Source organism: Rhodobacter sp. TJ_12, assembly GCF_020023995.1.
GTDB lineage: Bacteria > Pseudomonadota > Alphaproteobacteria > Rhodobacterales > Rhodobacteraceae > Rhodobacter.
Genome location: NZ_NRRD01000009.1, coordinates 1 through 57,671 on the forward strand (window position 1 = coordinate 1; position 57,671 = coordinate 57,671).

Genomic DNA, 57,671 nt, shown 5'->3' on the forward strand with positions numbered 1-57,671 from the left:
CAGAAGCGCGCCGAGCGCTTGAGCAATCTGAGGGCTCCGCGCTCGGCGCGCTTGCCCAACCTGAACCCGACCACTATCAACCCCAAGGACTCTCGTTATGACTGAGGGACGACCGGGGGGCAGGTCAATCCGAACAAAGACAATATCCACTTGGACTTCTTTGATCGCTCGAAATTGGCTCAGTGGATACGACAGCACCCATCGGTCCTTCTCTGGGTGAAAGGCAAGCTCGGCCAAGGTTATTCAGGCTGGCAACCATATGGAGCCTGGAGCAACCCACCGAAAGGATCACAGGACACACTCATCTCGGCCCCAGGTGTTACTGTCCACCTGCCGACTGAGCGGGGCCATGGGCTTTCAATTGAAGACGCCATTGAACCGATGCGTCGCCTCATACGCACATCAACCAAGGCGATCCGCGTCACGGGGCTTTCCGGTGTCGGAAAGACGCGGATTGTGCAAGCACTCTTCGACGAAAACGTGGGAAGCGACCCTCTCGACAGAACGATTGCCGTCTACGTCGACACCGGAGAGGCCCCAGATCCTTCAGCATCCGCGATGCTGGATCGGCTGATCGCTGAAGGGCGTCGGGCGGTGATGGTCCTTGATAACTGCCCTTCCGATCTGCACTCCGCCTTGGCAAGCAAGGTTTCGGCTGCAAGTGGTGATGTCAGCCTGATCACCGTTGAATATGACATCAGGGACGACAAGCCGCAGGCTACAGAGGTCATTCACATCGAAGCTCACGGACCAGACGTTGCCGAAGAGCTTTTGTTGCGACGGTTTCCAGAAATCGGTCAGGGAAACGCACGAAGGGTAGCCGAATTTGCGGATGGAAACGCCAGGGTAGCCTTGGCCATCGCCGAGCAGGTCGAACAAGGTGAGAGCCTTGCTCAGCTTTCTGATGCCCAATTGTTCGACCGGCTTTTCCAGCAGCGGAAAGGGCAAGATGGCGATTTGCGCGAACAAGCCGAAACACTTGCCCTCGTATATTCCTTCTCTGTGTCTGATCTCGAAGTTGGACAGAATGAACTGGGCATTTTGGGTTCGATTTCAGACCACTCCAAAGCGCAATTGTTCCGAGCCGTGACGAAGCTTGCAGACCGCCATGTCGTGCAAAAGAGAGCGCATTGGAGGGCAATCCTGCCCCATGCTGTTGCCAACAGGCTTGCGCGTTCGGCACTTGAAAGCATCCCTGTTGACACGCTGAAATCGACGTTTGAGGCGCCCGGGAACAGTCGGCTGCTTGTGTCGTTCGCACACAGGCTCGGCCTGATGCACGATCATCCTGTTGCAAGAGAAATTGTCGAATCATGGCTCCGGCCTGGCAGCCTCTTAGGGAGCATTTTGGACCTTGATGACGAAGGATCGAGGATCCTCGACTATATCGGGCCAGTTGCACCAGATACGCTGCTAGACCGGATCGAAGCCGAACTCACAGCACCTGATTTTCAGGGAATGGAGCCGGCATATAACCCACGCAGGACAACTATTCTCAACCTGCTGCAATCCTTGGCATATGAGCCACATGCGTTTGACCGCTGCATGTCGCTTCTGCTCCACGTTGCCGACCATGAAGATGAAAACAACAACTATGATGCAGTCCGGAGCAAGATTTCGGGGTTCTTCCAACCCTATCTGTCCGGCACACATGCTTCGCTGGAGCAGCGCCTCGCCATCGTTGAGGGCTGCCTAGACTCTGAGGATATCAGGCGGCGTTCGTTGGGTATCAAGTTGCTCTCTACAGCATTGGATGGGCCGCAATGGACAGGCTTTGGACTTAACGAGTTCGGAGCACGTCCAAGGGACTACGGCTATGAGCCAAATCATGACCAGCTCGTCGAGTGGCGGACTGCCTTCATTGATCTTGCCGTGCGATTTGCAAATTCAAACGATGAAGACATCAAGGGACGAACAAGGCGCGCTTTGGCCAACGAGTTCCGTGGCTTGTGGCACCAAGAAGCCATGCGAGACAAACTGGTCGACGCCGCAAGAGAGATCAACGATCACCAGCCATGGGGGGAAGGTTGGAAGGCCGTTCGTTCAATCATCTATTTTGATCATACAAAGCAAAAGGATGAACCGGAGCCAGAACCGCTTCCGCAGAGCCTCGCTGATCTGGATAGGGACCTGGAGCCTTGTGACCTGATCGCAAAGATCAAAACATATGTGCTGGGCAGCGGGCATGATTACTGGGCGCTTGACGACGACTTCGATGACAGCAGCGCTGACAAATACCGCGCGGCTGAAGTTCGGCTTGTCGCAAAGGCAACGAATTTAGGTGAGAGCTTTGCAGCGTCAGACCATCAACTCGATGAGTTGGGTCCTGACCTTTTTTCACAAGACTGGATGCCCTATCGCAAGGCATTCGGGATCGGCCTTGCGAAGGGGTCCCATAACTATCGTGAGTGTTGGAAAGATTTGCTTGAACACCTCGCTCGGTCATCCGGTTCGAACCATGATTTCGCGGTCATCGGAGGCTTCATCGAAGACGTCGCAGCCAATGACGTTAAGCTGTCTAGAGAGCTTTTGGATGAATGTGCGGAACACCCGGAACTGCGGAACGTCCTTGTGGGTCTGCATCCATGGGCTGACTTCACGGAGGCCGATCTGGATCGATGCATGGCTCTGCTCGACAATGAAGAAACAAAGACTTGGATGTTCGAACCTATCCTTTGGCAGGACAATTATGCACATCTACCAACAGAACGGTTGCTTGAGCTTGCCCAAAAGTTACTAAGCCGGACAAACGGGGAAGACACTCTGCTTCACGCTTTGAGCATGAAGCTGCACAGGCAAGACCCTGCGGAAGATACTTTGGGACCCGAGCTGAGAAAACTTGGCTTGAAGGCGGCAACCAAATCGCTGTTGGCTGATCACAGTGACCATGGCGGCAGCAAAGATTATCGCATGGAAAAGGTCATTAATGCCGCACTTAGCTTCGAGGGCAATGACGCCGAAAAGACTGAGTGGGTCGAAACCATCGTCTCTGTCATCGACAAGCATTACGGCTTCATTCATTCGTTCGAGAAAGCCATTGAGACGACAGCGGGGATTGTGCCGGAAGCCTTTCTAAACCGTGTCTTTCAGGGAACGGATGACCAACAGCATCGACGCACTTTCTTCATTCGCAATGGAGGCATACGACGCTGCCCGCTCTCCAAGATCAATGTGGCCAACCTGATTGCGTGGTGTCGGCAGCGCAACGAACCGGATATTTGGGCACTGGTCGCTTCGGGCATCGGGCTTTGGGAGAAAGGGGATGAGATCAAGGATGGCACATCCATGAGGGCTTCCGCTGTTGAGTTTCTTGAAGCAGCGCCAGAGCCTGAGGTGGTCCTTCACGCCTATGCGGATCGTGTTACCCCGTCGTCGTGGTCTGGGAGCCGTGCTGATGTCATGCAGCCGAGAGCCGATGCCATAGCCGAACTGACCCAGCATGAGCGGGAAGAGATAGTCAAGGCCGCCAGGTCAGTGTCAGATAGACTGACCGTAGAAATAGAACGTGAGCGGACGCGTGAAAAGCAACGAGACGAGGAACAGGAACAGCGCTTTGAGTGATTTCCTGCGAGGGACTAAGCAGTTTTTCTGTAGAATACGGGTTTGAGAGGCTACAATTCGTTCGCCTGCATCGAATGGCAGCAATCCACGCTGCAACCGCTGAATCTCAGCAGGATACAGAGGGTCAGCTCAGGGCTGAGGACGTCGATACAGTGGTGCGGCCCTCGTGGTAGGGCAGCCGCATTGCCGCATGACCGGTTCTGAGCCCAAGGTGGCCGATGCTGCGCGTCGCACTAACGACTTCTATGTAAGCGTCCGGTCAGGGCGACTTTGACCTATCCAGGGGTTTGATCCATGTCAGCGTGACGATGCTCGCGGCCATTGCGATCATTACGATTGTGGTAAGGTAGGGCGCGACCATACATCCCTCGCTGATGGCGAAGCGGGTGACGCCATCTGCCTCGCGCCAAGTGCTAACGTTGAGCGCAAGCATGAGCATCAAGATCACGATTGCGACTGTGGAGAACCAGGCTGACCTAAGGAGGAGGGCTCCCACCGTCAGTCCGATCGCAATCAGGCCGATGGGCTCGAACAAGAACAAAGCGAGGTCGTCGAGTTGGCCGACAGGACCGTCCTGCGGTGTCCAGGCAGGTCTTACCTTGTCACAGACTTCCGCGGCTGCCGGTGTCGACGTGATCAAGCAGACTAGGACTGCCATGGTTCGATTCATTGGCCGGGCCTCCAGGGCAAGAAGTCGTCGACCTTGGTGATCTTGTAGTCAGCGATCCGGGCGAGGGTGTTGGCGAGCCAGGCGTGGGGATCGACTGCGTTGAGTTTGGCCGTTTCGATCAGGGTGTAGGCGATGGCGGCGGCCTTGCCGCCCGCTTCCGAGCCGACGAAGAGGTAATTCTTCCGCCCGAGGGCGATGGCGCGCATGCCGCGTTCGGCGGCGTTGTTGTCCAACTCCAAGATGCCATGGTCAAGGTAGGGGCGCAGGCGCTCCATGCGGGTCAGGGCATAGCGGATGGTGGCCGCGAGCGGGGATTTGCCCGAGATCGTGGTGAGTTGCATGGCCAGCCATAACTCCAGATCGTCAAAGACCGGGGCCGCGTGTGCCTTGCGAAGCGCGACGCGGACGTCCGGTGGCGACCCTCTGGCCTCTTTCTCGACGGCATAGAGTTGCGCGATCCGACCGATGGCTTCTTCGGCGATCGGGGAACCCTGCGATCGGTGGATGTCGACGAACTTGCGCCGGACATGGGCCATGCAGGCGACCTCGCGGATTGAACCGGAGCGGTAGAGGTCCTCGAACCCGGCATAACCATCGGCGTGCATCCAGCCCCGGAACCGGGCGAGATGGTCCTTGGGATGCTGGCCCTTGCGGTCGCCGGAGAACCTATACCATGCAGCGGGCGCGGCGGTGCCGCCCCATGGCCGTTCATCTCGCGCATAGGTCCAGAGCCGGGCTGTCTGGGTTTTGCCGGTGCCGGGGGCGAGCATGCTCACGGGCGTGTCGTCGGCGAAGATCGCCTCGGCCGACAGGACATGGCGACCGATGGCATCGGCCAGGGGTTCCAGCAGGGCGGTGGTCTTGCCGATCCAGTCGGCCAGGGTCGAGCGGTCGAGGTCGAGACCTTCACGGTCGAAGATCTGGCTCTGGCGATACAGGGGCAGATGGTCGGCGTATTTGCTGACCAGCACATGGGCCAGAAGACGTGGCCCGGGGCGACCGCGCTCGATGGGGCGCGAGGGCAGCGGGGCCTGCACGAAGCGTTCGCAGCAGGAACATGTCAATCGGGGCCGGACGATGCGGTTCACGATGAAGCGCCCCGGCACGTATTCCAGTTCTTCGGTCACATCTTCGCCGATCCGGCGCAGGCGACCACCGCAATCGGCACAGGCCTCGGCGCCCGGGGTCAGCTCGACCTCCATCCGGGGGATATGGTCCGGGATCGGACGGCGCTTGGGTTTATCCTTCTCCTCGATGTCCGGCAGCTTCATCCGCGCCGTCATTGCCGCCGCCGCAATCTCGCTGGTCTCCAAGGCCAGTTGCAGCTGCTCGGCGGTCTCGGACGACGCGCCAAACCGGTGTGCCCGATGCTCCGCCAACTGATGCCGCAGCTTCTCGATCAGGATCGCCTGCGCCTTCACCTCGGCCAGAAGCCGCGCGGTGAAGCTGCGCAACTCCTCGGGGTCTTCCGGCAAGGTCAGGGTCTGATCCAACATGCGGGAAGTTTATCCCACTGTATTCCTTGTGGGAATCATTGATTACAGGATCGGCAGATTATCCCGCCGCCAGGGGCCGCCACGTCCGCTGAGGTGCTCGCCAGTCGATCCCTTCCAGCAGCATCGACAACTGGGCGGGCGACAGCACCACCTTGCCCTCCTTGGCCGAGGGCCAGACGAACCGCCCCTTCTCCAGTCGCTTCAGGAACATGCAGGCCCCTTGGCCATCCCACCAGATGATCTTCACAAGGTCACCCCGACGCCCCCTGAACACGAAGAGATGCCCGGCGAACGGGTCCTGCTTCAGCACCGCCTCGGCCTGTGCAGCCAACGCCGCAAAACCCTTGCGCATGTCGGTCACCCCGGCCGCCAGCCAGACCTGCGTGTTCGCCGGAACCGGGATCACGCCGTCAGCCCCCGGATCAACCGCGCCAGCGCCTCGGGATCATAGCTGCCGCTGATCCGCATCCGGTGGCCGCCTGCCAGTTCGATCTCGATGTGGTTCTCGACTACAGGCATTGCCATGGGTGCCTTCGCCTCCGCGACGATCTCTACTGGCAGAAAGCGCGCCTCCTCTGCTGGGGGCGCAGCCGAGGCAGGGTCCGGCGCATGACGGGGATCGCGCAGCCACTTGAAGATCAGGTTGGCATTCACAGCGTAGCGCCGCGCCACCTGCGCCACGGAAACGCCCGGCGCCGTCGTCTGGAAACAGATCGACCGCTTCTCCTCATCCGTCCAAAGCCGCTTCGTCCGACGCGCCACGCCATCACCATAGTGTCCACTATCGATGGTGGACACTATCCGCCTCTCTCACCACGCGGCAGAGCAGTCAGCCCGGACGCTTACCTCCCGCGTCAGGATGAAGGCGGATCTCCGAAATCAGACCCCGTAGAAGAGCGATCGCCTCTGGACGCGTCGCGTCATCGGACAGGCTGGCAGCAAGGGTCGAGACTTTCTGGCGATAGACATCCGCCAGGCCCGGATGCAGGGCAATGGGATCCGGGGCAGGGGTGGCCGCAAGCGCTTCATTCGGCCAGCTCCTTCGCGTTGCCGCGTTCATTGCCGTTCAAGATCATGACACACCCCCGTCCTTCCCGAAGGCTTCGAGCAGAGCGGTTCTCATCTCGTGGACCTCGTCGCAGGCACGGCGAAGGTCAGCTTCTGTCTCTGGATGCACCGGCAAGGTGCCGGTGTTTACGGCTCGCGCCATTTGGTTGAGGTTTGCAGACAGACGTGACTGTCCGAGCGTGGCCAGCACGCGGCCCAAGGCCTCGTGATCTTTGACCGGCTGGGTGTTCCGCCGCCGCACTTTGGGCAAGCTGCTGCCGAAGAGCTACGCTGTGAATGCGAACCTGATCTTCAAGTGGCTGCACGATCCGTGTTATGCGCCCCACCCGCGTAGGATCGCGCTAGGCTGCCCGCATCTGAGCCAGATAAGCCATGAAGCTCTCAAGCGGCATCGGCGCTGCAAAGAAAAAGCCTTGCCCGAAGCTACAGCCGGCCTCTTTGACGAACACCCGTTGCGGGTCGGTTTCGATGCCCTCTGCCGTCACATTGAGCGAGAACGCCTCGCACAGGTTGCAAATCGCGCGGACAATCGCGCCAGCGCCTTCGTCGCTGGGCAATTCCCCAACGAAGGCGGCGTCGATCTTGACCCGGTCAAAGGGGAAGGCGCGCAGATAGCGCAGCGAGGAATAGCCGGTGCCAAAATCATCAAGTGCGACGCTAATCCCATGCGCGCGCAGCCGTTTGAGCGCGGTCAGCGTGGCATCGGTGTGATCAAGCAAAACCCCTTCGGTGATTTCCACCTCCAACCGTTCGGGCGGCAGGCCAGAGCGGTCGAGTGCATTCAGCACATCTTGCGCGACATCGTAGCGGTGAAACTGCAATGGCGACAGATTGACCGAGATTTTGAGATCGTCGGGCCATTGCATGGCGGCTTGGCACGCCATGTCCAACACCTTGAGCCCCAGCGGCTGAATAAGACCCAGTTCCTCGGCCAAGGGCACGAATTCGGCGGGCGAAAGCGGCCCCTTGGTCGGGTGACGCCAGCGCAGCAACGCCTCGGCCCCGCGCAGGCGCCCGGTCTTTAGATCGATCAACGGTTGATAATGAAGTGTGAACCCATCGGATTTCAGCGCATGGCGCAGCGCCTGTTCCAGTGCGTGCAATTCCTGTTGGCGTGCGTTCATCTCCGGATCAAAGACGCGGCAATGGCCTTTGCCCGCTTCTTTCACCGCGTAAAGCGCCAGATCGGCATGCTTTTGCACATCCTCGGGCGTGTCGCCATGCAGCGGTGCCAGCGCCACACCGACGCTGCCGCCGATCTGCACCACATGGCCGTCAATCTCGAACGGGCTCGACAATTGCGCGATGATCCGGTCGCCAAGGGAAAGCGCCGCCTCGGGCTGTGGGCCATCATGCTGGATGATCGCAAATTCATCCCCACCAAGACGCGCAACCACATCGTTTTCGCGCACCAACCAACGCAGCCGCGCCGCCACTTGACGCAAGAGCGCATCACCGACCGGGTGGCCCAGCGTATCGTTGACGCTTTTGAACCGATCCAGATCGATGAACATGATCGCCGCCGGATTTTCGGCATCAGAATCTTGCAGCGCAGCCTCAATCGCTTCTTGAAACGACAGCCGATTGTGCAGCCCGGTAAGGCTGTCATTCCGGGCCAGTTTGCGGATGCGTTCTTCGACCGTGACACGTTCGGTAATGTCTTCGCAAATCAGCATCCAGCCATCGGGCGTGGGTTGAAATATGCCCGAAATCGAGCGTTCATCGGTGAGGCGCCAAATTTCCGAGCGCGCTTCGGCGCCCTTTTCGGCCAAGCGCGTCTGAACGGTCTGGGCAAATTGCGCGCGATGCTCTTTGGGGCACAGACGCGCCATTTCCGCCAGGACCGTGTCTTGTGTTTGGTCCGGGTGCAGCCAATTTTTCGGAATGTTCCAAATCACTTCAAAGGCGGCGTTCCAAATCAGCAACGTGCCCTGATGATCGAACATCGCAAGCCCAAGCGGCATGTTGTGAACCGTTGCCCTAAGTTGCGCACCGCTCGCTTCGAGCCGCAGGCGCTCTAGGTCCAGATCATGCGCCAAAAGTCGGGTTTCAACGAGCTTGCCGCGAAAGCTTTCGGCGGCGCGAGACAAAATGCCGATCTCATCTTCACGCTGTGAGAGATGCGGGATTTCGATGTCATCCTCGCCGCGGGTCAGGCGTTGCATGGCCGCACTGATCCGCAACAAAGGCTGGCTGACAAAGCGCGCGGTCCAAAACACCGCCAAAAGTGTGGCCAGCAAGCCAACCGCCACCGCGCTTAGCGTGCCGTTGCGGGTCTTTATATATTCGGCATCCACACGCGTTGATAAACGATCCGCCTCGGCGCGGGTCTCGGCGATCAGGGCCTTCAGCTCATCTTCCGCGGCATCCATCGCCGCCATCGTCGGCCCTTGCAACCGCGCAGCGGCGCGACGCAGATTGCCCTGTTCCATCAAGCGGTCGACCTCGGCCAAAGAGGCGCGATAGTCCTGCCAATGGCGCTCAATTCGGTCAATCCGGCGCGGGCTGGTCAAGCCCAGCAGATCGGTGCGCAACCGGTCCAGTTGTGTTTCGAACTGTGCCTCGGTCGCACGCATCTGGCGCAGCATGTCCGCTTGTTGCCGAAAATCGGTGCTTTGAACATGACGCTCAGCCAAAAGCTTGTGGGTGGTCAAGGCGCGCTCGACCTCGCTTACGGCCAAGATCCGGGGCAGCGCTTCATCGCGCATCGTGCGCGTGACTTCGCCCATCGATTGCAACTGCCGCACCCCCAAAAGGCCTGGCCCCGCGATCAACGCCAGCAACACAAGGAAGGTCAGCCCCAACCTTGTGCGAATGCTGCCAAGCCGAAGGTGCTTGGCAGTCTTGAACGCGGTTTGCATGAACACGACAGAGCCTCTCGCCAATGCGCCTTATTGCAGGAAGCTGAAGTGTTTCCAGATCGCGTAGTTTTCGCGGAAGGTCGCGTAAGAGTCCCAGACGCGCGCAAAGTTCGCGTTGGCGGCGGATTCTTCTTCGACGATCTTGAGCCAAGAGTCCTCAAACGCGACCAGAATATCGGCGGGCCAGCGGCGCAACTGCACCCCTTCGGCCTGCATTTCCTGCATCGCGGCCCATTGGCGCGCCTCGCCCTCGGCGATCATGTCGCGGATCACATCGCCACAGGCGGTTTCGATGATCGATTGATGTGCTGACGACAGACGCTCCCAAACTGGCAGCGAGATATAAAGATCGAACAGCGTGGATTGCTGATGCCAGCCCGGGAAATAATAGTATTTCAGTTCAGACTGGAAGTTGAGCGGTTGATCCATCGCGGGAAGTGAAAATTCGGTTGCGTCTAATTCCCCCGACTGGATTTTTGCCAAAATCTCCCCCGGCGGGATTTGTTCGGTGATCACGCCGAAATCCTGCATCACCTGCGCGCCAAGCCCGAAGAAACGCATGCGCAGACCTTCGAGATCCTCGACCGAGGAAATATCGCGGTTAAACCAGCCAGAGGCCTCTGGCGGGATCATACCGCAGGGGATGTTGTAAACCCCTTCCTTGGCAAACATCTCACGCGCAAGATCAAGCCCGCCGCCGTAATACATCCAAGCCAGATATTCGCCCATATCCGGCCCGAACGGCACGCTTGAAAACATGTTGAACGCGCTGTCCCGCCCCGCTAGCCAGCCCGCGCCCGCCCAAGCGCCGTCAACGCGCCCCTCGGACACGGCGGCGACGGTTTCGGAGCCAGGCACCAGCACGCCGGGTTCATGCGGGGTCAGCAGAAGCGAGCCGCCCGACATCTGCGCCACACGCTCTGAAAGGCCGCCCGCTGCTTCGCCTAAAATCGGCATGGCGGTCGGGAAGGTCGACGCCACATTGATCTCAACCGGGGCCGCCTCTTGGGCAACGGCAGCCTGCGGGCCGAGCCCCACAACGGAAAAGGTCAACAGCGCAGCAGCGCTCGCAAAGCCGAACATCGGGGAAAACAGGCGCATCTCTTGCGGGTCCTCGCATATACATCCACTCAGTGTCGAAAGATGCGCGCAAGTTCTTAAGATCGCGTGTGTCGCTTGGCGAGATCAAAGCGTGCCGGCGTCATTCCTTATGTGCGGACCGACGCTGTTCAGCTTGCAGCCCTTGATCGGCAAGGTGATGACACCCGATCCCGCGCTTGGCAATGTGCTCGCAAAGCCCGGCGCCCCGGTCAAAGCCAAGCGCCAAGCAAGCTCATGCTATGCGCCTTAACCCGCAAGCACCTCCAGCACTGCCGGGGGGGCGGGGATAATCAAGGCATCCCAGAAGCTTTCGGTTAGATCGCTGCCATCGGCGGCGTCCCAGACGGTCTCGGCCCAATCCTGTGCGACCAGTTGAAGGGCCTCACTTTCAAGGTTGTCGATTTCGGCACCGCTTTCCGCAAGGCTGGTTTCGAAGAAAAGAAAGAAATCCGTTGCCATCCCGTCGATAACTTGGATCGCATCGTCGGTCACGGGCATGATTCCGGTGCCGCCGGGCGGATCGGTGTCACCGACCGGCCGCGCCAGATCTTGCCATGTGTCGCTGGGGCCGTCCCAAAGCGGCGGGGTTTCCCCAGCCATGTCCTCAAGGCACAAGGTCTCGCTGTTTACGGCATCGACCACAAGCGCTTGCAGGTCCGCCTCCTCCAACCCGTTCTCAGCAGCATAAGCCGCGATTTGCACGCCGATCTCGGCATTCCACAGCGCGGTTTCGCCGCTGTCATCGTCAAGCATGATCGCTAGGGCAAAATCCGCGCCCAGTGCCAAAGCAAGTTCGGCACTGGCCAGCGCCTGTGCCGCCGCATGCGCTGCGTCATCCGCAAGGTCAAACGCCTCCAATTTTTGCAAGGCGGTTTCCGTCAGCATCGTCGGAAGATCGGTGCGCACAGTGTCAGCCAAAGACAGCGCGATTTGTTTTTGATCTTCAAAGTCCAAAGTCATGAGCAGATATCCATTTCAGATCGATATTGAAAAAAGGGAGCGCGGAGGCGCACCCTGAGAATACGGTGCAATATACCGCGCTGGGCGCGAAACACGAAGGCTTGCGTCGAATCTCGTTTAAGCGCGAAGGGGCGCGGCGCCTGCGTGGCTGACAAAGCTTTGTGAATCGCTTATGTTCTGAGCGAGGCACCGGGACGAATGCCTGCGTATTAGGCGGCGGCCGGTCGCTTTGCCTGCGCTTTGTGCGATAGTTTTGACCGAAGGCGCAAACGAAGGCTTTCAGGTCGTTTTGAGCGCGTCTGCGTGGGCCAAGTTGAGATTAAGGGGCAAGTGGAAGGGGTCACGCTCCCGGCCCTTCTCTGCTCGCAACCTTCCAAGTCTTGTAGCACAAGGACCTGATATCGATGAAGAAACTCCTCCTTTCCACGGCTGTCGCCTGTAGCTTCGGGCTTGCTGCCCATGCCGAAGTCGTGGTGATGAGCTGGGGTGGCGCCTATGGTGCGGCCCAGACCGAGGCGCATGTTAAACCGTTCGTCGAAGCGACCGGCATCAAGGCGACCATGATCGACGCCGACAACCCCGCTGCCCCGGTCAAGGCACAAACCGAATCCGGCAACGTTTCGGTGGATGTCGCGCTGGTCGAATATGCCGATGCGGTGCGTCTGTGCGACGAGGGCCTGCTGGAAGAAATCGACCCCGCGATCTTGCTGCCGGGCGATGACGGCACCCCGGCGGAAGAAGACTTCCTGCCCGGCGCGGTGATGGATTGCGGCGTCTCGACCGACCTTTGGGCCAACGTGGTCGCCTATGACGACACGAAATTCCCCGATGAAAAGCCGAGCTCGATTGCCGATTTCTTCGACCTTGAGAAATTCCCCGGCATGCGCGGCGTGAAGAAGAGCCCGAAAACCGTGCTCGAAATGGCGCTGATGGCCGATGGTGTGCCCGCGGACGAGGTGTATGACCTGCTCAACACCGATGAAGGTCTGGACCGCGCTTTCGCCAAGCTCGACACGATCAAAGACCACGCGATCTGGTGGGAAGCTGGCGCGCAACCGCCGCAATTGCTGGCCGATGGCGAAGTGGTGATGACCACCGCTTATAACGGGCGTATCTTCAACGCTGCCGTGGAAGAGGGCAAACCGCTTGTCGTGATGTGGGATGGCCAAGTCTACGAGCACGAAATGTATGTGATCCCGGCGGGCGCACCGCATCTGGAAGATGCGCTGAAATACATCCAGTTCGCCACCTCGACCGAGGGCCTGCGTCGTCAAGCGCAATACATTTCGTATGGGCCGACCCGGCATTCGTCGAACGCGGGTGAGATCATCTTCAAAGATGGCAAAACCGTGATGGGGCCGCATCTGCCGACCTACCCGGCCAATATGGAAAACGCGCTCGAAACCAACCTCGATTTCTGGGTCGATCACGATTCCGAACTGGCGGAGCGTTTCAACGCCTGGCTGGCGAACTAAGTCTGCCGGACAGAAAACCAGAAGGCGCGCGGGTGATCCTGTCGGACCCATAAGTAGTAGTCCATTGGTGTCTTCCTGCGCGCCGTAAGCCGTTGAAATATATGGGCCGAAACCGAAGAAATACGCCTCGGGGCCACAAGATGGCCATTTCACACCGAGAAAATGGCCATCGAAAGTTCGTAAAAAATGCCGCCCGAAGGCGGCATGGTATGGTTTCAGGGACAGGTCAGGCTCTGAGGGTAAGTCCATCATGAAATGCGAGTCCTCAGAAAGGCCGACCGGAAGGGATTCGAGCAGCGCCTTGATCTCTTCCGGATCGAGGACCACCGCGGCAAACCCGTGTGCGCCGATCACCCGAAAGACCCGCTTCAGATGGCCGAGGAACATCAGTTCGAGGATGACCTTCAACGATCGCGACATCCGGGCGGTGACTGCTCTCATCTAAGGTCTCGAGCTGGGTGATGATCTCGTCGACAGCCATCTCGACAGCTTTCTTGTGATCAGGCTCCTTCCTGATCTTTTCGATCCGGCCTTTGGGCAAAGCGAATGATGCCTCCTCGCTTATCTCGAACCGGCAGTTGAACGGATTGGCGTTGCCCAGCCCTGGAAAATCCGGATGCAGGTTCGGGTGTCTGGCCGACTTGCCCGCAAAGCCTGCCGTTGCGGCCGCGAGAAATTTTCCCGTGTCCTCGACAGTTTTAGCGCTGCCGACCACCCCGATCTTGATCACATCACCGAGCGGCGCCTGCAGCGGACCGGCCTCGATCAGACCGAGCCGCGGGTCCGGATGGTGATACTTGTCGCCAAACCCCAGCTCCGGCTCGGCGAAGATTTTGCTTTCGAAATTCATCATATTGCGAGCCTTTCCTGGTCGGCGCTCTCCTCCGCCTTCTTCTTCGGAGAGCCCCAAACGTCTTCCGGTACCCGCGTATCGAGAGTGATCTGCGGCGGTTCGGCAAATGCGAGGCAAGGTTCTTCAGCCTGCTCGGGCGCGAAGAGATCGTCGCTGGCCCGCTCGTTCCGGGTCAGAAACCTGTGCCACATGATGACCTGTCCGCGCAGCGATCCGCTGTTATCGAGCCGCTTCTTGCCTGAAAGAAGCACATGCGGATACCGCCGGTGAAGTGTTGGGTCGAACCGACCTGTGTGGCACGGTCGCCGCGGCTGGGTTCGGGCAGCTGGACGCCGCCGATGGAAAGGTCAGACATGATTTCTCCCGCCCCGAGAAATTGACATTCTCGGGCTATGACGATCTTTGAAGTTTGCGGAGAGCCGTCCTTGTCCTGGCGACAGCATCATGCTAATCGGCAGGTGCTACACAGGGATCGGGCTTTCGCACGGTTCATTCGGGCGCAAAGCGCCTATATCTGGTTTTGGGTGTTTAAGCCTCTTTGGACAGTTTCTTCCGATGAGCGCCTGGATCCTGATTGGAACTGAGAGATCAGAACCGTTTCAGGAGGTCAGCCGCATATTCGGGAATTGCCCATAGAAGATGCTCGCACCTTATGTCCAGTGTGCCGGGAGTACGGGCTTCCGAGGCCAGAATTTTCGCAAATTCCGGCCTCAAGATCGGAAAGGCGCTCGCCTTCGATTTCCCGGATTCCGAACCGCGTCTGCGAAAAAGGAACCGCAAGCTCTTTATTGCTGCCCGAAACACGGGCGCTACGAGCTTGAAAACTTTTTTGAAGGGTCATTTTCATCTGGATAACTCTGTGGATAGTGGAGAGCGCACGCGAATTGGGCAGAGCAAATCATCAAATCGCTCCGATTTCGCGAATCGAATTCGGCAAATGATTCGGCATTTCGGCCCCGGCAGGCGCCCGGATTCGGTCAGGATGCGCTGTCGTGGGCGAGATTCGAGAGCCGCCGGAAGAGCTTGTCAGACAGGATCGTCCGCCGCTCCCACTCCGGTGTTTTCAGATCCGTGGCAGCATCGCCAAACCATAGCTTCAGGCTGCCCTTGTCGGATCGGTGCGAGAACACGGCATGCGGCCCGTTTGAGCTGACCTCGACAGACACCGGAGCAGAACTGACCCCATCCTCAGGGTCGCCGAACCCTTCCTCGAGCCATTGGCCGCCGAACGCACCAAAGGTGCGGTGCAGTTCCAGGCCCGCGACGGGCAGCCGGTTCAGGGCATCGAGAAGCTTGCTCTCCCCTCCCGCATCGCCATTGGCTTCCCACTGGATATGGCCGTCAAGAAACAGGTTCCCACGCACAAGCCGCAGTTGCGAGAGCTCTCGCACGACCTCGGGCGCATCCTTTGTCTCCAGCCCCATGACCAGAGCGAGCGTAAGATGGAAGATATCTTCACCCGTCATGTCCGCCGCAGCCCGGCCACGTCCGCCAGGCGTACGGAGCCCTGCACGTGCCATGGCGCGCGTCATAGCGTCGACCTTGTTAGGGTTCAGGTCGAACCGCTGGGCAAGCGCCCGCACCATTTCCCCTTTCGTCGCCATGGAAGCCATCCTCGTGAAGTGTCGTTGGAAGCTTTATGCCACCTAACAGATCACGCGTCAAGTTTACGGTAAAAATTTTTCCGTAAACTCTTTGGGCTGCCATTCGCCGTCTGAATTCACTCCCGGCGCGGCCCAAGCGGCGCACCACAGCACTCACACACCGGGCGCTTGGCCTTCAGTTCCTCCAAGAGGTGCAAAGGTGCGCTTTCCACAAAGCGGCGGACCCTTTCGGGGTCGACGCGGATCTGCCGTACCACGGTATCTCGGTAGACCAGCAAGCAATGAATAGATCCCACGATGCAGACCACAATCCCGCCTATGCATATCACTGGACCAATCATGCGCGTCCCCTTCTGGCGATTATCCTAAGCGCGCGCGCATCGCGCACGACACCATGAGGTTGCCCCCTTGCCGATGGCGTGTCAAATCTGCAGAGGCATGGTCGCATCATAACGCCAGCGCGCGCTTCAGATCATCATGCTCGAAGGCGCTGGCCATGCGGTTGATCTCAGCCGACCGCGCACCGACCGACCGCGCGGTTTCGCGCCAGTTGGCAGTGACCGTGGCCACCTCCTTGATGATTGCGCGTGCCTGCGCGAGCGTCAGTGCGAAGTATTCCGAAGCCTCTTCCACCAGGTCGAGCGAACAGGTGCCCTCGTCGAGATCAATATTGGTCGCCAGTACTCGTGCCTTGATGTCAGTCGGCACCGGATTGAGATCGTAGGCCGGCGACAGCGACCATCCAGCCTTGCCACGCCAGAGAAAACCGTGATTGCGCAGATGATCGTCGACATTGGAGATCAGCACGCTGAAGACGACACGGCGATACAGGGCGTGGGCATCGGTCTTACCTTGCGCGCCATGCGCGGTCAGAGCGTCGACGATTTCGGGATAGCTCCCGCGCTCGCCATCCTTGGCCCCCATCATCGCCATCGCTGACAGGAACGGGATACGCACGGCTCCCTCGCGATCGAACCGTCGAGACAGCATGACCTTCTTGCCCGCTACTTCGACGAGTTCGTGGTGCGGCGTGACAATGCCTGCAAGGCCAGCCAGCCGAAGAGCAATCTCCTCCCATGTCTCAATGCTATATTCGTCGGTTTCCTTCGGGAACTTTGCAATGGAGAGATGACCATGCTGGTCGATGACCGATGCCTTCGGCCGCGCGCCGCCAAGCGATGAACCGGGCGCGAAGATAAGCTGGAGGTCCTCGTCAGTTTCTTCATCCCGCAGGATCCGTTCGGTGACCTGAAGCAAGCGTCCGAGTTCGATCAAGGCGGGAACCCCAGCACGGATCGGCGCCAAGAACTGCTCTTCGCCCACCCGGCGAAAGCGAAGGGCGCCAAGCCGGGTCTCGTCGGCGACACCTAGGAGATAATCGCTTTCGGTCAGCGTGCGCACCGCGCGACGATCACGTTCAGCGCTGCGTCGCTCTGCGCGCTGCATGAGGCGGCGCCCCCAGGTGTCGGGCGCGGAATCGCCAATCGAACCAAAGGTCGATAGCCCGGCTGGGGGTGCAAAAGCACCACGCGTTATGGGGAGAGCGGGCTCAAGCGAGAACCGCTCCGCATCCTTCAGCCAGGCGGGATCGTACTCGAACAGGATCGTTTCGTTGCCTCGGACACGGTTGCTGCGCGCCAGTCCGACGGGATGCAAGCGACCGTTCAGATCGACATGGACCTCGAAATCAGCCATCGCGCGATGGTCCCGTTGAGCGCCTGAGGTGGACACTCTTTGGCAAGTCAGCACTGGCCAGCGCCTGGCCGACACTGTCGTTAGCGATATCCGCCACTTGGCTTAGCCCGTCCAGCAGCCCAAGCGCCTGGAGGACGCTCGCATAGATGCCGATGCTGACACTGGTGTCTCCGGCCTCGATCTTCTGAAGAGTCGATCGCGACGTGAAAGCGCGCTCCGCCACGACAGCCATGGGCAGCCTCCGACGCCGCCGGGCGTCCTTGATATCTGCGCCGAGCTTGCGCAGCGCACGCCGCACTGCGGCCGGAGGGTTGTGAGGTGTCGGCATTTGTCATCTTCGCGCTACATTATGAAACTATATGTAGCATGAAGATAGCATTCTTGAAGAGGCTATGTGCCAATTTTTAGCCGGCCAACCGCGCTTTGCGCCTGAACTCATCCATGGGCTGAATTAGGGCCCCGCCCGAGATCTTTAGGGCGAGCAACTCACTGTAGGTGGCGGAAGTTCGATACGCTTGCAGGAAAATGCTTCTTGAAGAGCGTCATGCAATTGCGCTCATTACTGAAGCACCAACGTGCTGACGCTATTAGGAGCAGACATGAATCTGAACGAATTCGCAAAAAACTTACCAGCAAACTACTCGGAGCATGAATTCATTGGCTTAATGAACCAGGTGATCGACCTTAAATCAGCAATTGAACTTCCCAAGTCACAGCGTGACGCCCTATTCGACGGGGCACAGTTCCTCGTGGATTTTCTGCTCCTCGCCCGCGAAGTCAAAGGCGAACTCGAGGTGCGGGAAGGGCAGCCGATTGTTGAGTACAGCGGGCCGTTTGTTGAGAATATCCTGACACGTCCAGAAGATCAGCCAGTTGACCCGGAGCACCTGTTCGCTCTCACGGCGCCATCCGCTTGATCCAACGGCGCGCAGCGCACAGTTGATCTTCTCAGAAACTGCTCTGCGCGCTCAACTATATTCAAGCCGAAGGAACCTGCTTGCGCGAGGCTCCTTCGGCTTGAATACAGTCGCATTGTAACGACGCATTTTGGTCGCCTTGCTGCCCCCAAATTTGACGCACGCGAACGGCAGCTCTTCCGATTTACATGTCCGAAAGCCGCCAATCTGCAACCGGGCGCTGTGCCGCCCTGCGGCATTCCCCAGACCGGTCATTCGTGCCGCACGCAGCAATTTCGACTGGTCGGTGCCAGCGACGCGGGACGAAGTGAGTTTTCGCTGCGGCTGCGCCAAAGTTTGCTGTGACGAAGCCCGCTAAGTAAAAAGCGGCTGTTTCCGCCCGGTGACAAAACGTATGGATATCGGTTGTTCTTGCCGTCGGATGGTTGAGGACCGGTCATGCGATCGTATCCAACAGGTACCCTAGATTCACTGTTGGGATATTAAGTTAGCATGTCTGTGTAGTAAATCTTGAGTGTAAACCGGGCTGAATGTCGATATATAGAAGTTATGCATACCGACTTCTCTGCCTTATCGCCCTCTGAGTTCGAGGCGCTTTCAGCCGACCTGATCGGTCGTGCTCTTGGCATCCGCTTCGAGCAATTCGGCGAAGGAGCCGATGGTGGGATAGATGGACGTCACGCGCCGGAGGCGCAAGGCCTAACGATCCTACAAGCTAAGAGATACGAGAAATCTGCTATCGCAGCTTTGAAGCGTGAAATGTCGAAGGAGCGGGCGAAGATCGATCAGCTGGCGCCCGATCGCTACATCCTGTCGACGTCTGTAGCGATGACGCCACAACGAAAGCAGGACCTCGTAGAGATTTGCGGCCCCGCCATCCGATCTCCGGGAAACATCTTCGGGCGCGAGGATCTTGAGGCGCTGCTACGCGCTCATCCTGACATCGAAGAAGCTCATCCCAAGTTATGGACCCCCGCGAGCGGGCGTACGCTGAAGCGGATGCTGAATGAAACGCTGGATGAGCGCGAAGGCCGCTTGCCGCCACCTTCGGTCCTTCAAGCTTTGCTTCCAAAGCCAGGGGTCGGCAGCAAGGTGGAGTCGGAGGCGGAAGCGCAAAGGGATACTCTGTTTCTCGTCGGAGCACGCCCCGACCACGATCAGTTCATTTTATGGCTCGGTCCAAAGCTCGAAGCGCACGGCTATCGCGTTTTTTCCGAGATCCTGACCCTCGAGCCTGGAGACAGATGGCACAAGGAGATTGGAGTGGCGCTGGAGCACCGCGCTGTGAAGGTGCTGGCGGTGTCGGGCGCGGCCACTCGCGCCAACGAAGACGCTATGGATCTAATCGACAGGGCGAAGACGCTTGCCGCAAGTCTTGGTGACGCTCGCTTGATAATCCCGCTACGGATCGAGGAGGGGGCCAAGATTGATGGTCTCCGCGATGCGACGCCTGCCGATTTCACGAGCGGCTGGGCGGAAGGGCTTTCGAAGCTTCTCGAGACACTGCGCCGCCAACAAGTGACGTGCCGTCGTGAGAGCATCGCTGTCGCAGCCCAATGGGACAGCTTCCGAAAGCGTGGTGCTGTTCCGCTGGTGCGCGAGCCAGAATCCTTGGTCTCCAATTGGATTCAGATATTGGAAATGCCCGATGAACTCCATTTTTACGAGGCGACGGGAGCGGTCCAAACCGGCGTCCTCAAGAGACGGGTGCAAGGGCTGTCGTTTCCCGCCGTCGCGTATGAGCGAGGCGTGATTACTTTCGCAGCGCCGCCAGATGTTGAGGAAAGCTTCGGAGGAGTGGCGAAGTTGCGCCTGCGGACATCTGTGCCGGTTGTGGATGCGGTGGATAACGGAATGCCCGAGATCGGTGTCGCGGGGCGTGATTTGTCGAACATGCTCACGGGCCTGCTGCGCGATGGATGGGAACGGCACTGCAGGAAGATCGGAATGGTCGCCTACGCGTATTCCAACGGCGATGGTTTCCATGTGTCCCCGACTCAAGTTGGGATTGGTGAACGGGTACCTTGGGGCCGGCAAGGCGAGCGCAGGTCGTCGATGCTGCGCAACATCGCCCGAAAGCATGTCTGGTCATATGGTGTAACAGCGATTCCTCGGAACTGGCCTTTCTGGCACTTCCGCCTGAAGGCGCGCGTCCTCTTCGCGGAGGACAACGATACGGAGCAGGGCGAACGCATAGATGACCCGAAGAAGATGCACCGCCTTCGCAGATCGGTCTGCAAGGGTTGGCGCAACAAGCAATGGCATGGGCGGCTTCTGGCATTCCTTCAGATCATGTCGGGCGACTCAGCCTACATTCGGGTTTCGCTTGCTCCGGGCCAAGACATGCTTCTTTCCTCTGAGCCCCTTCTCTTCACGTCGCCGGTTAGTACAGCTCTTCCTGACGTGGCCGACCCAGATGCTGAGGAGCAGGACGAAAGCACGCTCGGGCGGCCCGCGGCTGACGGCGAAGATGCCGAGCCCGAAGGAGACGGTAAATGAGGTTTCCCGAGGCAAGCTTGATCGTAGATCACTTGGACGAGCCAGAACTCGACTTCCGCCATGACCAGAGGAGCCACCACCCAAAGGATGGCCTGTTTCTCTATGGACCGCATGACGGCCCACGGACGCCTAGAGAGGTTCGAATTGGGGTTGTCGGAACGTCGGATGGGATCAGCCACTTCCGCTCTTGGAGCCGACGGCTGCTTTCGGGGATACCGGTGCCGCCTCCCGGGCCGACGGAGAAGAAGGAGCGTCTTCATCTCGCGGACTTCGCCGGGCTCGAAGAGACATTCGGCGTTACGTTCGATCCAGATCGGCTCAGGGCCCTGACGGTCGAGTTCGACGCCATCGAGCGCGCGACGAGAGTGCAGAACATGCACGAGGCCGTCGATGCGGTAGCCCGTATCTACACTGAGCGCGTCCACAAATTTAGGCGCAACGAAGAAGGATCGATCGACATATGGATATTCGTCGTGCCCGAGATAGTGTACGAGCGATGCCGTCCGGAATCGAGGCGGACCGGTTTGACCCTCTTCGCCGGGAAAACGCCCAAGAAGCAGCGCGCAAGGTCAGCCCAGTCGTTCCTTTTCATGGACGAACGGTTTGATCCGCGCATCGAGGACGTGTTTGACGACATTCCCGACTTCCGTAGGCACATTAAGGCGACCTTGCTCTCGATCGCGCCATCTCAGATCCTGCGCGAGTCGACCCTCGAGCCGACAGCGTTCACCAACTGTGCGGGCTATCCCAAGCGAACCACCCAAGACCCGGCGACGGTGGCGTGGAACATCGCGACGGGGCTTTACTACAAGACTCAGGACCGACCGCCCTGGAGGCTGTCGAACGTGCGCGAAGGGGTATGCTACATCGGGATGGTCTACAAAAACCTCCCGAACAACCGCGACAACCACGTCTGCTGCGCGGCGCAGATGTTTCTGAGTGAGGGCGATGGTGTGGTGTTCCGCGGCGCGAATGGCCCTTGGAAGACAGGCGAGTACGAGTACCATCTAAACGCTCACGCCGCGGAAGAGCTTCTAGGGACTGTGATCGAAGCGTATCGGGAGCTTCATTCCGAACCGCCCAAGGAGCTCTTCATCCATGGGCAGGCGTCATTCAACGACGAGGAGTGGAATGCCTTCTGTCGCGCGGCGCCGAAGGGGACGAATGTCGTCGGCGTTCGGATCAAGTCAACGGGTGGTGACGCAAAGCTTTTCCGTGCTGGCGACTACCCTGTGATCAGGGGAACGGGCCTAAACTTAGACGAGAAGAACGCCTACCTTTGGACGAGCGGCTACGTCCCACAGCTGGATACGTATATCGGGCCTGAAACACCCAACCCGCTTATGGTGACGATCTTGCGCTCAAAGCATCGTCAACCAGAGATGCGGACGGTTCTTGCTGACATCATGGGACTGACAAAGATTAACTACAACTCGTGTAACTTCAACGACGGGCTACCGGTAACGGTTCGCTTCGCGAAGATGGTCGGCGACATCCTTGTGATGGGTTCGGCGCGGGAGGGCGGACCGCAACCATTCAAATACTATATTTAGAGGGGCTGCTCTCGGGCATGTGCTCAGATAGCTGAGGCAACGACCGGCCCAGAGCCGTCGATCGAGCACGGGCGCATGCGGCGGCGCACTTCACCGAAGCGGCCGTTCATGGCTTGGCGCAGCAAAATCCTAGGTCGAAGGTCGCTGATACGGACAAAACGGTCGTGCCCCAAGATCAATTGTTCTGTCCGGTGCGAGGGATTCAAGGAATGCCGAGTCATGGCTGATCGCTAAAACAGCCCTATCATAAGCAGACAGCGCAGCCTCGAGTGCTGCGATACCATCCAGATCAAGGTGATCGGTTGGCTCGTCCAAGATGAGCGGCGGCGGCGGAGTGGCACCGAGGGCAACCAACCCGATCAACCGCAGGCAAATAGCAAGGAATACCAACACCCCGTAAGGCGGCGTGAACTTCCACAGCGTCTTGCCAAATCAGGAAAGTGGGATCTCGCCGCCATTGTCTTTGCCCTGCGCACTCATCGGCAGTTGGCTGCTTCCGCAGGGGAGGTGATCACGCAAGCCCCGGGCAGCGCGGCTGCGTCGGGCGATACGGCCAGAACGATAAGTGCTTCCGCTTTGGGGAAAGCTGATGCCGCGCGAGCTTGAACAGTCGCATCGGTGACCTTGTTCAGAAGCGAAGGCAAGGTCAGCGCAAGATTTGCGTCCTTCCCATCCAGAAGAGCCATCAATGCAGATGAGGATGCGGCGCCCGGCAGCGTTGCTGTCCGTTCGCCATTTGCCTTGAACGGCTCCTTTCGGGCGGTCAGATCACCCATCTTAGGCGCGGTTAAGAACTCGGAATAGGCCGCGAGGACGATTGTTTCCGCCTCGGCCAATTTGGCGGTTTCTACCTCGCCCGACAAAACCATAACACGCAGGTCACGCGAATAGCCAGCCAGACCCGCACCAAAACCATAGCTTGCGCGCAGCCCGGTTCTGACCGCGTCGAAGAGTACACTTTTGTCGTCACCTCCAAGGGCGGTGGCCAGCAATAAGTCTTCGAATTCGCTCCCTTCACGGGTCGGCGGAAGCGGCCCCATCAAAACAAGCGTCGATGTCTGGGCAGTCGGGACGTGCAGCAGAATTCGCCTTGGTGCGAAATCGGCGGTGGGTGCGGAAGCGACAACCGCCTTCCCGGCAGGAAGCCTAGAAAGCAGCGCATCCACGGCCCCACCTGCATCCGCTTCGCTGATTTCCCCGGCAATCACCACTTTTGCGCCTTTGCGGACCACAGTCTGCTGATACCAATCCATGACTTCCGCGCGTGTCACTGTCGTGATCATCTCAGGTGGATCGACAGACAGTGCGCGGCGCAGAGGTGTATCGCCAAGAATGGCCCAACGCAGCGCATCATACCCGTTATTGGCTGGTTGCGACGCCGCTTCGGCCATGTTCGCGGCAAATCCCTGCTGGATCCGGTCGAACCAGCCTTGATCCATGGTCGGCTTTGCCAGATGCGCCGCGGCAATCTCTACCGCCTTGTCGAGGTTTTTTTGGGGAACGACCAACTCTCCAAAGAGATAATCAGGCGTCACCGACAAATGACCCTCAGCCTTCAGATCGGCAAAGGTTTCCACCACCTCCCCCGGCGGAAACCCCTCGGCCCCGCCTGCAAGGATCAGATCCGTTCCGATGTATGGCACGGCCTGATTTACGTCGCCGCGCAGGGCCCAATTGGTCGGCCAAGCGATCTGGATTGCCACATCATCAGCCCCTGGAATGTAGATCCGCGTATATGTGATGCCGCCGGGGCTGGTCTCGGTGGCGGCACTGGCGTTTTCCTTCTCCTGGCATCCCGCCAGCAGGATCACGGCAAAAGCTGCGGCGACTAAGTGTTTCATAAGTTTGGGTCCGTTCCTATGAAGGCAATGGCAGTGCGTCCAGGGGCGACGAGGGCCGCGAGGATGGTGTCAATGTCTGAAGCATCGATCTGGGCATCGATCTTGCGCATCTGGCGTTCGGTCTTGGGTTCACGCAAGGCCGAGACGCGCGACAGCGTGTAATCCGCCATCCAGCGCGCGGTTTCATCTTCATCCGACCAGTCGGGCCAGAAGCCCTTGAACCGTTCGCGAACACGGCCGTAGGTCGCGTCCGGAACCCCTTTTGCCGAGGCAGCAAGAGCGGCCTCAAAGGCCGTTTGCATCTGCGCAAAGCCGATGCCCTTGTCAGGTTCGGCCGAGAAAGTCAGTTCGATATGCGTCTCATTGATAGGGGCAATGGAGATGCTGAAACTCTTGGTGACAAAGGCATTGAACCGCAACGGCCCTGCAAGGCCGCCCGGGAGGTTGGTGTCGAGGATATCGCGTGCCAAGGCAGTCTGCGCCTCGAGCAAGTCGAAATCCACGGGTTCTGGCAAGGTCACGACCCGGCGCCAGGTCATGCGGGGGGCGGCGCTCGGGTCGGGGTAGCGGAAGATGCGGGCTTCGGGCGCAGCAAGGGCGAAGGGCGGCGGGACGATGTCTTCGCGGTTCGCGTCCAGGGCGGGGAAACCCGCTTCCGCCATCGCCTTCGCCAATTGGTGCTCGGTCACATCGCCAGTGACAACCAGCCGGGCAAGTTCGGGGCGATGGGTTTCAGCGTGAAAGGCCCGTGCCGCGTCATAGGTCAGCGCCTTGATCTGCTCTGGCGTGCCGATGACCGAGGCGGCGATGGCATTGCCTTTGTAAAGAAACGCCTCCATCTCTTCGGCGGCCTGCGTATCGGGGTTGTTCGCTATGCGCCAATCATATTCGCGCAGGATGATGTCGCGCTCGGTCTCGGCGAGACCTTGCGGTAGGTCGATGGGGTCAAACACCACCTGCAACCGCCGCAGCATGTCGGTCAAATCCTCGGGCGGGCCGGAAAGCCAGTAGCCGACGGCAAAGTCGTTGGTCCAAGCGTTGCTGTCGCGATCCTCGGGGCGGGAGTTCTTTCCGATGTTGGGCAGCCAGGCTAGATGTTCGGTGTAGTGGGCGAGGATGGGGTGATGCTGTGGATAAACAATCAAGAAATGGACTTGTCCGCTTTCGTTGTTATGCGCGACAAACTTTACAGCCGATGAAGAACCTGCCATGGCGCCCAAAAAATATATTGCGCCCAGAAAAGGGATTACTAAAGCTAAAATGCCGCAGGCCCATTTGATCATATTCTCTCTTTCGCGCTGCAGATACTGCGTCTCCCAGCAAAAATGACGACCCTATATTATTCGCTCAGAAGTATCCCTGGGCTAAAATAGCAAGTCGATAGCTTAAAATTAAAAAAGCCAGCCACCAAAGAACTTTTTCATATTTAACTGAGAGGGCCGATGTGCCGACCTGAAATGCTGGAATCGCGCGAAGTGCATTTGCAATCGAAAAGATAAAAATAAGTGAACTGAAGGCGATTAAATTCATGGGTAAAACAAAATGAGCCGCTGATATGAAAGCAAAAATAACAGGAGTTGAATACTTCAGCATCAATTGGGCCCTTGTGCTATGTGGTCGCGTGGCGCTACCATGGTTTGTAATCAAATTGTAGTTTTGATGCGATGGACGTAAAAAAGTATCGCCGTTGCCAAAGTGGTCAGGACAACGGCCGAAAATATTTTTGACCAAATTGCTATCCCGAGTCTGCTCATCATAACGATGATGCCTACCACCGCGAAATATAGTAGTGGCCCCAACATTTTATAGGTCATTGTCAGTCACCTCTCCATTTCTAGTTTATCAGGGCCACCGGCATACGGTTGCTGCCGTGGCGGCGCCAATGGCGACGTCCGCCCCTTTTGCAGCGGGATGTGGTGCGTATCGGCATCAGAAACCGCTGCTGGACCCGTCGAGGTTGAAATCTTCAAAATTGGTGAGTGTCAGCTCTATTTGAGGTAACGCCCTACCTTCACGCCGCAGCGAACGATCGGTTCCCGCCCTTGCGGTCGTGTTGCGATGATTCCCCCCGGCATTGTCCCAAGGTCCGCTTACGTTATGTGCTGTCGGAGCCCGTGCTGATGTGGCGAATGGCCGCCATCCGCCCCTCACGTTGGTCTTGGCCTCGCAGACATGGTCGGCCCTGAGCCGCCATCGAGTATGGGTTCACGCGGCGGTGCGGCTTCCCCGAAGCGGTCGGTCATGGCACGGCGCAGTGAAATCCCGGGCAGAATGTCGCTGATTGCAGACGAAGCTGCCGGTCTCGCAATGTTGGCGTCATGCCATAGCGTTAATCGTCTCGGCAAGCTTCGCAAGATCAGCCGCGTAGAAACCTGCGGCATTGATGCAGTTGGTTTCCACCAGTCGCAGGCCTTCTTCGGTGCGGCAAATGTCCATGACATAGGCGGGCGAGTAACCCTTGTTCAGCCCGGCCAACGTCTGGGCGAACTCCAGAGCATCGTCGTCTATCTCGTGGCGATACGTCACTCGTGTCCCTTCTTTGTAGAGAGAGTAAGTGACGACAACCCCGTTCACGATCCAGATGCGCCACTCTTTGTAGATCCGTGCCGGTGTGGTCAGCATCATCAGGGTATCGGGCCGAAGCGCGCCATGCGGAATCTCGTCTGCATCGAGAAGCATGACTTTGCGGGCGATCTCGCGAATGTCCGCAGCAGCCTTAACGGTTCCTGTCTGTTCTTTACTGTCGGCCACGGGACGAATGAACCAGTGGCAACCATCGTCAGCCAACTTTGCCTCAATCTCTCTGACCTGAAGAAATATCGCATCCGGCCCGTTGAGCATGAAGGGCTGCCAAGGTTTTTCATGGACGAACGGCGCAATCCGGAAAACGCCGGGATGCAGGCTCTTGGCCTCAGCATATCGCCACATAGTGTAGGAACCGAACATCACCACGGACTGCCGGTCGCGCACTTCAGGCTCGGGGACAAGCTCGCCAACAAATGGGACGACCTTATGCCACGAGTAGGGAATGCCCAGCCGGTCAAGCGCATGCGCCAACTTTTCAGTGTCCTCGAACTGCTGAAGAATCCACTGCATCCCGTTCCGGTTCCTCTGCTAATCGCCAAACTAGAGAACACATGTCCGCCGGGAAGCCAATGCCGCAAAGGGCTCAAGGACGAACCGGTCATGCGGCGCCACGGCCTCCCCAAAGCGGCCATCCATGGCACGGCGCAGTGCAACCCCGGGCAGAAGGTCTCGCGACACGGTGTCTGGGGCGATATATCTGTAAGAAATGGGCGGGCTATCACGCCCGAAGTCGCGTCTAAGCCCGGATGAAACGCTTGAAACTCTTGGGCGACCGGATCATGTCACGAGCCCCCAACCGCCAGACCGCCGAAATACAGGTCCGCATCGCTATCCTGAACTGATTCTCCGCACCTGGACGGACCGAAAGCGAAGCTATCTTCTGAAACGTGCGGGCAAAGGGGGGGCTCCTTCTGTCGTCTAATTGACGCGATAAGGCCGCCAATCTTTCTCTCTAATTACTACAGGATATATTGAGTACTTGATTTAGGATTTTTTCTGCGGTGCGTTGGATCGTTTCATAGTTCTCCATCATGAGAGTGGAGGCCCGATAACTTTCTGATCGAACGGCAATGGTCGGATAACTCACCACGGTGACAGGTTGGTTGTAACGATTGTGCCAAGTTTCACACACCAAAGCAGTGTAATAAGCAATACAGCGTTTAAATGGCTCACTCTCATCGTGCTCGTTTAGGCACTTTATCGTTCGTGTGGGACCATACGGTATCGCAAAGTCATTTCGGCCAACCCCTAGAGCGGAAAAATTCCGGGACCATATAAAGTATTGAAAGACAGTAGGTATCTCCCGGCCGCCACCATCAAGGTATTTAACCTTCCATATATTCGGCACCTCCCTATAGGGAGTTAAAGAGATTGAATACCCTGGAATTTCGCCCGGATTGCGCCAAAAGTTATTGAAAATTGGCGTTGCATCCCCCATTAGGCCACTGTTGGCCCTGTTCCCACTCAGAATTTCAAATCTAATATCGCCATTTTGGCTTTCGCACAAAAAATGATCACCACCTTCAAGGTCAGATAAAGTAATAGAGCAATCAGGAAGTAAAATTTTTGGGTTGCGCTGCTGAGCGTTCAGAGATGAGGCTGTAGCAAGTAGTATTGCGACCCAAAAGAACATCATATTTCTTTTTTTTGAAATTTGGCTGACATCAAAAATCATGGCTCGCGCTTCAAGTTACTGTAGCGCTATGGCTACCTGAAGCGGTCGTTTTTGTCATGCTCAATCTACGCACGGATAATCTAGGGTCAGGATGCATTGATTTCATTTGCGCTGCGTGCTTCACGGCTTCGAAAACGGAGCGGTAATTTGAGCGATCTCTTCTGGCTGACCGACGCGCAGATGGCACGACGCAGCAAAATCCCGGGCCGAATGTCGCTGATGCGGACGGAGCGGTCATTCACGTGAATGGCGCAATCCACTGTCCCTTTACTCGTAAATCTCTCCTTCATCACCCACGATCTGGGCACCTAGCAGCGCAGCCAAAGCCCGCATTGCTGATCTTTGCTGACTATTGAACGTTTGAAAATCAGGGGAAGGACGAGTTGAAATCCGTCCATTGAACCATCTGAACATTCCGATCCAAGTTTGACTAGTAGGGTCAAACAGTTCAGCTGTTCCATGCGTTGCAGGATTCGATATTTTTTCTCCAGTAACGGTGTTCGTCACTATCGTGGTCGCCGTATCTGCTAACCTAACGAAATCAACACTGCTTACGGCGCTCATCCATTCATTTAGGCTGATTGGCCGACCATTGTCTCGTTCTATATGGATTTCATAAGCCATGATATTCGCTCCCCTATTCTTACTTACGGTCAGTTGCTAAGGAATAAAGCGGGTCCCCCAAGAAAACAATGTAGCTTAGGGCTCAAAACGGACTTGCGGCAACGTGGCAGGCCCTGCTGGATGCCCGCGCAGTCGTATCGACGTACCCGGCCCTCTCCGGACGTTTAACCCTTGGCAAGCGAATGTCGGCTTCACCCGAGTAGACGCCATGAAGCCAAAGGCTCGCAACTATGTTTCTTTTGCCGTAAACTTCACTGGTTCTCAAAGGTTGAGTGCCGCAATTCGATTGGAGTGACCGATGAGGCTGCGAGCCCGCATGCGATTACTGCGTAGACGCATAAACAGGAGTACCAAGCGCGCGTCGCAAATATTGGCCCGTCGCACAGCCTTGATCTGGCAGCAGCTGTATCGCACCCGCTTTAGGTTTCTTGTCTGGCGGCAACGTCATGGCGCGGTTGCGGTTGCGATCATCCTATTGGCGTTGATCGGACTCAGTGGCTTCGGTGTCCCTGCACTCCAGGAGTTGCTGAACCCGATCTTTGCAACTGAAGCTGAACTCGCATCGCTTAGATCGTTTCTCGTGACACTTGGCGGCGCATTAGTCGGAGCGGCGGCCATTGTATCGTCCCTCGTGTTGTTCGCAATGCAGGTCAACGTAGAGCGAATGCCACATGGCCTATTCCGCAGGCTTAGCGCTGACAGACGCCTCCTCAGCGCGTTCGCGGCGACATTCTTTCTTGCGGTCATTATCGCCAGCCTATCTCTGAATGTGGGGCAGCAGCGCGTTGGTGCCATCTTATTCATAACTTTCTGGGGCACCGTAATCGTTCTAGGGCTGTTTCTCTACGGCTATCGACGGGCGCTGATCTTGGTGAACCCGGCACAGCAGCTCAAGATGGTCGTTAGGCAGGCCCAGCGTGAGCTGCAAGCGTGGGCGAGACGAGCGAAACGGGCAGCACCGTTATTTTCCGACGGCAGCCAACCGAACCAGAGCGATCCCTATTCGTCCCAACATGACCTGACGCGGGCAGCCTATTTTCAGGTCAATCGTGGATGGACGGAAGGCGCCCAGCGGGGCGTGCGCTATGCTGTATCGTTCGCGCGCCGCTATGCTGAGCAAGGCGACCATGAGGTCAGCGCTGTGGCTATGAACGCAATCGTTGCGATCAACGCTGCCTATATCGAAGCGAAGGGAAAGACCTTCTTTGCCAACCAGCTCATGTTTGACAACCCGCTCACCTCGGACGGTTTTATCAACGATACGCTTGAGCATCTGCGGCAGACGGCGCGTATCGGCGTCACGCGCGGCGATGAACAACAGATCGAACAGACACTGCGGGTGATCGCCAGCCTCGTGCGGGTATATATTTCAATTGACTATGCAAATCCCCATGCATCGAACACTCACGCCCATCTGGCGGCCGGATATCTCTCAGGGGAAGTCGAGCGGATTGTTCCGCACAACATGCCGGACGTCCTCATGGAAGGCGTGAGGCTTATGGGACAATGCGCCGAAATGCTGCTCGCAATGGAAGGTCCGCAGGGCATAGCGACTGTGGTGCAGAAGATCGGCATAGTCTCGTGCGTCGGGGCCGCGCGCGAGGACTACCGGCCCGTCACGTCCACCGGAGTTGAACAGCTCGCTCGCCTCAGTTTCGAGCTGTTGCAGACAAACAAAAGGGAGGTTCAGTTTGCAGCTCAAGGCATCCGAGAAACTGTGAAGCTGATCGCCAAGTTGTTCATGGCCCTGCCGGACACGCCGTTGATGAGCATCCACAGCGCATATCTCGCCCCCTACTACTCGGCGACAAGCACACAAGGGCTCGCTGTGAGGCTCTCCCAACTCGTCAACTTGGTCGCGGATGCCCCTGAGGGCGATCTGAATGCGCGGCAGGTTATAGTAAATTTCGAGGAATGGGCCGACGGGATGTATCAAACCGAGAAGGACCTTCTCCTCTACGCCATCGAAAAACGATCGCAGTTCACGTTCGACATGATCAACTGGATCACGACGGTCACTACGATGCTCATTGCCTTATCGAATGCCGCCGCTTGTGATGTTCATGCACAGGAGAAACTGCGCAAACACGCCGCCTGGCTGATCGCGGTCTTGTCTTGGGTGCCCGACGACGAAGAAACCGTAAAATTCGTCGAGATTTTTCAGATGACTGAAACGCTATTTAAAGCTGCAGTGGATGCGCGCAGACGTGGTTGCCCAGAGCTTGCCGAGGACATCGACAAAATCCTTTTATCCTGGACGTTCAAGGCTGGCCGTTACCAGACAGGCTGGGCGACTCTGGAAAAGTCAGTCTACGCACTCGCGACACTCGCGCTTCTGGCTAACGACGCCGAAGCAGAGGCCCAGCTAAAGAAAAAAATAAATTCCCGCATGAAAGCTGGCGGCCTGCCTGACAAAGAACTTCGTGATAGCGCGGCCTTGAAAATTCGTGGGCGCGCCGCCTCGTTGTACCGTAACGGTCATTGGTCGTCGGCGATCGAACATGGCATGGCGCAGTCCGACCACCAGAGGTTACAGCCCCTTCTTGAAGAAATCGCAGACATCATTTCACCTGAAACAATGGGGCAAGCTGCCAATGTCGGCATTTATTGAATGCAAACCAAGGCATCTTACCCACACAGCAGACCTTTGAGTATCGAGCAGCGAACGCCCGCTTTCCGCCCATGGTGTTGACGTAGACATCGGTTGTTGTGACGGGCGCCTGACAATTTCTCCGACGCTGATATCGGTTCCGTATCGTCGCGACAGCTTGCGTCGGCTTCATGGTCTTCATCGGAGTCCTGCCTGCAAAGCCACCGCAACAGTGCCTCCGACTCGCTGGCCGCCTGCGCCTCCTTCACGATCTTCCCATGCTCGCTGATCATGCAGATCGCGGTCTTCTCCAGCGACACATCCAGCCCAACAAACAGCCTCATCCCGCAGTCTGCCCGATGGATCCAATACGGGAATGGCGCCAGCTTGCCCTCGGTTTTGCAACGGCAGCGGGCGGGTCGCGGCGCAGGCCCCGTTACGGCATCTCATACAGGGAGAGCACAACGGCTCTCCGCCAGATCCGCGCCTTCATGCCACGAACCGCGCATCCCCTCCATACGCGAAAGGCGCCGGAGCATCTGCCCCGGCGCCTCTATCACCGTTTGTCAGAGAGCAGTCCAAGGGCGCCAGGCGATACGTTTCGCCCTTGACACCCCTTGCGCAGGCTTATGCTTTCGTTTGCGCATTCATCTGCTTTCTCTGACTACATCCGCGCGCCTTTTTCTTTAGCCGCATTTGGAATGGCCGCAATCGGCGCAGGTCATGCAGCCTTCGACCTTGCGCATCGCATAGGAGCCACAAGAGGGGCAGGCCGGGCCGCGCGGGGCCTCGCCCATTTGCATCACCTCGGCACGCGGGTCGCTTTTCAGCCCCATCCCCTCGCCTGCAATGAAGCCCGTGGCGATCAGGTGCCGTTCGATCACCCCGCCAATCGCAGCGAGGATCGAGGGTATATATTGCCCCTGCATCCAGGCGCCGCCGCGCGGATCGAAGACGGCCTTCAGTTCTTCGACCACGAAGCTGACATCGCCACCGCGCCGGAACACCGCCGAAATCATCCGGGTAAGCGCCACGGTCCAGGCGAAATGCTCCATGTTCTTGGAGTTGATGAACACTTCGAACGGGCGGCGATGCTCGCCCTGCACGATGTCATTCACGGTAATATAGATCGCATGCTCTGAACCGGGCCATTTCAGCTTGTAGGTCGCACCTTCCAGTGCGGCGGGCCGGTCCAGCGGTTCGGTCAGATAAACGACCTCGGCCCCGCTATCGGCCTCGGGCGCTTTTTCCGAGCTTTCCGAGACGGTCAGGACCGAGCCGGTCACGTCATTCGGGCGGTAGGTCGTGCAGCCTTTGCAGCCCGTTTCATAGGCCGCCATATAGACATCTTTGAACGCATCGAAGGAAATATCGACCGGGCAGTTGATCGTTTTCGAAATACTCGAATCGATCCATTTCTGCGCGGCGGCCTGCATTTTCACATGGTCCATCGGCGCCAGCGTCTGGGCGTTTACAAAGTGATCGGGCAGGGGGGCATCGCCCTTCAGGTCGCGCCACATTTGCACGGCGTAATCGACCACCTCTTCCTCGGTCCGGCTGCCGTCTTTTTGCAGCACCTTGCGGCTATAGGCATAGGCGAAGACCGGCTCGATGCCAGACGACACGTTGCCCGCGTAAAGCGAGATCGTGCCGGTGGGCGCGATCGAGGTCAAAAGCGCATTGCGAATGCCGTGGGTGGCGATCGCCTCGCGCACATCCTCATCCATCTGCATCATATTGCCGGAGGCCAGATAGTTCTTGGCATCGAACAGCGGGAAGGCGCCCTTTTCCTGCGCCAGATCGACCGAGGCCAGATAGGACGCCCGCGCGATCAGCTTCATCCAGGCTTCGGTCTGTGCGGCAGCCTCATCCGAACCATAGCGCAGCCCCAGCATCAAAAGCGCATCGGCAAGGCCCGTCACGCCAAGCCCGATGCGGCGCTTGTTGCGCGCCTCTTCGGCTTGTTGCGGCAGCGGGAAGCGCGAGGCATCCACCACATTATCCATCATCCGCACGGCGGTGCGGACCAACTCATCCAGCGCGGCTTCATCCAGTTTTGCGGCTTCGGTGAAGGGGGCGGTGACAAGCCGTGCAAGGTTGATCGAGCCTAGCAAGCACGCGCCATAGGGCGGCAAGGGTTGCTCGCCACAAGGGTTGGTGGCGCAGATCTGCTCCAGATAATTCAGGTTGTTCATCGCGTTGATCCGGTCGATGAAAATCACCCCCGGTTCGGCGAAATCATAGGTCGCGCGCATGATCTTGTTCCACAGATCGCGCGCTTGGATGGTATGATAGACCTTGCCGCCGAAGGTCAGCTCCCACGGGCCATCGGCTTTGACAGCTTCCATGAAGGCATCGGTGATCAGCACCGAGAGGTTGAACATCCGCAGGCGCGCGGAATCCTGCTTCGCGGTGATAAAGCTTTCGATATCGGGGTGGTCGCAGCGCATCGTCGCCATCATCGCGCCGCGGCGCGAGCCCGCCGACATGATGGTGCGGCACATCGCATCCCAGACATCCATGAACGACAGCGGGCCTGACGCATCGGCGGCCACGCCCTGCACCGCCGCCCCGCGCGGACGAATGGTCGAGAAATCATAGCCGATGCCGCCACCTTGCTGCATCGTCAGCGCGGCTTCTTTCAGCATGTCAAAAATGCCGCCCATCGAATCGGGGATCGTGCCCATGACGAAACAGTTGAACAGCGTGACCGACCGACCGGTGCCAGCCCCCGCCAAAATCCGGCCAGCCGGCAGGAATTTGAAATCTTCAAGCGCGGCGTAAAAACGGTCTTCCCACGCCGCCGCATCGGTCTCGACCGCGGCCAGATCACGCGCCACGCGCCGCCAGCTATCTTCGACAGAGGCATCGACAGGCGTGCCATCGGCCTCTTTCAGGCGGTATTTCATGTCCCAGATTTGTTCAGCGATGGGGGCGGCAAAACGGCTCATCGGGGCGTCCTTGGCTGGCGGGAAGGCGTTTACGATAGGGTGGCGGTGCTCGTGTGGCAAGGTCGGAGACCCGGCGTTGCCCTTGGCGAGGCGCCCCTATATTGTGGATCGTCCGAAGGGGAAAGACGAAATGACGGAATCCGCAAGCGAAGCGCTGCATATCCTGAAACTCTGTGTCGGTGCGGAAAGCGTCGAGGACCTGATTGCATGGCAAAAGGCGCATTTTGGTAATGGATCGGCGGTCCATATCACCCGGATGTGGCCTAAGCGCGCGGAAGAAGTGCTGGCGGGCGGCTCGCTTTACTGGGTGATCAAGGGGGTGATTCTCGCCCGGCAGCGCATTTTGGAGCTGCAACCCGTCACCGGGGCCGATGGGGTGACGCGCTGTGCCTTCGTGCTCGACAAGAACGTGATCCGCACCGAAGCGGTGCCGCGCCGCCCGTTTCAGGGGTGGCGCTATTTCCCGGCCAGTGATGCCCCGCCCGATCTGCGCAAAAGCGCCGCGCGAGAAGAGCCGTTGCCGCGTGAATTGCAGGCCATGTTGTCCGAGATTGGGTTGCGCTAGGCCCGCGCGACGGATTTGCGGCGCCCTTCCAGCAGCCACGCCCAAAGGCTGAACCCGGCCGCCAGAACGAGCCATGCCCAACCGGGCAAAAGCGCGTTCAGGCGGATATCGGTCACGTCATAAACGTCGCGTGGGGTGATGCCGATCCAGCCACGTCCGGACGCAGGCGCGCCCGGACGCACCTGCCGCAGCGTGGGCAGCCCATCCTCCACCGCCATATCCGCCCCGCCTGTCGCGGCGAGCAGCGGCGCCAAAGCCGCGCCAGAGGCCACGGGGCTTTCAAACTCCTTGGGGCTGGCGGGGCCAAGCGCCACGACCCGCTCCAGATCGTCTTGCTTCAGCCGGTAAAGCCCGGCACCGGGGGCTTGCCACGTATCGCTGAACCGGCCCGGCTCGACCTCGGGCAGGGTCAATTCCTCGGTGTTCCCTTCGGGGCCGGCAATGATCAGCGGGCCGACCGTGTCTTTCATCGTGCGTCGGGTGACCGTCAGGTCCAGCGTGCCGGGGCGCACCTCTGCCTGAAGCGCCTCTTCTTCCAGATCGGGTTCTTTCATCGCCCAATGCGCGATCCGGCGCAGCAGTTCGAGTTGCGGCCCCCCGCCTTCAAAGCCGCGATCCCACAACCACGAATGATCCGACCCCAAAAGCGCGACGCGCCCTTCGCCCGCACGCGACAGCACCAAAAGCGGCGACCCTTGCAGCCCCTGCATCACCACCTGCCCGGTGGCCCCAGACAGCGCGATCTGGCGCAGCCAGCGGCCCCAATGCGGCTCCTGTGGTGCCCCTTCGACCGGTGGCGCGCCCTCAAGCCCAGCGGTGACCGGATGGCGCAGGCCAAGTTCGGTTGGCCGGGGCAAGAAGCCTTCGGAAAATACCTGCCCCGTCGGGCGCGCGGGCAAGATGGTGCCCAAAGGCGTTTGCCACAGGCTTTCCACCGTGGCGAATTCAGGTCCGGCAGACACAAGAATCGCACCGCCGCGTTCGACATAAGCGCGGATGTTTTCGAAATAGGCGGCGGGTAAAATGCCCCGCGCGGCGTAGCGGTCAAAGATGATCAGATCGAATTCGTCGATCTTATCCATGAACAGTTCCTGCGTCGGGAAGGCGATTAGCGAAAGCTCGGAGACCGGCGTGCCATCATGCTTTTCGGTCGGGCGCAGGATGGTGAAATGCACCAGATCGACCCCGGCATCGGATTTCAGCAGATTGCGCCACGTGCGTTCCCCCGCATGCGGCTGGCCCGACACCAAAAGCACCCGCAGCCGGTCGCGCACGCCATTGATCTGCACCACGGCGGCATTATTGCGGGTGGTCAATTCGCCCGGCGTCGGGGCAAGCGTGAACTGCACCACATTCTGCCCGCCATGTTTCAACACAAGCGGCAATTCCAGATTTTGTCCCACCTCGACCGTATATTGCTGCGGATCGCCGCCATCGATGGCGATGGTCAGCACAGCCAGTTGCCCAGCCGCGGCAGGCACCGCGCCGCTGTCTTCGATCCGCAGCCGGATCACCGTTTCTTCGCCGATGATGCCAAAGGCGGGGGCGGTTTCGATGAACAGCCGCCGATCCCAATCGCTGGCACGACCGGTGCGCAGCAAATGCAGCGGCGCGGGCGGATCGGGCAAAGCCTCGGGGTCGTGCAGCCGCCCGTCCGAGATCACGATGACCCCGGCCACGCGCCCGCGTGGCTCTGCGGCCAAGGCCTCGGTCAGCGTGCTGCCCAAAAGTGTGCCCGCATTGCCCGGATCATCGGGCACAGTGGCGCGCCGCAATTCGGTGTTGGGCAGCGCGGTGATCTGCGCCGCCATTCCCGCAAGGGCCGCTTCAGTCTGATCCGCACGATCCGCGATCTGTTGCGAGGCAGAGCGGTCATCGATCAAAAGCACGATATCCGACAGCGGCGTGCGCTCTTCGGTCTGAAGCGCGGGTTGGGCCAGCGCCGCCAACAGCGCCGCCACCGCCAGCGCGCGCAGCGCCCAGCCCGCAAGCCCACGCCACAGCGCAATCCCCAGTAAGATCAACGCCAGAGCTGCGATCCCCGCCAGAACGGGCCAAGGGAGCATTGGCGCAAAGGTGATCGTGCCGCCCATCATTGCCCCAGCCTTTCCAAAAGCGCGGGCACATGCACCTGATCGGATTTGTAATTGCCGGTCAGCACATGCATCACAAGGTTGACGCCAAAGCGCCAAGAAATCTCGCGCTGTCGCTCGCCCGCCGAGCCGCGCCCGACCGGAAACATCGGCTGGCCGGTGTCGTCTACTGCCCAAGCGGCGGCCCAGTCATTGCCGCCAATCACCACCGGGGTCACCCCGTCATTAAGGTTGCGAAACGGCATCCCCGCGACCTGTTCGGCATCCAAAGGCGCAGCCTCGACCCAGATCGGCCCGTCATAGCGCCCGGGCATGGTTTGCAGCAAGTAGAACGCGCGGGTCAGCACGTGATCGGCGGGCAACGGCGCAAGCGGTGGAATATCAAGCGGCGCGGCCAGAATTTGCAGCCGTTGCCCCGCCTCGGTCGCGGTGCCAAAGCCCGACAGATCGGCGTCGCGCGTGTCAAACAGGATCATCCCGCCCCCGCGCAAAAACCGGTTCAGTTTTGCGTAGCCCATGGGCGAGGGGCTGGGCGAGGCGGCACTGATCGGCCAATAAATCAGGGTGAAAAGTGCAAGATCATCGGTCTCCAGATCCAGCGCCATTGGTGGCGCGGGCTCAACAGTGGTGCGCCGGGTCAAGATCGTGCTGAGGCCGCGCAGCCCGGCCTCGGACACCGCATCCATCTGCGCATCGCCCGAGGGCATATAAGCCAGCACCACATTGTCGGCAGCGGCAATCGCGCGGGCGTCGCTCATAGTGGCGTCTTGCGCGCGGGTGTCGAGCGGGGCAAGCCCCAGCGCCAGCCCGATCAGCACCATGGCGCGGGCGCCGCGCAACCGCCCCGAAAGCGTGAGCGTGGCCAGAATATCAAGCAAGAGCGCCGCAAGGGCTGCGGTCAGAAGCGGCCCTTGCAGCCGAGTCTGGCGCGGGGCCAGATCGCCCTCGACCGTCACCGTTTCGGGCCAGCTTGCCGGGGCGAGTTGCCGCCCCGCCGGCAAAGCATTCAGCGCAAGCACCCGCCCCTCGACCCCGTAAAGGCCGGGCGGCAGCGCCGGTCCGGGCGGGCCTTCGGCCAACGCCTCGCCTGCAACGCCTGCGGCGGCCTCGGCGGTGAAGAGCGCACCAAAGCCATCCAGCCGCTTGAGCGGGGTAAAGACCTGCCCGGCCAGATCTTCGGCTGAGGGCGCGACCGGGCGCGCCAGCACCGAAAGCCGTTCCAGCATTTGCGGAAACAGCCCTGAGAGCGGCAGGTTCGACCATTCGGCATTGGCGGTGACGTGAAACAGCACGATTTCCCCTTGCACAAAGGCTGTTCGGGTCACCAGCGGTGTGCCATCGGCCAGCGCTGCGATGGTATGATCGGGCAAGTCGGGGCCGGGTTCGGCCATCACCTGTTCGCGGACCGTCACCTCGTCGGGCACCACCAGCCCGGCAAAGGGCGATGTCGCGTCAAAGGGGGCGATCCGGCGCGGTTCGCCCCAGCTCATCGTGCCGCCAATCGCGCGCCCGCCTTGACGCAGCATCACCGGCAAAAGCGGGTCATTTCCGGTTTCCGCCGCCGCCAGACGCGGCCCGGCAAAGCGGATCAAAAGCCCGCCCTCTTCAAGCCATTCGGCCAGCCGGTCCGCCTCGGCCACCGCGCCGATGTCGGCCAAGATCACCACATCTGGCTTGGTCGCCAAGGCATCCAGCAGTGTTGCCTCGATCAGATCGGCGCTGGGGGCAAGCGCTTCGCGCAGGTAATGGGTGGGGGCAAGCAGTTCGAGCCCTTCACGCGCGGTGGATCCGGCAATCAGCGCCACCTTGCGCCGTTTTTGCGCATCATCTGTCAAGCTGACCGCCCCGGCGCTGCGTTGGCCTGAGATTTCGAACCGGCTGATCCTGTTGCGCAATTCCGGTGGCAGGTCGAATTCGGCGCGCGCTTCCGTGGTGTTTTCAAGCGTCAGCGGCACCCGCGCCAATTCGCGTTCCACCCCGGCGGGGTCGGTGCCAAAGGCCACCACATCCAGCGCCCGCGCCACGGGGGCCGAGGCCTGAACGGGCAGGTGTAGCAAGCGGCCTTCTACCGTCGCAGCGCCCAGTGCCAACACGGGCGTGGCAGGTTGCCAGACCGCCAGCCGCCCGTGCGCCGAAAGCGCCTGCCGCAGCGGCGCCCGCATTTGCCGCACCAGCCCGTCCGACAGCCATAGCGTGTCAAACCGTCCGGTTGGCAGCACCTGCGCGGGATCAAGCTCCATTGCCGGTTCCCAGGGCTGCGGTTGCAGCCCCGGCAGCCCCCGTTTGAGCGTGCTGGCCTCGGTAAAGGGCGGGGGGCTTGGCGGCGGGTCTGACAGGTTTATCAGCGCCACGGGGCGGCCCGCTGTTGCTGCCTCGTCCAAGGCGCGCGAGATCCGCTCAACCCGGCGTGGCCAATCGCGCGCCGAGGCCCAACTGCCATCCACCACGATCAAAAGCGGCCCTTTTGTTACTGGTTGCGGATCGGGGTTCAGCACCGGTCCGGCAAAGCCAATGATTGCCGCAGCCATCGCCAGCATCCGCAGGGCCAATAGCCACCACGGGGTGCGTTCGGCCTGCGTGTCTGCATCGGGCAGCCCCAAAAGCAGAACCACCCCCGGGAAGCGGCGCCGGATCGGCGCGGGCGGCACGGCACGCAACAGCCACCACAGCGCGGGCAGCGCGGCCAAGCCAAGCAAGATCCAAGGGGCCGTGAAGCCAAGCGGGCCGAGCGTCATCATCGCCGCGCCCCCCCAAGTGCACCATGTAGCCACAAAAGGGCCGCTTGTGCGGGCGCGCCAGTGTGATGGGTGGAAAAGGCCCAGCCCGTGCGCAGCGCCAGCGTTTCCAGCCTGTCGCGCCGTTCGGCAAGCCGGTCGCGGTAGCGCGCGCGCAGCCCGGCTGCCTCGCGCGTTTCAAACTGCACTGCCCCGCCGATCGATGTGAAGATCGTGCGCCCGTCATAGGGAAAGTCTTCCTCGGCCGGGTCCAGCACTTGCAAAAGTGCCCCTTTCACCCCGTGATCGGCCACACCGGTCAGTGCGGTCTCAATCCCTTCGGGCGGGCCAAGGAAGTCGGAAATCAGAACCACTTCGGATTGCGGGGCCACCGCCGTAAGATCAGGCGTGCCATAATCTGTGTCCGCCGTTTCGGAGGTCAGCGCCTGCGCCAAGGTCAAAAGATGCGCCTTGCCCGGGCGGGGCGGGGCAAGCGGGCTGGCCAGCCCGACCCGCTCGCCCGCGCGCAATGCCGAGATGCCAAGCGCCAGCGCCAAAAGCTGCGCGCGGTCACGTTTTTCGGGTCGCGCGGCGCGCCCCGTCGCGGCGCCGGTAAAGCGCATTGACGCCGCCGGATCGACCCAAAGATGTAGCGATTGCGCGGTTTGCATTTCGCGTTCACGAATGAATTGTGTGTCCGACCGGGCCGAGCGGCGCCAATCCACAAAGCGCGCCGCATCGCCCGAATGGGCCGCGCGATATTGCCAAAACTCTTCGCCCGGGCCAGTGCGGCGCCGACCGTGGCCGCCCATCTGTACGGTATTGGCCAGATGTTCCGCCGCAATCAAAAGCGCGGGCAGGGCGGCCGCCTCGGTTTCGGCGGCGCGGCGCATTTCGCGCGCTGCGGCGTCATGCCCCGGATCGCTCACGCAGCATCCTCGGCGGCATCGCCCAGAACTTCGGTCACAACGCGCGCGATTACGGAAGAAAGCGTTTCGCCCCGCGCACGGGCGGCAAAGGTCAGCGCCATGCGGTGGCTGAGCACCGGGCGCGCCAGCGCCGCCACATCGGCAATCGACGGGGCAAGACGCCCGTTCAAAAGCGCGCGCGCCCGTACCGTCAGCATCAGCGCCTGCGCCGCGCGTGGCCCCGGGCCCCAAGCGAGGCTGTCGCGCACCACGGCGCGGGCTTCGGGCTCGCCGGGGCGGCAAGCGCGCACCAAATCCAAGATCGCCTCGATCACCGTATCGCCCACCGGCATGCGCCGCACCAAAGCTTGCGCGGCGATCAGCTCTTCGCTGGAAAAGATCTGCACCGCCGCCGCAGTGTCGACCCCTGTGGTGGCCAGCAAGATATCGCGTTCGGTGGCCCGGGTCGGATAATCGACATCGATCTGCACCAAAAAGCGGTCAAGCTGCGCCTCGGGCAGCGGATAGGTGCCCTCTTGCTCGATCGGGTTTTGCGTGGCCAGCACATGGAAGGGCGGGCCAAGCGGGCGATGCACGCCAGCGACCGTGACTTCACGTTCCTGCATCGCTTGCAGCAATGCCGATTGCGTGCGCGGGCTGGCGCGGTTGATTTCATCGGCCATCAGCAATTGGCAAAAAATCGGCCCTTCCAAAAAGCGAAAGGCCCTACTGCCATCGGCGGCGGTTTCCAGCACTTCGGACCCCAGAATATCGGCGGGCATCAGATCGGGGGTGAACTGAATGCGCGCGGGCGCAAGGCCCATCACCGTGGCAAGCGTGTCCACCAGCATCGTCTTGCCCAGCCCCGGCAGACCGACCAAAAGCGCATGCCCGCCCGACAGCATGGCGGACAGTGTCAACTCCACCACCCTTTCTTGCCCGATGAAACGACGGTTCACCGAGGCCCGCGCCGAGGCGAGCTTCGCGCCGAGGCGGTCGATATCGGCGACGAGGGTTTCGGTCTCACTCATGACAGGGCTCCGGTTGCGCGTTAGGATCAGGAAAACATGTAACTGCCCTTTCCCCAACCGCAAAGAGCCGATGACCGAGCGATCCGACCCACAAAACACCGTGAAGCCCCCCAGCGCCGATGGTTTGGCCAAGGCCGCAAGCGCCGCCACCCAAAAAGGCCCGCCGCCGGTGCATCTGTGGAATCCGCCCTTTTGCGGCGATTTGGATATGGAAATCCGCAAGGATGGGACGTGGTTTTATCAAGGCACGCCCATCGGACGGGAGGCTTTGGTGAAGCTGTTCGCCTCGATCCTGAAGCTGGAAGAGGGGCGCTATTTTCTGGTCACGCCGGTCGAGAAGGTCGGCATCCGGGTGGAAGACGCGCCCTTCATCGCGGTGGATTGTGTGGCCGAGAACGAGGCGCTGACGTTCACCACAAACGTCGGTGACCGCGTGGCTGCCGGGCCGGACAATCCGATCCGGGTTCAATTTGCCGAAGATGGTGAACCGCGGCCCTATGTGCATGTGCGCCGCGGGCTGGAGGCGCGGATCGACCGCAAGACGTTTTATCGGCTGGTCGATCTGGCCAAGCCTGGACCGCATGCAGGCGAAGACTGGCTGGGTTTGACCTCGAACGGGGCCTTTTTCCCGATCACGCGGATGGCGGATCTTTAGATGCGGCTGCGCCTCGCCGCTGATCTGTCAACGCTGTTTCAAGAACTGCCCGAGGCGGCGCGGTTCGGTGCGGCGCAGGCGGCGGGGTTTGGGGGGATCAGCTTGCCCGCCCCCTATGACGGGCCGGTGCAGGATTTGCGCGACCGGCTGGTGATGAACGGTCTTGTGTTAGCGGCGATGCAGGCGCCGCCGCCCAATTACACGGGCGCGCTGCCCGGTTTTGCCGCGACATCGGGCGGGCAGGACAGGTTCCAACGCGATTTCAAGCGCATGACACGCTATGCTGATGTGCTCAAACCCACCGTGGTCGAATTGCGCGCGGGGCCAGACGGCGATCTGGATACTTTGTTGGCGAACCTGCGCTGGGCCTGCGCAGCTGCGCCCAAGCGGGTGTTTGCGATTGCGCCCTATAAAGCGGGCGATTTCCTGTCCGATTATGATCAGGTCGCAAAGGTGCTGGACGCCGTGGCCCAGCCCAACCTGGGCCTTGTGTGCGATAGCTGTGAGGCCGTGCTTTTGGGGGCGCAGCCCTTGGCGCTATGGACCCGCTTTGCCCCGCAGGTGAAGCTGATCCGCCTTGCCGCCGCGCCAGATCGGGCCATGCCGGGCAGCGATGGGATGGATTTGGCTGGGTTTTTAAAACAGGTGTCGAAAGATAAGTTCAAAGGCTGGATCAGCGCGGATTATGTGCCAAAGCTGACCACCGCCGCAGAGTTGGATTGGCTTTCGGTCTTAAAGAAGTGATGTTTGTCAGTTGCTTCAGTCTTTTCTGAAATCAAGAAATCATCCGTGCCAGATCGGCAATATTGCGCGCGCCCATCTTTGCCAGCACCCGCGAGCGGTGCAGTTCCACGGTGCGCATGGCGATGCCAAGGCTTTCGGCAATCTGCTTGTTCATCAGGCCTTCCAGCATCAGCTCCATCACCTCGGCTTCGCGGGCCGACAGGCTGGCCCGGCGTGCCTCGACCGCCTCGCGGGCCTGTGCCTCGGCCAAGCGCCCGGCATGGGCCGCCATCGCCTCTAGCGCGATATCGACGATGTGGTTGTCGTTAAACGGTTTTTCGACAAAGTCAAAAGCGCCCGATTTCAACGCCTCGACCGCAAGCGGCACATCGGCATGCCCGGTCAGAAAGATCACCGGCGGCACGGGCTGTGCGCTTGTCTGAGCCTGTAGCGCATCCAGCAATTGCGGCCCCGACATGCCCTCCATTCGCACATCCAAGATAAGACAGCCGCAATCGTGCAGCGGCCAAGCCTCGAGCACCGCCTCGCCCGAGGGCCAGCCCCGCGCCGCGATCCCGCGTGACGCAAACAGAAAACACAGGCTGTCGCGCAGGCTTTCCTCGTCATCGACGATATGGACGGTGTCGCTCATGCGGGGGCTCCTTCGGGGGATAGCGGCAGGGTCACGGTGAAGGTCGTGCCGCCCTCTGGGCGTGCGCTATGCGACAGCCGCCCATGATGCAATTCGATGATCGACCGGCAGATATTTAACCCCATCCCCATGCCTTCGGATTTGGTCGAGGTGAACGGGTCGAACAGGTTGGGGCTGACCGTTGCGGAAATGCCCGGCCCCCGGTCCATCACCTCCAAAGTCACGGCCAGATCGCTGCGCGCTAGCCGAACCGTCAGATCATTGCCGGTGCGCGGACCCTCGGCCATCGCTTCGATCCCGTTGCGGATCAAGTTTACCAGAACCTGTTCGATCAAGATCCGGTCGGCATTAACAGGCGGAATGCGCCCCTCGGTCAGGCTGGCCAGTTTGATGCGGTTTTCCCGTGCCAGCGGGGCCATCATCGCCATCGCATCCGCCACCACCTCGGGCAGCGCCAGCGGGCCAAGCTGCGGCGTGCGTTTTTTCACGAAATCCTGCACCCGGCGGATGATCTGCCCGGCCCGGCGCGCTTGCGCGGCCATTTTCTCGAACGCTTTTTGCAGCATGGCCAGATCGGGCTCGTCCTTTTCAAAAAGGTTGAGCCCCCCCGCCGCATAAGAGGCGATCGCGGCCAGCGGTTGGTTCAGCTCATGCGCCAGCGTCGAGGCCATCTCGCCCAAGGTGACCAGTCGCCCGGTGCGCGCAAGGCTTTCATCTTGGGCGCGGGCGCGCCGCGCAGCGCCCTTGGCTTCGGTGATATCGATAATAGAGCCCATCCAGCCGTGATGCTTGCCCGCCGCATCAATCAGCGGGGCTTCGTAAACCTGCACCTCGATTTCGGTGCCATCGGCGCGTTTGAAACGCGTTTCAAAGGCTTGTGGCACCGCTGGGCCCTCGGCCAGTTGGCGTTGCCGGGCCAATGTTTCTTCCATCGTGTCGGGCGTCCAATAGGGCATTGGCGAGGCGCGCCCGATCAAATCCGCTGCGCTATGCCCGACCAGTTTGCAAAAGGCCGCGTTCACATAAAGGATGCGCCCGCGCAGATCCTTGGCCCGCATCCCCACTGTCAGGCTTTCTTCCATGGCGCGGCGAAAGGCCATTTCCGCATGCAGCCGTTCTTCGGCACTGCGCCGCCGCATGGCATTGCGGTGCAGCGCAGCCAGCGCCAGAATGGCAAAGACCGACAGCGCCCCAATCGCCGCGATCAGGGCAGAGGGGCCAAAGACCGGCGGCGCATCATAGGCCATGATTTCAAGCGTGGTGCCCGCAAGCGGCGGATCGAAACTGATCCCATGGCGTGGCGCGCGCGCATCAAAGGGGCGACGCGCACGTTCGGCCAAGGTGCCAGAGGCATCGGTGACCCGCACGCCATATTGTTCCGCGATCCACCACGGGATGTGACGTTCAAGCATCATCGGCAAAGAGACAGTCGCGACCACCACCCCGCCATTGGCCGAGATGCGCTGCGCCATCGACACGCGACCTTCCTCCACCGCGCCATAAACCGGGCGCGCGGTAATCGCCCCCGAAGCAAGCAATTGTGCGGCCAGCGCCGCCTCTCCTTGATCTGGGCTTTCGGGCAATGCCGCGACAAGACGTCCATCACGCCCATACCAGCGGATGCCCAGCGTTTCGGGATTGGCGGTGACATGAAGCCGCGCGCGCGCATTCAGCAAATTCTGCGCCGTGCCGCCCGCCGCATCCAGCGCAAGCCGCACAAGCTGGTCTTCATCGACCGACATCTGAAAACGCAAGGTTTGTTCCACCCAAAGCGCATCGGTGGCCAGTTTCGCGCGCGCGCGGGTGGCATCTGCTTGCGCCACAAGGAAAACCAGCGTGCCCACCAGCGCGACCAGGGCCACAATCGCCACCAGCGGGATCAGCGCAAGCAGGTCAATCCGCCGCGGCCCGAGCAATTCGGGCACGGTCCAGATATCCGGCCCGCCGGGGGGCGCTCCGGTTGTGCGATCGGGCTGCGCTGACACGGTCTTTCCTTTCCTCTGACCCATATCACGGATAGCGATTGCGGAAAGCCGCAATAGCGTCGCGCAAGATTATTGCGCAATAAGGCCCGCATTCCGCTGAACCATGCGGACACCGGAGGAGAATCATATGTTGACCCGTCGTATTCTGGGTGCCCTTGCGGGTGCCACTGCCCTCAGCCTTACCCTTGCCGCCCCCGCGGTGGCCGAGCCGATCGTGCTCAAGTTCAGCCATGTCGTTGCCCCCGACACGCCCAAAGGCAAAGGCGCGGCCAAGTTTGAGGAGCTGGCCGAGCTTTACACCGATGGCGCGGTGGATGTGGAGGTCTACCCCAACAGCCAGCTTTACAAAGACAAAGAAGAGCTTGAGGCGCTGCAACTGGGCGCGGTGCAGATGCTGGCGCCCTCGTTGGCGAAATTCGGCCCGCTCGGTGTGCAAGATTTCGAAGTGTTCGATCTGCCGTTCATTTTCCCCAGCTATGAGGCACTGCACAAGGTCACCCAAGGCGACGTTGGCAAGATGCTTTTCGAAAAGCTTGAAGACAAAGGCATTGCCGGTCTGGCCTATTGGGACAACGGTTTCAAAATCATGTCGGCCAACAGCCCGCTGCATGTGCCCGATGATTTCCTGGGCCTGAAAATGCGCATTCAATCCTCGAAAGTGCTTGAGGCGGAAATGAACGCGCTGGGCGCGGTGCCGCAGGTCATGGCCTTCTCGGAAGTCTATCAAGCGCTGCAAACCGGCGTTGTGGATGGCACCGAAAACCCGCCGTCGAACATGTATACCCAGAAGATGAACGAGGTGCAGTCGGATGCGACGCTGTCGTATCATGGCTACCTTGGCTATGCGGTGATCGTGAACAAGCAATTCTGGGACGGCCTGCCCGAAGACGTGCGCGCCGGTCTTGAAAAAGCGATGGCCGAGGCGACCGACTATGCCAACGGCATCGCCAAAGAAGAAAACGACAAAGCGCTGGCCGCGATGATGGAAACCGGCACGACCGAGTTCCACGAGTTGACCGACGATGAACGCGCCCAGTGGATCGAGGTTCTGGCCCCGGTCCATGACGAAATGGCGGACCGGATCGGCGCGGACACCATCGCCGCCGTGAAAGCCGCAACAGCCGAATAAACCACCACTCACCGGGGCGGCCCTTTACGGGGCCGCCCTTTCCCATGACTTAGCCTGACGGGGGCCGCCATGATGCGCATCCTCGACCGGGCCGAAGAAGTGCTGATCGCCGTGCTGATTGCGACGGCGACCGTGCTCATCTTTGCCTCGGTTACACACCGCTTCGCTCTTGGCTTCATTGCCGATTTCGTTCGTTACTTCCGCGTGCATGACATGCCCGATGCGGCAGCCATGGCCAAAAGTGCCTATCTTGGATTGCGCAACATCAATCTGGTTTGGGCGCAGGAGTTGACGATTATCCTGTTCGTCTGGATGGCGAAATTCGGCGCGGCCTATGGGGTGCGCACTGGCATCCACGTCGGCATTGACGTGCTGATCAACCGGCTGGATGCAACGAAGCGCAAATTCTTCATCCTGTTCGGGCTGTCCGCCGGCGCACTTTTCACCGGAATTATCGCGGTTCTGGGCGCGAATTTCGTCAACCACATGTATCACGCCTCGTCGATCTCGCCTGATCTCGAACTGCCGATGTGGCTTGTCTACCTCGCCATTCCGCTGGGCTCTTCGTTGATGTGTTTTCGCTTTTTGCAGGTGGCGGTCAGTTTCGCGCGCACCGGGGAATTGCCGCATCACGACCACGGCCATGTCGATGGGGTCGATGTCGAAGACGAGGGGATCGATGAGCTGGGCGATGCCTATCTGCATTCGCCGCTAACGCCCCGCGACCTTGTCGAAAAAGAAAAGGACAAGTGAGATGAGCGCTTTGATCATTTTCGGGCTGCTGATCGCCCTGATGCTGACCGGCATGCCAATCTCGATTTCGCTTGGCCTGACGGTGCTGACCTTCCTGTTCACCATGACCGAGGTGCCGATCGATACCGTGGCGCTGAAGCTGTTCACCGGGATTGAGAAATTCGAGATCATGGCGATCCCGTTCTTCATTCTGGCAGGCAACTTCCTCACCCACGGCGGCGTGGCGAAGCGGATGATCAATTTTGCCACCGCCTCGGTGGGGCACTGGCATGGTGGTCTGGCGTTGGCGGGCGTGTTTGCTTGTGCGCTGTTTGCTGCGGTGTCCGGGTCGTCCCCGGCGACGGTGGTCGCCATCGGCTCGGTGATCTTGCCCGCCATGGTGGCGCAAGGTTTCCCCAAGCAATTCGGCGCGGGCGTCATCACCACGTCGGGCGCGCTCGGCATTTTGATCCCGCCCTCGATCGTGATGGTGATGTATGCGGTCGCCACCTCTGGCATGCTGGTCGAAGGGCCAAATGGCGAGGTGGTCGATGCCGCCTCGGTCGGTGAATTGTTCATCGCAGGCGTGGTGCCCGGCGCGATGCTCGCGGGCTTTCTGGCCTTCACCACATGGTATCGGGCGCGCAAGAACAACTATCCGCGTCTGCCTAAGGCCAGCTTCCGCGAGCGTTGGACCGCGTTTCGCGAGGCCATGTGGGGATTGTTGCTGATCATCGTCGTGATCGGCGGGATCTATGCAGGCATCTTTACCCCGACTGAGGCAGCGGCGATGAGCGCGGTCTATGCTTTCGTCATCTCCGTCTTCGTCTACAAAGACCTGACCTTGCGCGACGTGCCGCGCGTGCTGCTGGCTTCGGCCAACATGTCGGCGATGCTGCTTTATATCATCACCAATGCGGTGCTGTTCTCCTTCTTGATGACGCATGAGGGCATCCCCCAAGCGTTGGGCAACTGGATGGTGGAAGCCGGGCTGAACTGGTGGATGTTCCTGATCATCGTCAACGTGCTGCTGTTGGCGGCGGGCAACTTCATGGAGCCCTCGTCCATCGTGCTGATCATGGCACCGATCCTGTTCCCGGTCGCGGTCCGGCTGGGCATTGACCCGGTGCATTTCGGCATCATGATCGTTGTGAACATGGAAGTTGGTATGTGTCACCCGCCGGTGGGGCTGAACCTCTATGTGGCGAGCGGCATCACCAAGATGGGTATTACCGAACTGACGGTGGCGGTCTGGCCGTGGCTTTTGACGATGCTGGTTTTCTTGGTGCTTATCACCTATGTGCCGGCAATCACGCTGACGCTTCCGGGGCTTTTGGGCATGTAGCCTTCCCCGAAGCACCAAACAAACAGGCGCCGCGTTCGGGCAACCGGGCGCGGCGTTTTCTTGCTGAGGCTTTCCCAATATCACAGGGCTGATCGGCGGCCGAAACTGCGCCGAAATGCGCGTGGCCCGGCGCGCCGGGGCTGGTATGGTGGCGCCGAAACGGAAGGACCAGACCATGACCCCTCAGCCCCTTACCCCGATGCGTTATCGAACCTTGCTTCTGGGGGGCACCGGCACCATCGGCCGCGCCACGGCGCAGGCCCTGTTGGCGGCGGGGCATGGGGTGACGGCGCTGGTGCGCCCGGGCACCGATCCGGCGCTTTTGCCTGGCTGCACGCTGGTTGAGGGCGATGTGACCGCACCCGGCACGGTCGAGAACCTGCTTGCCGCGCAACCCCATGCGGCCATCGTCTCCTGCCTTGCCAGCCGTACGGGCGCGCCCGAAGATGCATGGAACATCGATCACCGGGCGCATTCGCTGGCGCTGGAAGCGGCGCTTGAAACACGGGTGCAGCGGTTCGTTTTGTTATCGGCCATTTGCGTGCAAAAACCGTATCTGGAGTTTCAAAAGGCCAAGATCGCCTTTGAATCGCAATTGCGTGCCTCGCCGCTGCATTGGTCCATCGTGCGGCCCACCGCCTTTTTCAAATCGCTGTCGGGGCAAGTGCCGCGGGTGCAGGCGGGCAAGCCGTTTTTGGTGTTCGGCGATGGCAAGCGCACGGCGTGCAAGCCGATTTCCGATGCCGATCTGGGCCGGTTTATCGCGTCTTGCCTGACCGACCCCGAAAAGGACCGCAAGATCCTGCCCATCGGCGGCCCGGGCCCGGCGATCACGCCCCTTGATCAGGCGGCGATGCTGGAACGGTTGACCGGCCAGCCCGTCAAGATCAAGCATGTGCCCTTTGCGCTGATGGATGGCATCGTCGGGCTTTTGTGGGGGTTGGGGAAGATCGCGCCAAAATTCAAAGCCAAGGCCGAGCTTGCCAAGATCGGGCGCTATTACGCCTCTGAAAGCATGTTGCTGTGGAACCCCGAAACACGCCGCTACGATGCCGATGCGACGCCCGAATACGGCACCGACCGGCTGGAGGACCACTTCGCCGCCATGCTGCGGGGCGAAGTGGGCGATGATCGCGGCGATCACGCGATCTTTTAACCTCACGCTTTGGTGCGCCGAAGTGACGTGACAGCTTGTCGCGCCGTGCTACCTTCGCACAACCGCCCCTCCCTTGGGGCGGCGATGAGTGGAGGAACCCATGCAACGGCGTCAATTCCTGATCACGTCCTGCCTTGCCGCGCTGTTTGGCGGCGCGCGCGGCGCAACGGCAGAAGGCAGCTTTCCCGTCAGCTACAGCGACGCGGAATGGAAAGACCGTCTGACGCCGGATCAATATGCGATCTTGCGCAAACATGGCACCGAATACCCGTTCACCAGCCCGCTATTGAAAGAACATCGCAAGGGCGTCTTTGCCTGTGCGGGCTGTGAACAGGAACTCTTTTCCTCTGACACGAAATACGAAAGCGGGACCGGTTGGCCCAGCTTTTGGCAGCCGATTTCGGAAACGGCTGTGGGCGAAAAGGTGGATCGCAGCCTTGGCATGACCCGGACCGAAGTGCATTGCGCGCGCTGCGGCGGCCATCTGGGGCATGTGTTCAACGACGGCCCGCCGCCGACGGGGCTGCGCTATTGCATGAATGGGGTCGCGATGACCTTTCAACCGGTCGAGGTCTAAGCCATGACGCTGGCCTTGCTTGCTTATCTAGGCGGGGTGCTGACCATCCTCAGCCCCTGTATCTTGCCGGTTTTGCCCTTTGTTTTTGCCCGTGCGGGTTTGTCTTTCTGGCGCGGTCCCGCTCCGATGCTGGTGGGGATGGCGCTGGCTTTTGCGGCGGTCGCGACATTGGCGGCTGTGGGCGGGGGCTGGGCAATCGCGGCGAACCAATGGGGGCGCTGGATCGCGCTGGCCTTGCTGGCGGCTTTTGGGCTGATGCTGCTTCTTCCGGGGCTGGCAGATCGGCTGTCGCGCCCCGTTGTGGCGCTGGGCAATCGGCTGTCGACGCAGGCCGATGCGCAGCCCTCGGTCGTCGGTTCGGCGCTTTTGGGGGGGGCGACCGGGCTTTTGTGGGCGCCCTGCGCCGGGCCGATTTTGGGGCTGATCCTGACCGGCGCGGCACTGAATGGGGCAAGCCTTGGCACCTCGGCGCTGCTATTGGCCTATGCGCTTGGGGCGGCGACCGCGCTGGGGGTTGCGGCCTTTGCCGGGGGCAAGGTCTTTGCCTTTCTGAAACGGGGTCTTGGGGTTGGCGAAGGGCTGCGCCGCGCGCTGGGCGTTGCGGTCCTGGCGGGCGTTGCGGCAATTGCGCTTGGGCTTGATCGGGGTGTGTTGACCAACCTCTCGATCGCCTCGACCAACCGGCTGGAGGCCGGTTTGATCGAACAACTGGGGGCGCAGGACGCCGCTTCGGTCGTGATGCCCGACGCAGGCCCGGCGATGGCGGGCGGCCCGGCCATGATGGCGGCGGACCCCGCAATGACGGGCGGTCCGGCCATGACGGGCCCCGCGATGACTGGACCTGCGATGACGGGCGGGCCCGCCATGATGATGGCCGCCGATCCGGCGATGGTGGGCACGGGCGCCGCGACCTTGCCGATTGAGGGGCAGATGCCGCCGCTTGCGGGCGCGGTTCAATGGATGAATTCGGAACCGCTCAGCACCGAAGATTTGCGCGGCAAGGTCGTACTGATCGATTTTTGGACCTATTCCTGCATCAACTGCCTGCGCGCGATCCCCTATGTCAAAGCCTGGGCCGAAACCTATGGACCGCAGGGGCTTGTGGTGGTTGGCGTGCATGCCCCCGAATTCGCGTTTGAGAAAAATCCGCGCAATGTCGCCCGAGCGGTCAAGGATCTAGGGATCGCTTATCCCGTCGCGCTGGATAATGACTATGCGATCTGGCGCGCCTTCCAAAACCGCTTTTGGCCCGCGCATTACTTCATCGATGTCGAGGGGCGTATTCGCCATCACCATTTCGGCGAAGGGGGGTATGCAGAGTCAGAACAGGTGATCCAACAGCTTCTGGCGGAAGCTGGGCTTAGCAAGGTCGCGCTGCCGCCTGCCGAGGTGACGGGCCGCGGCGTTTCCGCACCGGCAGATATGGCCGACGTGCTGTCGCCTGAAACCTATCTGGGCCATGCCCGTGCGGCCAATAACTTCAACGCCGAAGGTTTGGTGGCAGAGGTGGCGCATGACTACACCGCCGCCACCGATCTGCGGTTGAATGAATGGAGCCTTGGGGGACGTTGGACCGTGGGCGAAGAGGCGGCGCGGCTTGTCAGCGCCCAAGGGGCGATCAACTTTCGCTTCCATGCGCGCGATGTGCATCTGGTTCTTTCCCCCGGGGTGGCAGCAAAGCCCGTGCCCTTCACCGTGACGATCGACGGCCAACCCCCCGGGCCGGATGCAGGACTGGATGTCGATGCCGAGGGGCGCGGCACGGTCACGACCGACCGGCTCTATCAGCTTTACCGCGCCAAGGGGGCGGTGGGCGAGCATCTGTTTGAAATCCGCTTTGACCATCCCGGCGTCGAAGCCTTTGCCTTCACCTTCGGATAATGGAGCCCGTGATGAAAAGCTCGATCCTTGCCCTTGCTCTGATCTTGTCGCTGGGCCAGCCCGCGCTGGCGAATGAGGGCATCAAAATCCCCGCGCCGACCGCCAGCATCCCCGAGACGGGGCCGCAAACAGCGATTTTCGCGGGGGGCTGCTTTTGGGGGGTGCAGGGCGTGTTTCAGCACACCAAGGGGGTGATTTCCGCCACCTCGGGCTATGCGGGGGGCGCGGCGCGCACCGCCGATTACAGACAGGTCAGCCGCGGACAGACCGCCCATGCCGAGGCGGTGCAGGTCGTCTATGATCCGGCACAGGTCAGCTATGGGGACCTGTTGCAGGTGTTTTTCTCGGTCGCGCATGATCCGACACAACTGAACCGCCAAGGGCCGGACCGGGGCACGCAATATCGCTCTGCCCTGTTTCCGCTGACCACGGATCAGGAAAAACTGGCCAAGGCCTATATCGGCGAGCTTAACCGTGCGCGGGTCTATGACGCGGCCATCGTGACCAAGCTGGAAGGTGCGCAGCCGTTTTACCCGGCAGAGGCCTATCATCAGAACTTCATGAGCCGAAACCCGACGCATCCTTACATCGTGCAAGAGGATCTGCCCAAGATCGAGGCGTTGCGCGCCCTGTTTCCCGATAGCTTTCGCGCAGAGCCGGTTTTGTTGCCGCTGACGCATTGAACGCCATCGGATTTGCGGTCCGGGTTTGACTATGGTCAACCTCGTTCAGGATGGTTCGTGCGAGTAAGGGCGCGACAGACAAGACGAGAGGGCCGATGGAATCCGCACCCAAGACCGCTGCCTCCGAGACGGCCGCCCAATGCCCCTTTGCGCATCGCCGTCCGGTCAAGCCGCCGCCGCGCCCCGAAAAAGTAGGTGTGCGCGACTTCTTCCGGCTGGTGCGGCAAGATATTCTGGCGGTGCAGCCCAAGCGGCTTTTCCATGCCTGGATGGCCGAATTCCGTTCGCCCTTTTTCAACTCCTATCTGTGCAATGATCCCGATCTGGTCGACCTTGTGCTGACCCGGCGGCCCGATGATTTCCCGAAATCTTTGCGGCTGTTCGAGGGGCTGACGCCGCTTTTGGGCCATTCGATCTTCATCACCAATGGCCCGGAATGGGAACGCCAGCGCCGGATCATCGACCCCGCATTTGATGGTGGGCGCACCAAGGAAGTGCTGCCCGCGATGTGGGATGCCGCCGCATCTTGTGTGGAGCGGATGCGCCCGCTGGCCGATGGCCGCCCCGTGGATGTGGAAGGGCAGGCCAGCCATGTCGCGCTGGATGTGATCTTTCGCACGCTGTTTTCGATCCCGGTGGAACATGCCACGGCGAATGCGGTCTTTGATGCGTTTCGCGCGCACCAAGCCTCGCGCCCGATGGTGAACACGGGCACGCTGTTTAACCTGCCGCGTTGGCTGCCGAAGCTGCGCTTTGGTGCGACCACGAAAACCGCCAAGCAAATTCGCGGCTTTATCACCAGCCTTGTCGAGGCGCGCGCGGCGGAAATCGCCGCGGGCACCGCGCCCGATGATTTGGCCACGCGGATCATGACGACGCCCGATCCGGAAGACGGCAAATGCTTCACGCCCGAGGAAATGGTCGATCAGGTCGGCATCTTCCTGTTGGCGGGGCATGAAACCGGCGCGGCGGCGCTGGCGTGGTCGCTTTACCTGATGGCACTTTATCCTGAGTGGCAAGACAAGCTTGCCGCCGAGGCGCAGGAGGTGATCGACCCCGAGACAATCTATGCCTCTTCGGTGTCGCGGCTGAAGCTGTGCCGGGCGGTGTTCCGCGAATCTATGCGGCTTTACCCGCCGGTGCCGATGTATTTGCGCGAAACCGTGCAAGAAGAGGAATTCCGGGGGCGCAAGGTCGATAAAGGTTCGCTTGTCGTGGTCAGCCCGTGGCACTTGCACCGCCACGAACGAATTTGGAAGAACCCCGACGATTTCGACCCGACCCGTTGGGACACGCCCGAGGGGCGCGAAAGCTCGCGTCTGTCCTATATCCCGTTTTCGGCGGGGCCGCGTGTGTGCCCCGGTGCCGGGTTTGCGATGGCCGAGGGGCCGCTTTTGCTGGCGATGATCTTGCGCAATTACAAAGTGCATATGATCGAGGGGCGCGAGCCGATGCCGGTGGCGCAGTTGACCGTGCGTGGCAAGGATGGGATCTGGCTTGGCCTGACCCCGCGCGCCGTCCCTGCGCAAAATGCCAAGGCCAAGGCGGAAAACAAGCAAAGCGAACCGGCCTAAAGCAGGCGGCGCAGTTTTAGGAAACTGAGAATGCCAAGCGCCGATCGGGGCTCCGATGGCGCCCTGATGCTTGTTGGCTTTACAGGGAAATCTTTTGCGATCAGCGCAGGCGCTGCACCAAGAGCCGCAACTCGTTTTGTTCGGCTGCGCTCGGCGGGGGCATATCCTCGCCCATGCTGCGGATCCAGACCTCGCGCCCGGAGAAGCGGTAGGTTCCGTCTTCTTCAAGCCGCTTGATCAGGCGCGACATGGTCTCGCGTTGCACCCCGATCAGATCGGCAAGATCCGACCGTGTCATGGGCAGGTGCATATGCAGGCCATCGCCCTCGGGGGCGCCATGCCTTGCCATCAGCCAAGACAGCAGTTTGGCAAGCCGGTCCTTGTTGGAGGTGGTCGCCGCCGCGATGATCCGGGTATGGGATCGGTCAATCTCGGCCACCGCGCGCACCATCAGCCGCTCCAAGATCGCCGGGTGGTTGCGGATCAATTTTTCGGCGCTTATCCGCGCGACGGTGCAGACCCGCGCGGGCATCAGGGCGCGCGCTTCGGTTTGATGTTCCCCTTGGCTGAGGAACGAGCGAAAGCCGATGATCTCGCCGGGATAGGCCAGCCGCATCAGGGTCGAGGATCCGTCGGCGTTATGGCTGCGCAGCGCAAACAGGCCCTTGGAAACGCAAAAGACACCGCGGTTCGGGGCACCTTGCTCAAACAGCACTTCGCCTTGCGCCACTTCGCGCCGCGAAAAGCCGTTGGCCAGCTGCGATACCGACCCGAGCCCGACCGGATGCCAGAGGCTCTTTTCATAAAAGATACACCGCCCACAGGGATGATGGGGCGGCTCGAACGTGTCGGTCATGCCCGCGGACCTTTCGGCAACCACATGAATGTTCATAGCGCCATCGGCAGATGCGCGCGAGTGCGACCCATGGTATCACCCGGAAAACTGGGCTTGTCAGATGTGAGGCCTGTCACTGACAGGGCAAAATCGCCCCCCGATACCGACACGATTGCGACCAAGATACGGAGCGAGAGATGACCGACGAACCCGCCAGCGCTCCGCAACCGGTGCTGCCGCCCAAGCCGGCAGCGCGCCAGGGCAAGGTGTCGCTGCGCCAATATCTCAAGCTTTTTCAGCGCGATATTTTGTCGGCGCAGCCCGCGCATCTGTATCGGGCTTGGATGGCGGAAATGCGTACGCCGTTCTTTCGCTCCTTTCTGTGCAATGAGCCCGATTTGGTGCATCGCGTCCTGCGCGGCTCTGCCCGCGATTTTCCGAAATCTGAACGTATCCGCATGGGGCTGAAGCCGCTGTTGCGCGATAGCGTCTTCATCACCAATGGGGATATGTGGGAACATCAGCGCCGCATCATCGACCCGGCCTTTGAAGGCGGGCGGCTGCGCGAAGTGTTTACGGCCATGTGGGCCAGCGGCGTCGCGGCGGTGGAGCGGCTGAGCGGCGTGGCGGATGGCACCCCGCATGAGATCGAGGCCGAAACGAGCCATGTGGCGATGGATGTGATCTTTCGCACGATGTTCTCGATGCCGATTGAACATGAGATCGCCCAAGCCGCGTTTGACGGATTCCGGGCGCACCAAGCCGCGCATCCGGTGGCAAACCTTGCCGCGATCTTGCCGTTCCCGAAGTGGTTTCCCTCGATACATTCGAAAAAGACCCGTGAAACGGCCAAGGCGATCCGGGCACTGATCGGGCAACTGGCCGAAATGCGCGCCGCAGAAATTGCGGCAGGCACCGCGCCTGACGATTTGGCCACGAAAATCATGACCACGCCCGACCCGGAAACCGGCAAGGTGTTCGAGACTGGCGAAATGGTCGATCAGGTGGCAATCTTCTTCTTGGCGGGGCATGAAACCTCGGCTGCTGCCTTGGCATGGTCGCTTTACCTGCTTGCCACCCATCCCGACTGGCAAGAAAAGCTCGCCGCCGAGGCCGAAGAGGTTTTGGGGGAAGATGCGCCACCCTTCCAGGTGATGAGCAAGCTGAAACTGTCCCGTGCGGTGTTCCGCGAGGCGATGCGGCTTTACCCGCCGGTGCCGATGTTCGTGCGCGAAGCGGCCTGTCCGATGCATTTTCGGGGCCGCAAGGTGAACAAGGGCGCGCAGATCATCGTTAGCCCGTGGCACCTGCATCGCCATGAGCGGATCTGGGATAACCCCGATGCCTTTGACCCGGGCCGGTGGGAGACCGAAAACGGCAAGGCGGGGCTGCGCGATGCCTTCGTGCCGTTTTCCGAAGGCCCGCGCGTTTGCCCCGGTGCGGCTTTCGCCATGGCCGAGGGGCCGTTACTTTTGTCGATGTTCTTGCGCGCATTCCGATTTGACCCCGTCGCGGGCGAGGTGCCGATGCCGGTAGCGCATTTGACCGTGCGCTCGGAACACGGGATCAAGCTGAAGCTGACGCCCCGGACGTGATCTGACTCAGACCGAAATCGTCAGCACCCGGTCCGCCAGTGCGGCATCGGGGGCGCGGTGGCTGACAAAGATGATCCCGGCTTCGGGCAGCAACTGGCGCAGACCCAAAAGCGTGCCATGCGCGGTGGCCGCATCCAGCCCTTCGGTCGGTTCATCCAGCATCAGCACCTGCGGGCGGCGCAAGGCGGCCCGTGCTAGGGCAAGCCGTTTGCTTTGCCCGCCCGAAAGCCCCGCGCCTTGCGGGCCCAGCAGGGTTTG

The 57,671-nt window shown here is 60.4% G+C and carries 45 protein-coding genes and 1 pseudogene (1 of these 46 running past the window's edge); 19 read left to right on the plus strand and 27 right to left on the minus strand.

Going from position 1 to position 57,671, the window contains the following annotated elements; all coding sequences use genetic code 11:
• Nucleotides 1–150 precede the first annotated feature (150 nt).
• Nucleotides 151–3,561, plus strand: a complete 3,411-nt coding sequence (locus tag CKO11_RS08550) for a hypothetical protein (RefSeq protein WP_223636469.1) — start codon at nt 151–153, stop codon at nt 3,559–3,561.
• A 259-nt stretch (nt 3,562–3,820) separates the two neighbouring features.
• On the opposite strand, the gene CKO11_RS08555 is transcribed toward CKO11_RS08550, so the two are convergent.
• The 7 genes from CKO11_RS08555 to CKO11_RS08585 all read right to left on the minus strand — a co-directional run bounded on the left by CKO11_RS08555 (nt 3,821) and on the right by CKO11_RS08585 (nt 11,717).
• Complete coding sequence (locus CKO11_RS08555; protein WP_223636473.1) at nt 3,821–4,231, minus strand: hypothetical protein; 411 nt, start codon at nt 4,229–4,231, stop codon at nt 3,821–3,823.
• A complete protein-coding gene (tnpC, locus tag CKO11_RS08560) occupies nt 4,228–5,727 on the minus strand; it encodes an IS66 family transposase (RefSeq protein WP_223636476.1) in 1,500 nt (499 codons plus the stop codon). Before tnpC ends, CKO11_RS08555 begins: the two co-directional genes overlap by 4 nt.
• Before the next feature lie 58 nt (nt 5,728–5,785).
• Nucleotides 5,786–6,133, minus strand: a complete 348-nt coding sequence (tnpB, locus tag CKO11_RS08565; protein WP_136909574.1) for an IS66 family insertion sequence element accessory protein TnpB — start codon at nt 6,131–6,133, stop codon at nt 5,786–5,788.
• On the minus strand, nt 6,130–6,525 hold the full coding sequence (gene tnpA / locus CKO11_RS08570; RefSeq protein ID WP_136909576.1) for an IS66-like element accessory protein TnpA: 396 nt from the start codon (nt 6,523–6,525) through the stop codon (nt 6,130–6,132). Before tnpA ends, tnpB begins: the two co-directional genes overlap by 4 nt.
• A 611-nt stretch (nt 6,526–7,136) precedes the next feature.
• Nucleotides 7,137–9,656 (minus strand): EAL domain-containing protein, encoded by a 2,520-nt coding sequence (locus CKO11_RS08575; protein ID WP_223636872.1) that lies wholly within the window; start codon nt 9,654–9,656, stop codon nt 7,137–7,139.
• A 30-nt stretch (nt 9,657–9,686) separates the two neighbouring features.
• A complete protein-coding gene (locus CKO11_RS08580) occupies nt 9,687–10,757 on the minus strand; it encodes a TRAP transporter substrate-binding protein (RefSeq protein WP_223636479.1) in 1,071 nt (356 codons plus the stop codon).
• Nucleotides 10,758–11,003: 246 nt separating this feature from the next.
• Nucleotides 11,004–11,717 (minus strand): hypothetical protein, encoded by a 714-nt coding sequence (locus CKO11_RS08585; protein WP_223636481.1) that lies wholly within the window; start codon nt 11,715–11,717, stop codon nt 11,004–11,006.
• Nucleotides 11,718–12,121: 404 nt separating this feature from the next.
• Between CKO11_RS08585 and CKO11_RS08590 the strand changes: the two genes are divergently transcribed.
• Entirely contained in the window at nt 12,122–13,192 is a 1,071-nt protein-coding gene (locus CKO11_RS08590; protein ID WP_223636483.1) for an ABC transporter substrate-binding protein, read from the plus strand.
• A gap of 265 nt (nt 13,193–13,457) precedes the next feature.
• Here the strand turns inward: CKO11_RS08590 and CKO11_RS08595 are convergent, their stop codons facing one another.
• The 5 genes from CKO11_RS08595 to CKO11_RS08615 form a co-directional block, all read right to left on the minus strand.
• A complete protein-coding gene (locus tag CKO11_RS08595; protein WP_223636486.1) occupies nt 13,458–14,045 on the minus strand; it encodes a hypothetical protein in 588 nt (195 codons plus the stop codon).
• Nucleotides 14,042–14,296, minus strand: a complete 255-nt coding sequence (locus tag CKO11_RS08600; RefSeq protein ID WP_223636489.1) for a hypothetical protein — start codon at nt 14,294–14,296, stop codon at nt 14,042–14,044. Before CKO11_RS08600 ends, CKO11_RS08595 begins: the two co-directional genes overlap by 4 nt.
• A gap of 726 nt (nt 14,297–15,022) precedes the next feature.
• Entirely contained in the window at nt 15,023–15,649 is a 627-nt protein-coding gene (locus CKO11_RS08605; protein ID WP_223636492.1) for a hypothetical protein, read from the minus strand.
• Nucleotides 15,650–16,096: 447 nt separating this feature from the next.
• Nucleotides 16,097–17,344 (minus strand): type II toxin-antitoxin system HipA family toxin, encoded by a 1,248-nt coding sequence (locus tag CKO11_RS08610; protein ID WP_223636495.1) that lies wholly within the window; start codon nt 17,342–17,344, stop codon nt 16,097–16,099.
• Nucleotides 17,337–17,672, minus strand: a complete 336-nt coding sequence (locus CKO11_RS08615) for a helix-turn-helix domain-containing protein (RefSeq protein ID WP_223636498.1) — start codon at nt 17,670–17,672, stop codon at nt 17,337–17,339. Before CKO11_RS08615 ends, CKO11_RS08610 begins: the two co-directional genes overlap by 8 nt.
• 271 nt (nt 17,673–17,943) lie before the next feature.
• Between CKO11_RS08615 and CKO11_RS08620 the strand changes: the two genes are divergently transcribed.
• The 3 genes from CKO11_RS08620 to CKO11_RS08630 all read left to right on the plus strand — a co-directional run bounded on the left by CKO11_RS08620 (nt 17,944) and on the right by CKO11_RS08630 (nt 22,313).
• A complete protein-coding gene (locus tag CKO11_RS08620; protein WP_223636501.1) occupies nt 17,944–18,261 on the plus strand; it encodes a hypothetical protein in 318 nt (105 codons plus the stop codon).
• A gap of 549 nt (nt 18,262–18,810) precedes the next feature.
• The gene (locus CKO11_RS08625; protein ID WP_223636505.1) at nt 18,811–20,760 is read left to right on the plus strand and encodes a TIR domain-containing protein; all 1,950 of its coding nucleotides are present in this window, start codon (nt 18,811–18,813) and stop codon (nt 20,758–20,760) included.
• Nucleotides 20,757–22,313: an argonaute/piwi family protein gene (locus tag CKO11_RS08630; RefSeq protein WP_223636507.1), complete on the plus strand. Its 1,557-nt coding sequence runs from the start codon at nt 20,757–20,759 to the stop codon at nt 22,311–22,313. The genes CKO11_RS08625 and CKO11_RS08630 overlap by 4 nt, the downstream gene beginning before the upstream one ends.
• 476 nt (nt 22,314–22,789) lie before the next feature.
• Here the strand turns inward: CKO11_RS08630 and CKO11_RS08640 are convergent, their stop codons facing one another.
• From CKO11_RS08640 to CKO11_RS08655, 4 genes are all read right to left on the minus strand, one after another.
• Nucleotides 22,790–24,154, minus strand: coding sequence for a M16 family metallopeptidase (locus tag CKO11_RS08640; protein WP_223636510.1), 1,365 nt, complete (start codon nt 24,152–24,154; stop codon nt 22,790–22,792).
• Entirely contained in the window at nt 24,151–25,437 is a 1,287-nt protein-coding gene (locus CKO11_RS08645; protein ID WP_223636513.1) for a M16 family metallopeptidase, read from the minus strand. Before CKO11_RS08645 ends, CKO11_RS08640 begins: the two co-directional genes overlap by 4 nt.
• A 64-nt stretch (nt 25,438–25,501) precedes the next feature.
• Nucleotides 25,502–25,885, minus strand: a complete 384-nt coding sequence (locus tag CKO11_RS08650) for a hypothetical protein (protein ID WP_223636516.1) — start codon at nt 25,883–25,885, stop codon at nt 25,502–25,504.
• 585 nt (nt 25,886–26,470) lie between these two features.
• A complete protein-coding gene (locus CKO11_RS08655; RefSeq protein WP_223636519.1) occupies nt 26,471–27,250 on the minus strand; it encodes an ATP-grasp domain-containing protein in 780 nt (259 codons plus the stop codon).
• 161 nt (nt 27,251–27,411) lie between these two features.
• Here CKO11_RS08655 and CKO11_RS08660 point away from each other — a divergent pair.
• Nucleotides 27,412–27,582, plus strand: a pseudogene (locus tag CKO11_RS08660) (IS5/IS1182 family transposase); the annotation flags it as partial.
• A 110-nt stretch (nt 27,583–27,692) separates the two neighbouring features.
• Here the strand turns inward: CKO11_RS08660 and CKO11_RS08665 are convergent.
• Nucleotides 27,693–28,415: a hypothetical protein gene (locus CKO11_RS08665; protein ID WP_223636522.1), complete on the minus strand. Its 723-nt coding sequence runs from the start codon at nt 28,413–28,415 to the stop codon at nt 27,693–27,695.
• 267 nt (nt 28,416–28,682) lie between these two features.
• Nucleotides 28,683–29,039, minus strand: coding sequence for a hypothetical protein (locus tag CKO11_RS08670; protein ID WP_223636525.1), 357 nt, complete (start codon nt 29,037–29,039; stop codon nt 28,683–28,685).
• Between the two features lie 388 nt (nt 29,040–29,427).
• Between CKO11_RS08670 and CKO11_RS08675 the strand changes: the two genes are divergently transcribed.
• A complete protein-coding gene (locus CKO11_RS08675) occupies nt 29,428–31,650 on the plus strand; it encodes a hypothetical protein (RefSeq protein WP_223636528.1) in 2,223 nt (740 codons plus the stop codon).
• Nucleotides 31,651–32,315: 665 nt separating this feature from the next.
• Here CKO11_RS08675 and CKO11_RS08680 read toward each other — a convergent pair.
• Nucleotides 32,316–34,580, minus strand: a complete 2,265-nt coding sequence (locus CKO11_RS08680; protein ID WP_223636532.1) for an adenosylcobalamin-dependent ribonucleoside-diphosphate reductase — start codon at nt 34,578–34,580, stop codon at nt 32,316–32,318.
• 130 nt (nt 34,581–34,710) lie between these two features.
• Between CKO11_RS08680 and CKO11_RS08685 the strand changes: the two genes are divergently transcribed.
• Complete coding sequence (locus CKO11_RS08685) at nt 34,711–35,145, plus strand: DUF1489 family protein (RefSeq protein ID WP_223636535.1); 435 nt, start codon at nt 34,711–34,713, stop codon at nt 35,143–35,145.
• Here CKO11_RS08685 and CKO11_RS08690 read toward each other — a convergent pair.
• Genes CKO11_RS08690 through CKO11_RS08705 form a run of 4 tightly spaced genes read right to left on the minus strand, consistent with a single transcriptional unit; the run spans nt 35,142 to nt 41,891 of the window.
• Nucleotides 35,142–37,238: a hypothetical protein gene (locus tag CKO11_RS08690; RefSeq protein ID WP_223636875.1), complete on the minus strand. Its 2,097-nt coding sequence runs from the start codon at nt 37,236–37,238 to the stop codon at nt 35,142–35,144. The genes CKO11_RS08685 and CKO11_RS08690 overlap by 4 nt on opposite strands.
• Nucleotides 37,238–39,976, minus strand: coding sequence for a DUF4159 domain-containing protein (locus CKO11_RS08695; protein WP_223636547.1), 2,739 nt, complete (start codon nt 39,974–39,976; stop codon nt 37,238–37,240). The genes CKO11_RS08690 and CKO11_RS08695 overlap by 1 nt, the downstream gene beginning before the upstream one ends.
• Nucleotides 39,973–40,845 carry a DUF58 domain-containing protein gene (locus CKO11_RS08700; RefSeq protein ID WP_223636891.1) on the minus strand — a complete coding sequence of 291 codons (873 nt, stop codon included), beginning with the start codon at nt 40,843–40,845 and terminating at the stop codon, nt 39,973–39,975. Before CKO11_RS08700 ends, CKO11_RS08695 begins: the two co-directional genes overlap by 4 nt.
• Nucleotides 40,846–40,877: 32 nt before the next feature.
• Complete coding sequence (locus tag CKO11_RS08705) at nt 40,878–41,891, minus strand: AAA family ATPase (RefSeq protein WP_223636550.1); 1,014 nt, start codon at nt 41,889–41,891, stop codon at nt 40,878–40,880.
• 70 nt (nt 41,892–41,961) lie between these two features.
• On the opposite strand from CKO11_RS08705, the gene CKO11_RS08710 reads away from it, so the two are divergent.
• Both CKO11_RS08710 and CKO11_RS08715 read left to right on the plus strand, forming a co-directional pair.
• Nucleotides 41,962–42,546, plus strand: a complete 585-nt coding sequence (locus tag CKO11_RS08710; RefSeq protein ID WP_223636553.1) for a DUF1285 domain-containing protein — start codon at nt 41,962–41,964, stop codon at nt 42,544–42,546.
• Nucleotides 42,547–43,290, plus strand: a complete 744-nt coding sequence (locus tag CKO11_RS08715; RefSeq protein WP_223636556.1) for a TIM barrel protein — start codon at nt 42,547–42,549, stop codon at nt 43,288–43,290.
• Between the two features lie 31 nt (nt 43,291–43,321).
• Here CKO11_RS08715 and CKO11_RS08720 read toward each other — a convergent pair whose 3' ends face one another.
• Both CKO11_RS08720 and CKO11_RS08725 read right to left on the minus strand, forming a co-directional pair.
• Nucleotides 43,322–43,921: a response regulator transcription factor gene (locus tag CKO11_RS08720; RefSeq protein WP_223636574.1), complete on the minus strand. Its 600-nt coding sequence runs from the start codon at nt 43,919–43,921 to the stop codon at nt 43,322–43,324.
• On the minus strand, nt 43,918–45,906 hold the full coding sequence (locus tag CKO11_RS08725; RefSeq protein WP_223636577.1) for a two-component system sensor histidine kinase NtrB: 1,989 nt from the start codon (nt 45,904–45,906) through the stop codon (nt 43,918–43,920). The genes CKO11_RS08720 and CKO11_RS08725 overlap by 4 nt, the downstream gene beginning before the upstream one ends.
• 127 nt (nt 45,907–46,033) lie before the next feature.
• Here CKO11_RS08725 and CKO11_RS08730 point away from each other — a divergent pair, with 127 nt between their 5' ends.
• The 8 genes from CKO11_RS08730 (at nt 46,034) to CKO11_RS08765 (ending at nt 54,983) form a co-directional block, all read left to right on the plus strand.
• Nucleotides 46,034–47,035 (plus strand): TRAP transporter substrate-binding protein, encoded by a 1,002-nt coding sequence (locus CKO11_RS08730; RefSeq protein WP_223636580.1) that lies wholly within the window; start codon nt 46,034–46,036, stop codon nt 47,033–47,035.
• A gap of 69 nt (nt 47,036–47,104) precedes the next feature.
• Entirely contained in the window at nt 47,105–47,788 is a 684-nt protein-coding gene (locus CKO11_RS08735) for a TRAP transporter small permease (protein WP_223636583.1), read from the plus strand.
• 1 nt (nt 47,789) lies between these two features.
• Nucleotides 47,790–49,112, plus strand: coding sequence for a TRAP transporter large permease (locus CKO11_RS08740; RefSeq protein ID WP_223636586.1), 1,323 nt, complete (start codon nt 47,790–47,792; stop codon nt 49,110–49,112).
• A gap of 175 nt (nt 49,113–49,287) precedes the next feature.
• Nucleotides 49,288–50,268 carry an NAD(P)H-binding protein gene (locus tag CKO11_RS08745; protein ID WP_223636589.1) on the plus strand — a complete coding sequence of 327 codons (981 nt, stop codon included), beginning with the start codon at nt 49,288–49,290 and terminating at the stop codon, nt 50,266–50,268.
• A gap of 100 nt (nt 50,269–50,368) precedes the next feature.
• Nucleotides 50,369–50,845: a peptide-methionine (R)-S-oxide reductase MsrB gene (msrB, locus tag CKO11_RS08750; protein WP_223636592.1), complete on the plus strand. Its 477-nt coding sequence runs from the start codon at nt 50,369–50,371 to the stop codon at nt 50,843–50,845.
• 3 nt (nt 50,846–50,848) lie between these two features.
• On the plus strand, nt 50,849–52,726 hold the full coding sequence (locus tag CKO11_RS08755) for a cytochrome c biogenesis protein DipZ (RefSeq protein WP_223636596.1): 1,878 nt from the start codon (nt 50,849–50,851) through the stop codon (nt 52,724–52,726).
• Between the two features lie 11 nt (nt 52,727–52,737).
• The gene (gene msrA, locus CKO11_RS08760; protein ID WP_223636599.1) at nt 52,738–53,409 is read left to right on the plus strand and encodes a peptide-methionine (S)-S-oxide reductase MsrA; all 672 of its coding nucleotides are present in this window, start codon (nt 52,738–52,740) and stop codon (nt 53,407–53,409) included.
• Between the two features lie 95 nt (nt 53,410–53,504).
• Nucleotides 53,505–54,983 carry a cytochrome P450 gene (locus CKO11_RS08765; RefSeq protein ID WP_223636602.1) on the plus strand — a complete coding sequence of 493 codons (1,479 nt, stop codon included), beginning with the start codon at nt 53,505–53,507 and terminating at the stop codon, nt 54,981–54,983.
• A 100-nt stretch (nt 54,984–55,083) separates the two neighbouring features.
• Here CKO11_RS08765 and CKO11_RS08770 read toward each other — a convergent pair whose 3' ends face one another.
• Nucleotides 55,084–55,839 carry a Crp/Fnr family transcriptional regulator gene (locus CKO11_RS08770; protein WP_223636605.1) on the minus strand — a complete coding sequence of 252 codons (756 nt, stop codon included), beginning with the start codon at nt 55,837–55,839 and terminating at the stop codon, nt 55,084–55,086.
• Between the two features lie 176 nt (nt 55,840–56,015).
• On the opposite strand from CKO11_RS08770, the gene CKO11_RS08775 reads away from it, so the two are divergent.
• Nucleotides 56,016–57,413 carry a cytochrome P450 gene (locus tag CKO11_RS08775; RefSeq protein WP_223636622.1) on the plus strand — a complete coding sequence of 466 codons (1,398 nt, stop codon included), beginning with the start codon at nt 56,016–56,018 and terminating at the stop codon, nt 57,411–57,413.
• 6 nt (nt 57,414–57,419) lie between these two features.
• On the opposite strand, the gene cydC is transcribed toward CKO11_RS08775, so the two are convergent.
• Nucleotides 57,420–57,671, minus strand: the 3' end of a protein-coding gene (gene cydC, locus CKO11_RS08780) for a thiol reductant ABC exporter subunit CydC (RefSeq protein ID WP_223636640.1). 1,413 nt of this gene lie beyond the right edge of the window; the window shows 252 of its 1,665 coding nt (coding positions 1,414–1,665); its start codon lies off the right edge, out of view — the gene reads right to left on this strand; it ends in the stop codon at nt 57,420–57,422.

Bases quoted from the DNA above. Each gene is read 5' to 3' on its own strand.
- CKO11_RS08555 (WP_223636473.1), bottom strand. From the start codon at position 4,231: ATGAATCGAACCATGGCAGTCCTAGTCTGCTTGATCACGTCGACACCG.
- tnpC (WP_223636476.1), bottom strand. From the start codon at position 5,727: ATGTTGGATCAGACCCTGACCTTGCCGGAAGACCCCGAGGAGTTGCGC.
- CKO11_RS08575 (WP_223636872.1), bottom strand. From the start codon at position 9,656: ATGCAAACCGCGTTCAAGACTGCCAAGCACCTTCGGCTTGGCAGCATT.
- CKO11_RS08580 (WP_223636479.1), bottom strand. From the start codon at position 10,757: ATGCGCCTGTTTTCCCCGATGTTCGGCTTTGCGAGCGCTGCTGCGCTG.
- CKO11_RS08585 (WP_223636481.1), bottom strand. From the start codon at position 11,717: ATGACTTTGGACTTTGAAGATCAAAAACAAATCGCGCTGTCTTTGGCT.
- CKO11_RS08590 (WP_223636483.1), top strand. From the start codon at position 12,122: ATGAAGAAACTCCTCCTTTCCACGGCTGTCGCCTGTAGCTTCGGGCTT.
- CKO11_RS08595 (WP_223636486.1), bottom strand. From the start codon at position 14,045: ATGATGAATTTCGAAAGCAAAATCTTCGCCGAGCCGGAGCTGGGGTTT.
- CKO11_RS08605 (WP_223636492.1), bottom strand. From the start codon at position 15,649: ATGGCGACGAAAGGGGAAATGGTGCGGGCGCTTGCCCAGCGGTTCGAC.
- CKO11_RS08610 (WP_223636495.1), bottom strand. From the start codon at position 17,344: ATGGCTGATTTCGAGGTCCATGTCGATCTGAACGGTCGCTTGCATCCC.
- CKO11_RS08615 (WP_223636498.1), bottom strand. From the start codon at position 17,672: ATGCCGACACCTCACAACCCTCCGGCCGCAGTGCGGCGTGCGCTGCGC.
- CKO11_RS08620 (WP_223636501.1), top strand. From the start codon at position 17,944: ATGAATCTGAACGAATTCGCAAAAAACTTACCAGCAAACTACTCGGAG.
- CKO11_RS08625 (WP_223636505.1), top strand. From the start codon at position 18,811: ATGCATACCGACTTCTCTGCCTTATCGCCCTCTGAGTTCGAGGCGCTT.
- CKO11_RS08630 (WP_223636507.1), top strand. From the start codon at position 20,757: ATGAGGTTTCCCGAGGCAAGCTTGATCGTAGATCACTTGGACGAGCCA.
- CKO11_RS08640 (WP_223636510.1), bottom strand. From the start codon at position 24,154: ATGAAACACTTAGTCGCCGCAGCTTTTGCCGTGATCCTGCTGGCGGGA.
- CKO11_RS08645 (WP_223636513.1), bottom strand. From the start codon at position 25,437: ATGATCAAATGGGCCTGCGGCATTTTAGCTTTAGTAATCCCTTTTCTG.
- CKO11_RS08655 (WP_223636519.1), bottom strand. From the start codon at position 27,250: ATGCAGTGGATTCTTCAGCAGTTCGAGGACACTGAAAAGTTGGCGCAT.
- CKO11_RS08665 (WP_223636522.1), bottom strand. From the start codon at position 28,415: ATGATTTTTGATGTCAGCCAAATTTCAAAAAAAAGAAATATGATGTTC.
- CKO11_RS08670 (WP_223636525.1), bottom strand. From the start codon at position 29,039: ATGGCTTATGAAATCCATATAGAACGAGACAATGGTCGGCCAATCAGC.
- CKO11_RS08680 (WP_223636532.1), bottom strand. From the start codon at position 34,580: ATGAGCCGTTTTGCCGCCCCCATCGCTGAACAAATCTGGGACATGAAA.
- CKO11_RS08685 (WP_223636535.1), top strand. From the start codon at position 34,711: ATGACGGAATCCGCAAGCGAAGCGCTGCATATCCTGAAACTCTGTGTC.
- CKO11_RS08690 (WP_223636875.1), bottom strand. From the start codon at position 37,238: ATGGGCGGCACGATCACCTTTGCGCCAATGCTCCCTTGGCCCGTTCTG.
- CKO11_RS08695 (WP_223636547.1), bottom strand. From the start codon at position 39,976: ATGATGACGCTCGGCCCGCTTGGCTTCACGGCCCCTTGGATCTTGCTT.
- CKO11_RS08700 (WP_223636891.1), bottom strand. From the start codon at position 40,845: ATGCGCCGCGCCGCCGAAACCGAGGCGGCCGCCCTGCCCGCGCTTTTG.
- CKO11_RS08705 (WP_223636550.1), bottom strand. From the start codon at position 41,891: ATGAGTGAGACCGAAACCCTCGTCGCCGATATCGACCGCCTCGGCGCG.
- CKO11_RS08710 (WP_223636553.1), top strand. From the start codon at position 41,962: ATGACCGAGCGATCCGACCCACAAAACACCGTGAAGCCCCCCAGCGCC.
- CKO11_RS08715 (WP_223636556.1), top strand. From the start codon at position 42,547: ATGCGGCTGCGCCTCGCCGCTGATCTGTCAACGCTGTTTCAAGAACTG.
- CKO11_RS08720 (WP_223636574.1), bottom strand. From the start codon at position 43,921: ATGAGCGACACCGTCCATATCGTCGATGACGAGGAAAGCCTGCGCGAC.
- CKO11_RS08730 (WP_223636580.1), top strand. From the start codon at position 46,034: ATGTTGACCCGTCGTATTCTGGGTGCCCTTGCGGGTGCCACTGCCCTC.
- CKO11_RS08735 (WP_223636583.1), top strand. From the start codon at position 47,105: ATGATGCGCATCCTCGACCGGGCCGAAGAAGTGCTGATCGCCGTGCTG.
- CKO11_RS08740 (WP_223636586.1), top strand. From the start codon at position 47,790: ATGAGCGCTTTGATCATTTTCGGGCTGCTGATCGCCCTGATGCTGACC.
- CKO11_RS08745 (WP_223636589.1), top strand. From the start codon at position 49,288: ATGACCCCTCAGCCCCTTACCCCGATGCGTTATCGAACCTTGCTTCTG.
- msrB (WP_223636592.1), top strand. From the start codon at position 50,369: ATGCAACGGCGTCAATTCCTGATCACGTCCTGCCTTGCCGCGCTGTTT.
- CKO11_RS08755 (WP_223636596.1), top strand. From the start codon at position 50,849: ATGACGCTGGCCTTGCTTGCTTATCTAGGCGGGGTGCTGACCATCCTC.
- msrA (WP_223636599.1), top strand. From the start codon at position 52,738: ATGAAAAGCTCGATCCTTGCCCTTGCTCTGATCTTGTCGCTGGGCCAG.
- CKO11_RS08765 (WP_223636602.1), top strand. From the start codon at position 53,505: ATGGAATCCGCACCCAAGACCGCTGCCTCCGAGACGGCCGCCCAATGC.
- CKO11_RS08770 (WP_223636605.1), bottom strand. From the start codon at position 55,839: ATGACCGACACGTTCGAGCCGCCCCATCATCCCTGTGGGCGGTGTATC.
- CKO11_RS08775 (WP_223636622.1), top strand. From the start codon at position 56,016: ATGACCGACGAACCCGCCAGCGCTCCGCAACCGGTGCTGCCGCCCAAG.